This window comes from Clavibacter sp. CT19, assembly GCF_027858075.1.
Lineage (GTDB): Bacteria > Actinomycetota > Actinomycetes > Actinomycetales > Microbacteriaceae > Clavibacter > Clavibacter tessellarius_A.
Genome location: NZ_JAQHYR010000009.1, coordinates 115,344 through 173,014, shown reverse-complemented (window position 1 = coordinate 173,014; position 57,671 = coordinate 115,344). Strand labels below are relative to the sequence as shown.

The 57,671-nt window shown below is 71.5% G+C and carries 49 protein-coding genes and 1 tRNA gene (2 of these 50 cut by a window edge); 41 read left to right on the top strand and 9 right to left on the bottom strand.

Going from position 1 to position 57,671, the window contains the following annotated elements; genetic code table 11:
* The 19 genes from PED38_RS12415 to pyk form a co-directional block, all read left to right on the top strand.
* Positions 1-531: the end of a primosomal protein N' gene (locus PED38_RS12415; protein WP_270981511.1), read on the top strand. Its footprint begins 1,530 nt before the window's first position; only the last 531 of its 2,061 coding nucleotides appear in the window; its start codon lies off the left edge, out of view; the stop codon is at positions 529-531.
* 112 nt (positions 532-643) lie between these two features.
* On the top strand, positions 644-1,561 hold the full coding sequence (gene fmt, locus PED38_RS12410; RefSeq protein ID WP_063071762.1) for a methionyl-tRNA formyltransferase: 918 nt from the start codon (positions 644-646) through the stop codon (positions 1,559-1,561).
* A complete protein-coding gene (locus PED38_RS12405; RefSeq protein ID WP_270981510.1) occupies positions 1,558-3,036 on the top strand; it encodes an RsmB/NOP family class I SAM-dependent RNA methyltransferase in 1,479 nt (492 codons plus the stop codon). The genes fmt and PED38_RS12405 overlap by 4 nt, the downstream gene beginning before the upstream one ends.
* Positions 3,037-3,045: 9 nt before the next feature.
* Positions 3,046-3,714 (top strand): ribulose-phosphate 3-epimerase, encoded by a 669-nt coding sequence (gene rpe / locus PED38_RS12400; protein ID WP_270981509.1) that lies wholly within the window; start codon positions 3,046-3,048, stop codon positions 3,712-3,714.
* A 34-nt stretch (positions 3,715-3,748) separates the two neighbouring features.
* Positions 3,749-4,117 carry an FKBP-type peptidyl-prolyl cis-trans isomerase gene (locus PED38_RS12395; RefSeq protein ID WP_063071764.1) on the top strand — a complete coding sequence of 123 codons (369 nt, stop codon included), beginning with the start codon at positions 3,749-3,751 and terminating at the stop codon, positions 4,115-4,117.
* Positions 4,118-4,226: 109 nt separating this feature from the next.
* On the top strand, positions 4,227-4,490 hold the full coding sequence (locus PED38_RS12390) for a phosphoribosyl-ATP diphosphatase (RefSeq protein ID WP_012038459.1): 264 nt from the start codon (positions 4,227-4,229) through the stop codon (positions 4,488-4,490).
* 46 nt (positions 4,491-4,536) lie between these two features.
* Positions 4,537-5,376, top strand: coding sequence for an ATP phosphoribosyltransferase (gene hisG / locus PED38_RS12385; protein WP_063071939.1), 840 nt, complete (start codon positions 4,537-4,539; stop codon positions 5,374-5,376).
* Between the two features lies 1 nt (position 5,377).
* Positions 5,378-6,175, top strand: a complete 798-nt coding sequence (gene hisF, locus PED38_RS12380) for an imidazole glycerol phosphate synthase subunit HisF (protein ID WP_270981506.1) — start codon at positions 5,378-5,380, stop codon at positions 6,173-6,175.
* Positions 6,172-6,579, top strand: coding sequence for a phosphoribosyl-AMP cyclohydrolase (gene hisI, locus PED38_RS12375; RefSeq protein ID WP_063071765.1), 408 nt, complete (start codon positions 6,172-6,174; stop codon positions 6,577-6,579). Before hisF ends, hisI begins: the two co-directional genes overlap by 4 nt.
* The gene (locus tag PED38_RS12370) at positions 6,576-8,126 is read left to right on the top strand and encodes an anthranilate synthase component I (RefSeq protein ID WP_063071766.1); all 1,551 of its coding nucleotides are present in this window, start codon (positions 6,576-6,578) and stop codon (positions 8,124-8,126) included. The genes hisI and PED38_RS12370 overlap by 4 nt, the downstream gene beginning before the upstream one ends.
* Positions 8,126-8,815: a Trp biosynthesis-associated membrane protein gene (locus PED38_RS12365; protein ID WP_063071767.1), complete on the top strand. Its 690-nt coding sequence runs from the start codon at positions 8,126-8,128 to the stop codon at positions 8,813-8,815. The genes PED38_RS12370 and PED38_RS12365 overlap by 1 nt, the downstream gene beginning before the upstream one ends.
* 40 nt (positions 8,816-8,855) lie before the next feature.
* Positions 8,856-9,092, top strand: coding sequence for a DUF6704 family protein (locus PED38_RS12360; RefSeq protein WP_270981502.1), 237 nt, complete (start codon positions 8,856-8,858; stop codon positions 9,090-9,092).
* Positions 9,092-9,868, top strand: a complete 777-nt coding sequence (gene trpC, locus PED38_RS12355) for an indole-3-glycerol phosphate synthase TrpC (protein ID WP_270981501.1) — start codon at positions 9,092-9,094, stop codon at positions 9,866-9,868. The genes PED38_RS12360 and trpC overlap by 1 nt, the downstream gene beginning before the upstream one ends.
* Positions 9,865-11,079 (top strand): tryptophan synthase subunit beta, encoded by a 1,215-nt coding sequence (trpB, locus tag PED38_RS12350; protein ID WP_063071770.1) that lies wholly within the window; start codon positions 9,865-9,867, stop codon positions 11,077-11,079. Before trpC ends, trpB begins: the two co-directional genes overlap by 4 nt.
* The gene (trpA, locus tag PED38_RS12345) at positions 11,076-11,894 is read left to right on the top strand and encodes a tryptophan synthase subunit alpha (RefSeq protein WP_270981500.1); all 819 of its coding nucleotides are present in this window, start codon (positions 11,076-11,078) and stop codon (positions 11,892-11,894) included. The genes trpB and trpA overlap by 4 nt, the downstream gene beginning before the upstream one ends.
* Before the next feature lie 71 nt (positions 11,895-11,965).
* Positions 11,966-12,988: a prolipoprotein diacylglyceryl transferase gene (lgt, locus tag PED38_RS12340; RefSeq protein WP_063071941.1), complete on the top strand. Its 1,023-nt coding sequence runs from the start codon at positions 11,966-11,968 to the stop codon at positions 12,986-12,988.
* A 101-nt stretch (positions 12,989-13,089) separates the two neighbouring features.
* A complete protein-coding gene (gltB, locus tag PED38_RS12335) occupies positions 13,090-17,664 on the top strand; it encodes a glutamate synthase large subunit (protein WP_270981499.1) in 4,575 nt (1,524 codons plus the stop codon).
* Positions 17,657-19,114 carry a glutamate synthase subunit beta gene (locus tag PED38_RS12330; protein ID WP_270981498.1) on the top strand — a complete coding sequence of 486 codons (1,458 nt, stop codon included), beginning with the start codon at positions 17,657-17,659 and terminating at the stop codon, positions 19,112-19,114. The genes gltB and PED38_RS12330 overlap by 8 nt, the downstream gene beginning before the upstream one ends.
* An 87-nt stretch (positions 19,115-19,201) precedes the next feature.
* Positions 19,202-20,647, top strand: a complete 1,446-nt coding sequence (gene pyk / locus PED38_RS12325) for a pyruvate kinase (RefSeq protein ID WP_270981496.1) — start codon at positions 19,202-19,204, stop codon at positions 20,645-20,647.
* A 93-nt stretch (positions 20,648-20,740) separates the two neighbouring features.
* Here the strand turns inward: pyk and PED38_RS12320 are convergent.
* Positions 20,741-20,823: transfer RNA gene (locus PED38_RS12320), tRNA-Leu, on the bottom strand.
* Positions 20,824-20,908: 85 nt separating this feature from the next.
* Between PED38_RS12320 and PED38_RS12315 the strand changes: the two genes are divergently transcribed.
* Positions 20,909-21,514 (top strand): ANTAR domain-containing response regulator, encoded by a 606-nt coding sequence (locus PED38_RS12315; RefSeq protein WP_063071775.1) that lies wholly within the window; start codon positions 20,909-20,911, stop codon positions 21,512-21,514.
* A gap of 36 nt (positions 21,515-21,550) precedes the next feature.
* On the opposite strand, the gene PED38_RS12310 is transcribed toward PED38_RS12315, so the two are convergent.
* The gene (locus tag PED38_RS12310; RefSeq protein WP_063071776.1) at positions 21,551-21,985 is read right to left on the bottom strand and encodes a PaaI family thioesterase; all 435 of its coding nucleotides are present in this window, start codon (positions 21,983-21,985) and stop codon (positions 21,551-21,553) included.
* A 53-nt stretch (positions 21,986-22,038) separates the two neighbouring features.
* On the opposite strand from PED38_RS12310, the gene polA reads away from it, so the two are divergent.
* The 16 genes from polA to PED38_RS12230 all read left to right on the top strand — a co-directional run bounded on the left by polA (position 22,039) and on the right by PED38_RS12230 (position 42,976).
* Positions 22,039-24,723 carry a DNA polymerase I gene (gene polA, locus PED38_RS12305; protein ID WP_270981494.1) on the top strand — a complete coding sequence of 895 codons (2,685 nt, stop codon included), beginning with the start codon at positions 22,039-22,041 and terminating at the stop codon, positions 24,721-24,723.
* 49 nt (positions 24,724-24,772) lie between these two features.
* Positions 24,773-25,231: a PTS sugar transporter subunit IIA gene (locus tag PED38_RS12300; protein WP_270981492.1), complete on the top strand. Its 459-nt coding sequence runs from the start codon at positions 24,773-24,775 to the stop codon at positions 25,229-25,231.
* The gene (locus PED38_RS12295; RefSeq protein ID WP_270981490.1) at positions 25,228-26,907 is read left to right on the top strand and encodes a DUF885 domain-containing protein; all 1,680 of its coding nucleotides are present in this window, start codon (positions 25,228-25,230) and stop codon (positions 26,905-26,907) included. Before PED38_RS12300 ends, PED38_RS12295 begins: the two co-directional genes overlap by 4 nt.
* A gap of 191 nt (positions 26,908-27,098) precedes the next feature.
* Positions 27,099-28,553: a 30S ribosomal protein S1 gene (gene rpsA / locus PED38_RS12290; RefSeq protein ID WP_063071780.1), complete on the top strand. Its 1,455-nt coding sequence runs from the start codon at positions 27,099-27,101 to the stop codon at positions 28,551-28,553.
* A 107-nt stretch (positions 28,554-28,660) separates the two neighbouring features.
* Entirely contained in the window at positions 28,661-29,275 is a 615-nt protein-coding gene (gene coaE / locus PED38_RS12285) for a dephospho-CoA kinase (RefSeq protein ID WP_270981488.1), read from the top strand.
* 10 nt (positions 29,276-29,285) lie between these two features.
* A complete protein-coding gene (uvrB, locus tag PED38_RS12280) occupies positions 29,286-31,352 on the top strand; it encodes an excinuclease ABC subunit UvrB (protein WP_094129737.1) in 2,067 nt (688 codons plus the stop codon).
* An 80-nt stretch (positions 31,353-31,432) separates the two neighbouring features.
* Positions 31,433-34,354, top strand: a complete 2,922-nt coding sequence (gene uvrA / locus PED38_RS12275; protein ID WP_063071783.1) for an excinuclease ABC subunit UvrA — start codon at positions 31,433-31,435, stop codon at positions 34,352-34,354.
* Positions 34,354-36,282 (top strand): excinuclease ABC subunit UvrC, encoded by a 1,929-nt coding sequence (uvrC, locus tag PED38_RS12270; protein WP_270981485.1) that lies wholly within the window; start codon positions 34,354-34,356, stop codon positions 36,280-36,282. The genes uvrA and uvrC overlap by 1 nt, the downstream gene beginning before the upstream one ends.
* Positions 36,283-36,356: 74 nt before the next feature.
* Entirely contained in the window at positions 36,357-37,232 is an 876-nt protein-coding gene (gene rapZ, locus PED38_RS12265) for an RNase adapter RapZ (RefSeq protein WP_063071785.1), read from the top strand.
* A 29-nt stretch (positions 37,233-37,261) separates the two neighbouring features.
* Complete coding sequence (whiA, locus tag PED38_RS12260) at positions 37,262-38,242, top strand: DNA-binding protein WhiA (protein ID WP_063071786.1); 981 nt, start codon at positions 37,262-37,264, stop codon at positions 38,240-38,242.
* A gap of 189 nt (positions 38,243-38,431) precedes the next feature.
* Positions 38,432-39,058 (top strand): superoxide dismutase, encoded by a 627-nt coding sequence (locus tag PED38_RS12255; RefSeq protein ID WP_063071787.1) that lies wholly within the window; start codon positions 38,432-38,434, stop codon positions 39,056-39,058.
* A gap of 124 nt (positions 39,059-39,182) precedes the next feature.
* A complete protein-coding gene (gene gap, locus PED38_RS12250) occupies positions 39,183-40,190 on the top strand; it encodes a type I glyceraldehyde-3-phosphate dehydrogenase (protein ID WP_063071788.1) in 1,008 nt (335 codons plus the stop codon).
* A 6-nt stretch (positions 40,191-40,196) separates the two neighbouring features.
* Positions 40,197-41,411, top strand: a complete 1,215-nt coding sequence (locus PED38_RS12245; RefSeq protein WP_063071789.1) for a phosphoglycerate kinase — start codon at positions 40,197-40,199, stop codon at positions 41,409-41,411.
* Positions 41,402-42,205: a triose-phosphate isomerase gene (tpiA, locus tag PED38_RS12240; protein ID WP_063071790.1), complete on the top strand. Its 804-nt coding sequence runs from the start codon at positions 41,402-41,404 to the stop codon at positions 42,203-42,205. The genes PED38_RS12245 and tpiA overlap by 10 nt, the downstream gene beginning before the upstream one ends.
* A gap of 139 nt (positions 42,206-42,344) precedes the next feature.
* A complete protein-coding gene (secG, locus tag PED38_RS12235) occupies positions 42,345-42,596 on the top strand; it encodes a preprotein translocase subunit SecG (protein ID WP_012038429.1) in 252 nt (83 codons plus the stop codon).
* 11 nt (positions 42,597-42,607) lie between these two features.
* Entirely contained in the window at positions 42,608-42,976 is a 369-nt protein-coding gene (locus PED38_RS12230; RefSeq protein WP_053774592.1) for an RNA polymerase-binding protein RbpA, read from the top strand.
* 159 nt (positions 42,977-43,135) lie between these two features.
* Here PED38_RS12230 and pgl read toward each other — a convergent pair whose 3' ends face one another.
* The 6 genes from pgl to tkt form a co-directional block, all read right to left on the bottom strand.
* Positions 43,136-43,906: a 6-phosphogluconolactonase gene (pgl, locus tag PED38_RS12225; RefSeq protein WP_063071791.1), complete on the bottom strand. Its 771-nt coding sequence runs from the start codon at positions 43,904-43,906 to the stop codon at positions 43,136-43,138.
* A complete protein-coding gene (locus PED38_RS12220) occupies positions 43,903-44,901 on the bottom strand; it encodes a glucose-6-phosphate dehydrogenase assembly protein OpcA (RefSeq protein WP_063071792.1) in 999 nt (332 codons plus the stop codon). The genes pgl and PED38_RS12220 overlap by 4 nt, the downstream gene beginning before the upstream one ends.
* A complete protein-coding gene (gene zwf / locus PED38_RS12215) occupies positions 44,898-46,439 on the bottom strand; it encodes a glucose-6-phosphate dehydrogenase (RefSeq protein ID WP_063071793.1) in 1,542 nt (513 codons plus the stop codon). The genes PED38_RS12220 and zwf overlap by 4 nt, the downstream gene beginning before the upstream one ends.
* Before the next feature lie 38 nt (positions 46,440-46,477).
* The gene (locus PED38_RS12210; RefSeq protein WP_063071794.1) at positions 46,478-48,073 is read right to left on the bottom strand and encodes a hypothetical protein; all 1,596 of its coding nucleotides are present in this window, start codon (positions 48,071-48,073) and stop codon (positions 46,478-46,480) included.
* Entirely contained in the window at positions 48,070-49,185 is a 1,116-nt protein-coding gene (tal, locus tag PED38_RS12205; protein ID WP_063071795.1) for a transaldolase, read from the bottom strand. The genes PED38_RS12210 and tal overlap by 4 nt, the downstream gene beginning before the upstream one ends.
* 154 nt (positions 49,186-49,339) lie before the next feature.
* Positions 49,340-51,430 (bottom strand): transketolase, encoded by a 2,091-nt coding sequence (gene tkt / locus PED38_RS12200; RefSeq protein WP_063071796.1) that lies wholly within the window; start codon positions 51,428-51,430, stop codon positions 49,340-49,342.
* 173 nt (positions 51,431-51,603) lie between these two features.
* Between tkt and PED38_RS12195 the strand changes: the two genes are divergently transcribed.
* Complete coding sequence (locus PED38_RS12195; protein ID WP_063071797.1) at positions 51,604-52,524, top strand: heme o synthase; 921 nt, start codon at positions 51,604-51,606, stop codon at positions 52,522-52,524.
* A 404-nt stretch (positions 52,525-52,928) separates the two neighbouring features.
* On the opposite strand, the gene PED38_RS12190 is transcribed toward PED38_RS12195, so the two are convergent.
* Entirely contained in the window at positions 52,929-53,939 is a 1,011-nt protein-coding gene (locus tag PED38_RS12190) for a COX15/CtaA family protein (protein WP_063071798.1), read from the bottom strand.
* A 264-nt stretch (positions 53,940-54,203) separates the two neighbouring features.
* Here PED38_RS12190 and sufB point away from each other — a divergent pair, with 264 nt between their 5' ends.
* The 4 genes in view from sufB to sufC are tightly spaced (at most 13 nt apart) and all read left to right on the top strand, a layout consistent with a single transcriptional unit that may run on beyond the window.
* Positions 54,204-55,622 carry a Fe-S cluster assembly protein SufB gene (gene sufB / locus PED38_RS12185; RefSeq protein WP_012038419.1) on the top strand — a complete coding sequence of 473 codons (1,419 nt, stop codon included), beginning with the start codon at positions 54,204-54,206 and terminating at the stop codon, positions 55,620-55,622.
* Positions 55,623-56,834 carry a Fe-S cluster assembly protein SufD gene (gene sufD, locus PED38_RS12180; RefSeq protein ID WP_270981474.1) on the top strand — a complete coding sequence of 404 codons (1,212 nt, stop codon included), beginning with the start codon at positions 55,623-55,625 and terminating at the stop codon, positions 56,832-56,834.
* Complete coding sequence (locus tag PED38_RS12175) at positions 56,831-57,151, top strand: non-heme iron oxygenase ferredoxin subunit (protein ID WP_015490400.1); 321 nt, start codon at positions 56,831-56,833, stop codon at positions 57,149-57,151. Before sufD ends, PED38_RS12175 begins: the two co-directional genes overlap by 4 nt.
* Positions 57,152-57,164: 13 nt before the next feature.
* Positions 57,165-57,671 carry the 5' portion of a Fe-S cluster assembly ATPase SufC gene (gene sufC, locus PED38_RS12170; RefSeq protein ID WP_063071799.1) on the top strand. The gene runs 264 nt beyond the window's last position, so only the first 507 of its 771 coding nucleotides appear in the window; it begins with the start codon at positions 57,165-57,167; its stop codon lies off the right edge, out of view.

The following is a 57,671-nucleotide window of genomic DNA, read 5'->3' as shown; positions in this document are numbered from 1 at the left end:
GCGGCGGGCGGCTACCGCGCGATCCTCCTGCTCGACGGCGAGCGGATGCTCGCGCGCGAGAGCCTGCGGGTGGGGGAGGACGTGCTCCGCCAGTGGTCGAACGCCGCCGCCCTCGCCGCACCGCGCGCGCCCGTGATGCTCGTGGGCGTCGGCGGGCAGGTCGCCCGGGCGCTCGCCACCTGGCAGCAGCCGCGGTACGCGCGCGAGGAGCTGCTCGAGCGCCGCGCCCTGCGCTTCCCGCCCGCGGTGCGCGCCGCGAGCGTCGAGGGCCTGCCGGATGCGGTCGGGGCGGCCGTCGAGCGCCTGGCCGGGATCGAGGGCGTCGACGTGCTCGGCCCCGTGCCCACCGAGCAGGGCCGCGTGCGCGCCATCGTCCGGCTCGACTACGCCCGGGGCGCCGACGCGGCGCGGGAGCTGCGGGCGGCCGTCGTGCGCAACGCCTCGAGCCGCCGCAAGCCGGTCGCGGGTCGCACCGGGTTCCGGCCCACGGTCCCCCTCCGTGTACGGTTCGACGACACGGGGCTGTTCTGATGCACGTCGCCCACGCCGCCCGCCCTGCCGCCGCGGACCGCTGCGCCGCCCCGGCCGCCGCCGCCTCCGCCCGCCCCGCCCACCCGCACGTCGTCCCCGGAAGGGACCCGCAATGAGACTCGTCTTCGCCGGCACGCCGCTCCCGGCCGTCCCCTCGCTCCGGCTGCTCGCCGCGTCCGGCCACGAGGTCGCCCTCGTCGTCACGCGCGCCGACGCGCCGCTCGGCCGGAAGCGCGTGCTCACCCCGTCGCCCGTCGCCGCGGAGGCCGAGCGGCTCGGGATCCCGACGCTCCGCACCAACCTCCTCGACGACGAGGCCACCGCGCGCATCGCCGCGGTCGGGGCCGACCTCGGCGTGATCGTCGCCTACGGCGGCCTGGTCCGCGAGCCGCTGCTCTCCACTCCCGCGAAGGGCTGGATCAACCTGCACTTCTCGCTGCTGCCCCGGTGGCGCGGCGCCGCCCCCGTGCAGCGGTCGATCATGGCCGGCGAGCGCGTCACGGGCGCGAGCGTCTTCCAGCTGGAGCGCGGCATGGACACCGGGCCCGTGTTCGCGATGGAGGAACGCCCCACGGGCGAGCACGAGACGGCCGGTCACGTCCTCGACGCGCTCGCGGAGCAGGGCGCCGACCTGCTGCAACGCACGGTCGACGCCATCGGCGCGGGCACGGCCGTCGCGCGCCCGCAGGAGGGCGAGCCGACGCTCGCCCCCAAGACCACGATCGACGACGGCCGGATCGACTGGGCGCGGCCCGCGGAGGAGGTGCTCGCCCGGATCCGCGGCGTCACGCCCGAGCCCGGCGCGCACACCTCCGTGGACGACGTGCGCCTCAAGGTCCACCGCGCCGCCGCGCTGCGCGATGCCGCGCCGCTCGCGCCCGGCGCGCTCGGATCCGTCGACGGCCGCGTCGCCGTCGGCACCGCGACCCACCCGGTCGAGCTCATCCAGGTGCAGCCCGCCGGGAAGAGCGCCATGCCCGCCGCCGACTGGTGGCGCGGCATCACGAGGAAGGACGTCACCGCACGATGAGCGAGAGCACCGGATCCTCCGCCCGCCGGCCGGGCGGACGCCGCCCCTCGGGAGGAGGCCGCCGCGCCGACGACCGCCCCGACGTCGGCGGGCCCGCCACCGTGAGCCCCGCCCGCCGCGTCGCCTACGAGGTCGTGAGCGCGGTGCGCGAGTCGGACGCGTACGCGAACCTGCTGCTGCCCGTCCGGATCCGCCGCGCGGCCCTCTCCGCGCAGGACGCCGCGCTCGCCACCGAGCTGGCCTACGGCACGCTGCGCATGTCCGGCTACTACGACCGCGTGATCGAGCTGGCCGCCGGCCGCCCCGTCACCGCGATCGACGCCCCCATCCTCGACGTGCTGCGCCTCTCCGTGCACCAGCTCCTCAGCATGCGCGTCGCCACGCACGCCGCCGTCAACGAGGGCGTCGACATGGCGCGCGCGGTCGGATCCCGCTCCGCGACGGGCTTCGTCAACGGCGTCCTCCGCACCATCACGCGCTCGGAGCCCGCCGAGTGGCGGCAGCGCGTGCTCGACAGCGCCGCGAGCGACGACGAGCGCCTCGCGCTCGAGCACTCCCACCCCCTCTGGGTGCTGCGCGCCCTCCGCCAGGCGCTCGCCCGCGAGGGCCGCGCCGACGAGCTCGAGGACCTGCTGAGCGCCGACAACGCCGCGCCCGCCGTCAGCCTCGTCGCGCTCCCCGGCCTCGCGACCGTCGCGGAGACGGGCGAGCAGCCGGCCGCGTTCTCGCCCGTCGGCGCCTACCTCGAGGGCGGCGACCCGGTGGACGCGCCCGGCGTCGCCGAGGGCCGCGTGCGCGTGCAGGACGAGGGCTCCCAGCTCGCCGCCCTCGCGCTCAGCCGCGCCCGGCCCGTCACCCCCGGCGAGCGCTGGCTCGACCTGTGCGCGGGCCCCGGCGGCAAGGCCGCGCTGCTCGCCGCCGAGGCCGGCCGCTCCGGCGCCCTGCTCACGGCCAACGAGCTCGTCCCCGCGCGGGCGGGACTCGTCCGCGACGCCCTCCGCGCCGTCCCCGGCGACACCGAGGTGTGGGAGGCCGACGGCACCACCGTGGGGGAGGAGCACCCGGGCGCCTTCGACCGGATCCTGCTCGACGCCCCGTGCAGCGGCCTCGGCGCCCTCCGCCGCCGGCCCGAGGCGCGCTGGCGCAAGACCCCGCGCGACGTCGCGGGCCTCGGCGCGCTCCAGACCGGCCTCATCGACTCCGCGATAGGCGCGCTCGCGCCCGGCGGGATCCTCGCCTACGTCACGTGCTCGCCTCACCTCGCCGAGACGCGCGCCATCGTGCAGGCCGCGCTGCAGCGCCACCCGGACGTGACGGCGCTCGACACGCGCGCCGTGCTGCAGGAGGTGGCCGAGGGCGACCTCGAGCTGCCCGAGGCCGACCCGGACGCGGGCGCCCGCGGATCCAGCGTCCAGCTCTGGCCCCACCGGCACGGCACGGACGCCATGTTCATCGCCCTGCTGACCCGCCGGTAGGGTCGGGGCATGCCCGTCCGCATCGAACCGAGCATCCTGTCCGCCGACTTCGCGAACCTGGAGCGCGAGATCCAGCGCCTCGCCACGGCCGACCTCGTCCACGTCGACGTCATGGACAACCACTTCGTGCCGAACCTCACGTTCGGCCTGCCGATGGTGCAGCGCCTCCAGGAGGTGACCCCGGTCCCGCTCGACATCCACCTCATGATCGACGACGTCGACCGCTGGGCCCCCGGCTACGCGGAGGCGGGCGCCGCGAGCGTCACCTTCCACGCCGAGGCCACGGAGGAGCCCGTCGCGCTGGCCCGCCGTCTCCGCGCGATCGGCGCGCGCGCCGGCATCGCGTTGAAGCCCGGCACCCCCGTCGACGACTACCTCGACCTGCTCGCCGAGTTCGACCAGGTGCTCGTGATGACGGTGGAGCCCGGCTTCGGCGGCCAGTCGTTCATGCCCGAGACGATGCCCAAGCTCCGCGCCCTCCGCTCGCGCCTCCGCGACTCCGGGCACGACGTGTGGCTGCAGGTCGACGGCGGCATCGACGTGGAGACCATCGGCCGCGCGGCCGAGGCGGGCGCCGACACGTTCGTCTCCGGATCCGGCGTCTTCCGCGGCGGCGACCCCGAGGCGTCCATCGCCGAGCTGCGCCGCGCGGCCGAGGCGCACACGCACGCGCACTGACGGCGGCCCGGCGCGGATCTGCTTGACTGGATCCATGACCGACACCACCAAGCCCGAGGTCGAGCCCGTCGACGGCCCGGCCCCCGCAGAGCTCACCATCTCCGACGTCACCGTGGGCGACGGCCCCGAGGCCCAGCCCGGCGACACGGTCGACGTGCACTACCTCGGCGTCGACTTCGAGACCGGCGAGGAGTTCGACTCGTCCTGGAGCCGCGGCCAGTCCGTGCGCTTCCCCCTCCGCAGCCTCATCGCCGGCTGGCAGCAGGGCATCCCCGGCATGAAGGTCGGCGGACGCCGCCAGCTCGTCGTGCCGCCGGAGCTCGCCTACGGCCCCGCGGGCGGCGGCCACCGCCTCTCCGGCCGCACGCTGATCTTCGTGATCGACCTGCAGGGCGTCGGCTAGCACCGCGACCACGCACGACCAGCACCACCACCGGGAGGCCGGGAGCGCATCGCTCCCGGCCTCCCGTCGTCGTGCCGGGGCCCCTTCGCGCGGCTGTACCCTGGACCACGTGAAGACCTTCGATGACCTGTTCGGCGAGCTCACCCGCATCGCCGCCGAGAGGCCCGAGGGGTCCGGCACCGTCCGCGAGCTCGACGGCGGCGTGCACGCGATCGGCAAGAAGGTCGTCGAGGAGGCCGCCGAGGTCTGGATGGCGGCCGAGCACGAGTCCGACGACCGCGCGGCCGAGGAGATCTCGCAGCTGCTGTACCACGTGCAGGTCATGATGATCGCGCGCGGGCTCACCCTGGAGGACGTCGGCCGACATCTGTGACGCGCCCCGTCACCCGTCGACCCCACCCCAGGAAGAAGTGATCCCCATGCTCCGTGTCGCCGTGCCCAACAAGGGCTCGCTCGCCGAGACCGCCGCCCAGATGCTCGCCGAGGCCGGGTACGCCGGCCGGCGTGACCCGAAGGAGCTCTACGTCCTCGACGCGCGCAACGACGTCGAGTTCTTCTACCTCCGCCCGCGCGACATCGCCACCTACGTCGGTTCCGGCGCGCTCGACGTCGGCATCACCGGCCGCGACCTCCTCATCGACTCGGCGTCCGAGGCGTCCGAGACCGCGGAGCTGGGCTTCGCGGGATCCACGTTCCGCTTCGCCGGCCCGGTCGGCCGGTTCCAGGACCTGGCGGACCTCGCGGGGGTCCGCATCGCCACGAGCTACCCCGTCCTCGTCGGCGGGTTCCTCCGCGAGCACGGCGTGGAGGCGCAGCTCATCCGCCTCGACGGCGCGGTCGAGTCCGCCATCCAGCTCGGCGTCGCCGACGCGATCGCCGACGTGGTCGAGACCGGCACCACGCTGCGGAAGGCGGGGCTCGAGATCTTCGGCCCCGTGATCCTCCGCTCCACCGCCGTGCTCATCTCCGGCGCCGAGGAGAAGGCGGGCGCCGCGACGCTCCTCCGCCGCCTCGAGGGCGTGCTGGTCGCGCGCCGCTACGTGCTCATGGACTACGACGTGCCGCTCGACCTGCTCGACGCCGCCACGGCCATCACGCCGGGCATCGAGTCGCCCACCATCTCGCCGCTGCAGGATCCCGCGTGGGTCGCCGTGCGCTCGATGGTGCCGCGCGACGACACGAACCAGATCATGGACCGCCTGCACGAGGTGGGCGCGCGCGCGATCCTCGTCAGCCCCATCCACGCCGCCCGGATCTGACGTGGTCGCCGACCGTCCCGTACCCGGGTCCTCGTCCTCCGGCGACCTCGCCGTCCGCGTCATCCCCTGCCTCGACGTGGCCGCCGGCCGCGTCGTCAAGGGCGTCAACTTCCTCGACCTGCAGGACGCGGGCGACCCCGTCGAGCTGGCGCGCCTCTACTACGAGCAGGGCGCGGACGAGCTGACGTTCCTCGACGTCACGGCCACGGTCGAGGACCGTTCGACCATGTACGACGTGGTCAGCGCGACGGCCGAGCAGGTCTTCATCCCGCTCACCGTGGGCGGGGGAGTGCGCAGCGCCGACGACGTGGCGCGCCTCCTCGCGAGCGGCGCCGACAAGATCGGCGTCAACAGCGCGGCCATCGCCCGTCCCGACCTCGTGGGCGAGATCGCCGACCGGTTCGGCGCGCAGGTCTGCGTGCTCTCGCTCGACGTGACCCGGGGCGACACCGCATCCGGATTCGTCGTCACCACGCACGGCGGCCGCACGCGCACGACCATCGACGCCGTCGCCTGGGCTCGCGAGGCCGTCGAGCGCGGGGCGGGCGAGCTGCTCGTCAACTCCATCGACGCCGACGGCACGCGCGACGGGTTCGACCTCGAGCTCGTCGCCGCGATGCGCGCCGCGAGCCGCGTCCCCGTCATCGCCTCGGGCGGCGCGGGCGAGCTCGCCCACTTCGCGCCCGCGATCGACGCAGGCGCCGACGCCGTGCTCGCCGCGAGCGTCTTCCACTCCCGCCGGTTCACCATCGGCGACGTCAAGGGCGCCCTGCGCGAGGCCGGTCAGGTGGTCCGATGACCGGCACGCACGGGTCCGACCCGCTCCCCGACGTCGACGGCATCCTCGCCCGGGCGTCCTTCGCCGACGACGGGCTCCTGCCCGCGGTGATCCAGCAGCACGACACGCGCGAGGTGCTCATGCTCGGCTACATGGACCGCGAGGCCCTCCGCCGCACGCTCACCTCCGGTCGCGTCACGTTCTGGTCGCGCTCCCGCCGGGAGTACTGGCGGAAGGGCGACACCTCCGGCCACGCCCAGTACGTGCGCGACGCGGCGCTCGACTGCGACGGCGACACGGTCCTCGTCCAGGTCGACCAGGTAGGAGTGGCGTGCCACACCGGCACGCGCACCTGCTTCGACGCGGATCACCTCCACCCCATCCCGGGTACCCGCCCCACCGCCGACGAAGGGCCCACCCCATGAGCGAGACCCCGCGCCCCGGCGCCTCCGCGCCCGGCACCACCACGCGCGAGGGCTTCGACGCCCTCGCGGTCGACCACCGGGTGATCCCCGTGCTCCGCGAGGTCTTCGCGGACGGCGAGACCCCCGTGGGCGTGCACCGCAAGCTCACGGCCGGGCGCCCCGGCAGCTTCCTGCTCGAGTCCGCCGGCCAGGGCGGCATCTGGACCCGGTTCTCCTTCGTCGGCGTCTCGTCCTTCGGCGTGCTCACGCAGCAGGGCGACGAGGCCCGCTGGCTCGACTACGGGCTGGATGCGCGCCGTGCCCTCGGCGAGGACGCGCCCGACGGTCCGCTCGCCGCCCTCGCCGCGCTCTACGCGCGCTGGGAGACCCCGCGCATCCCCGGCCTGCCGCCCCTCACGGGCGGCCTCGTCGGCTTCATCGGCTGGGAGGCCGTGCGGCAGATCGAGCGCCTGCCGGACCGCCCGCCGGCGGAGGTGCCCGTGCCCGGCCAGGCGCTCAGCTTCGTCTCCGAGCTCGCCGTCCTCGACCACCGCCGCGGCACGGTCACGCTCGTCGCGACCGCCCTCAACGACGGCGTCGACGACGCGGACGCCATGTGGGCGGACGCGCAGGCGCGCCTCGACCGCATGCAGGCCGACCTCGCGCGCCCGTCCGAGACGTTCCTCGCGGAGGTCGACCTCCAGGCCCAGCCGTCGCCGACGCTCCGCACGCAGCCCGCCGACTTCCACGAGGCCATCGCGCGGAGCAAGCACCACATCCGCGAGGGCGACGTGTTCCAGGTCGTGGTCTCGCAGCGCTTCGACCAGCCGACGACCGCCGAGCCGATCGACGTCTACCGCGTCCTCCGCGTGCTCAACCCGAGCCCCTACATGTACCTCCTCACGCTGGAGGACGCCGACGGGAAGCCCTACTCGATCGTCGGCTCGTCGCCCGAGGCTCTCGTCACCGTCACCGACGACCACGTCTACATGCACCCCATCGCGGGCTCCCGTCCGCGCGGCGCGACCGTGGAGGAGGACGTCGCCCACGAGGAGTCGCTGCTCGCCGACCCGAAGGAGCGCGCCGAGCACCTCATGCTGGTGGACCTCGCGCGCAACGACATGCTGAAGGCGTGCGCCCCGGGATCCGTCGAGGTCACCGAGTTCATGCGGGTCGAGCGGTTCAGCCACATCATGCACCTGGTGAGCTCGGTCGAGGGCACGCTCCGGCCCGGCGTCTCGAGCATCGACGTGTTCCGCGCCACCTTCCCGGCCGGCACGCTCTCGGGCGCGCCGAAGCCGCGCGCGCTGCAGATCATCGACGACCTCGAGCCCGCCCAGCGCGGCGTCTACGGGGGAGTGGTGGGCTACTTCGACTTCGCGGGCGATGCCGACCTCGCCATCGCGATCCGCACGGCCACCATCGTCGACGGCGTCGCGCACGTGCAGGCCGGCGGCGGCATGGTCGCCGACTCCGACCCCGACGCGGAGTACCTCGAGTCGCAGAACAAGGCCGCGGCGCCGCTCCGCGCGGTCGCGGTCGCCGAGGCCATGCGGCGCGTGCGCTGATGCGCGTCACCCGCCGCACGAAGTCCCTCGCCCTCCTGCTCGTCCTCGCCACGAGCGCGGCCACGTTCCTCGGCTGGTCGCAGGACTGGTCGACGCTGCGCATCGGCGGCCAGTCGCCCACGCTGGTGCCGGTCGCGGGGAGCGTCGCCGCGCCCGCCCTGAGCGCGCTCGCGCTGTCGAGCCTCGCCCTGGCCGGCGCCCTCGCCATCGCCGGCCGGGTGCTGCGCGTGGTGCTCGGGATCCTGCAGGTCCTCATCGGGGCGACGGTGGCCCTCACGGCCCTCGCCGCCGTCTCCGGTCCCGTGCAGGCCGGCGAGGCCGCCGTCACCGCGGTCACGGGCGTGGCCGGATCGACGCCCGTCGCCGACCTCGTCGACGGGTGGACCACCACGCCCTGGGGTCCCGTGAGCCTCGCCGCCGGCATCGCCTCCGCGCTCACCGGCCTGCTCGTGGCGGTGACGGGTCCGCGCTGGCCCACGGGTCGCTCCCGCTACGACGCGGCCGCCGACGCGCCGGCCCGCCGCATCGTGCCCACCGAGGACCCGGTCGGCGCCTGGGACAGCCTGAGCGGCGGCGGCGACCCGACCCGCCGCGAGGCCGGCGATCCCGAGGAGACGCCCGCCGCCACGCCCGCCGACGGTCCTGACGCCCCTCCCCAGCCCGACGGGCGCCCCGGCGCCGCACGGTAGACTCGACCCATTCCGCCCGCCCCACAATCGAGGAGCACGCATGTCCACAGAGTCAGCAGACACCGGTCACGGAAACTCGCCGGCGGCCTGGACGGCTGTCGTCATCGCGCTCATCGGCTTCACCGTGGGCACCATCGCCTTCTGCTTCTCCCTCGCCCCCGTCGTGTGGGCGTCCGTGGGGGTGGTCCTGCTCGGATTCGCGATCGGCGGCATCATGAAGAAGATGGGCTACGGCGTCGACGGACACCGCACCTCGCCCACGAAGGCGCACTCCTGATGCTCGGCGACCTGCTCGCCGGCGCCCTGGAGGACGCGGCCACGCGCCGCGAGACCCGCCCGCTCGCCGAGGTGGAGGCCGCGGCCCTCGCCCGTCCCGCCGCGCTCGACGTGCTGAGCGCCCTCGCGCCGGCCGAGCGCGTCAAGATCATCGCCGAGGTCAAGCGCTCGAGCCCCTCGCGCGGCGCCCTCGCCGAGATCCCCGACCCCGCGCTCCTCGCGTCCCGCTACGAGACCGGCGGCGCCAGCGCCATCAGCGTGCTCACCGAGGGCCGCAAGTTCGGCGGCTCCCTGCACGACCTCGAGCAGGTCCGCGACACGGTCTCCATCCCCGTGCTCCGCAAGGACTTCATCGGCGAGGCGTACCAGGTGCTCGAGGCCCGCGCGTCCGGCGCCGACCTCGTGCTCCTCATCGTCGCCGCGCTCGACCAGAAGACCCTCGTCGAGCTGCACGCGCTCGTGAACGAGCTCGGCATGACCGCGCTCGTCGAGACCCACTCGGCGGAGGAGGTGTCCCGCGCGCTCGACCTCGGGGCGCAGGTCGTCGGCGTCAACGCCCGCAACCTCACCACGTTCGAGCTCGACCGCGACCTCTTCGGATCCCTGGCCGACTCCATCCCGTCCGGCGTCATCCGCATCGCCGAGTCCGCGGTCAAGACCGCCGACGACGTGGCGCACTACCGCCGCTCCGGCGCCGACGTCGTGCTGGTGGGCGAGGCGCTCGTCACCGGCGACCCGGTCCGCACCCTCACCGAGTTCCTCGAGGTTCGCCCGTGACGGACCTCCGCAGCGCGACCGGCCCGTACTTCGGCGACTTCGGCGGGCGGTACGTCCCGGAGTCGCTCGTGGCCGCGCTCGACGAGCTCGCGGAGGCGTGGGAGGAGCTCAAGGTCGACCCCGCGTTCATCGCGGAGCTCCAGGAGCTGCACCGCACATACACCGGCCGACCGTCCCTCATCACCGAGGTGCCGCGCTTCGCCGAGCACGCGGGCGGCGCCCGCATCATCCTCAAGCGCGAGGACCTCAACCACACCGGCTCGCACAAGATCAACAACGTGCTCGGCCAGGCGCTGCTCACCAAGAAGATCGGCAAGAAGCGCATCATCGCGGAGACGGGCGCCGGCCAGCACGGCGTCGCGACCGCGACCGCGGCGGCGCTCTTCGGGCTGGACTGCGTCATCTACATGGGCGAGGTCGACACCGAGCGCCAGGCGCTCAACGTGGCCCGCATGCGCCTCCTCGGCGCCGAGGTCGTCCCCGTGCGATCCGGCTCCCGCACGCTCAAGGACGCCATCAACGACGCCATGCGCGACTGGGTCACCAACGTCGAGACCACGAACTACGTCTTCGGCACCGTCGCGGGTCCGCACCCGTTCCCGGCCATGGTGCGCGACCTCCAGAAGGTCATCGGCGAGGAGGCGCGCGAGCAGGTCCTCGCGCTCACCGGCCGGCTGCCCGACGCCGTCGCCGCGTGCGTGGGCGGCGGATCCAACGCCATCGGCATCTTCCACGCCTTCCTCGACGACGCCGACGTGGCCCTCTACGGCTTCGAGGCCGGCGGCGACGGCGCGGAGACCCCGCGCACCGCGGCCACCATCACGAAGGGCCGCCCGGGCATGCTCCACGGCGCGCGCAGCTACCTCCTCCAGGACGAGGACGGCCAGACCATCGACTCGCACTCCATCTCCGCGGGCCTCGACTACCCGGGCGTCGGCCCCGAGCACTCGTGGCTGTCGGACCTGGGGCGCGCGACGTACCGTCCCGTCACGGACGACCAGGCCATGAGCGCGCTCCGCCTGCTCAGCCGCACCGAGGGGATCATCCCGGCCATCGAGTCCGCCCACGCCCTCGCCGGCGCGCTCGAGCTCGGCAAGGAGCTCGGCCCGGAGTCGATCATCCTGATCAACCTCAGCGGTCGCGGCGATAAGGACATGGAGACGGCCGGGGCGTACTTCGACCTCATCGACGCCGGGGCGGAGCAGTCGTGACCGCGTCCGCCCACGCCGCGGCCCCCGTCGCCAGCCCCGTCGAGCGGGCCATCGCGCTCCGCCGCGAGCAGGGGTCCGGCGCGCTCGTCGGCTACCTGCCCGTCGGCTTCCCCGACGTCGCCACGAGCATCAAGGCGGCCGTCGCGCTGGTCGAGAACGGCGTCGACGTCATCGAGCTGGGCCTGCCCTACAGCGACCCCGTGATGGACGGCCCCGTCATCCAGCGCGCCACCCAGACCGCGCTCGCGCAGGGCTTCCGCCTCCGCGACGGCTTCGACGCGCTGCACGCGATCACGCAGCGCGTGGACGCGCCCGTGCTCCTCATGACCTACTGGAACCCGGTCGTGCAGTACGGGGTCGAGCGCTTCGCCGACGACATCGTCGCCGCGGGCGGGGCCGGTCTCATCACCCCCGACCTCATCCCGGACGAGGGCGCCGACTGGCTCGCCGCCTCCGAGCGCACCGGCCTCGACCGCGTCTTCCTCGCCGCGCCGTCCTCGAGCGAGGCGCGTCTGCAGCAGGCCGTCGAGCGCAGCCGCGGCTTCGTGTACGCCGTGTCCACCATGGGCATCACGGGCGCGCGGCAGGACGTCGACCAGGCGGCTCGCGGGCTGGTGTCGCGCCTGCGCGACGCCGGCTCCACGAGCGCCTGCGTCGGCATCGGCATCTCCACGGGCGACCAGGTCCGCGAGGTCCTCGACTACGCCGACGGCGCCATCGTGGGCTCCGCGCTCGTCGCCGCCCTGGCCGACGGCGGCGTCCCCGGTGTCGCCCGCGCCGCGGCGGATCTCGCGCGCGGAACCGCGCTACAGTAGCCCCCGGCTCGCGGTCCCGCCGCGCCCGCCGACCCCCCTGCGAAAGTGAGCGCCATCCGTTGTTCGTCCCGATGAGCATCCCCAGCCCGGATCCGTCCGACACCCGGTTCGACGTCACGGCGTGGCTCCAGGGCCTCGGCGTCGACCTCCCGCTCACCTTCGTGATCCACGCCTACGCGGTGTGCATCCTCGTCGGCATCCTCATCGCCGCCTTCCTCACCAACCGCCGCCTCGTGGCGCGCGGCGTCGAGTCGGGCACGGTCATCGACTTCACGCTGTGCGCGCTCGTGCTCGGCATCGTGGGGGCCCGCGCCTTCCACGTGCTCACGCACCCGGGCGACTACTTCTACGAGGGCGCCAACCTCTGGCGGGTGCTCTACGTGTGGGAGGGCGGCATCGCCATCTTCGGCGCGCTCATCGGCGGAGCCGTGGGCGTGTGGCTCGGCTCCAAGTGGACCGGCGTCCGCTTCTGGACCTTCGCCGACGCGCTCGCTCCCGGCCTCCTGCTCGCGCAGGCCGCGGGCCGCATGGGCAACTACTTCAACCAGGAGCTGTTCGGCACGCCCACCACGCTTCCCTGGGGCCTCCAGGTGGACGCGACGAACGCGGCCTTCCCAGCCGGGCTCCCGGCGGGCACGCTCTTCCACCCCACGTTCCTCTACGAGATCGTGTGGAACGTCGCGGGCGCCCTGCTCATCATGCTGCTGGGCCGCGCGGTCCGCCTGCAGTGGGGCCGCGGCCTCGCCGTCTACCTCATGTGGTACGGCCTCGGGCGCATGGTGTTCGAGTCCATCCGCATCGATCCGAGCGAGATCATCCTCGGCATCCGCACCAACGTCTGGGCCGCGTTCATCGCGGTGGCGGTCGGCCTGGTGCTCTTCATCGTGCAGACCCGCCGCCATGTCGGCAGCGAGCCGAGCCCCTACCTTCCGGGCCGCACGCCGGATGACGTAAGCGCGCGCGCGAAGGCGGGCCGCGACGGCGGGGTAGCATCGGTGTACACGGAATCGGATTTCACCGACGGCGACGCCGAGCGGGCATCCACCGGGTCGGACTCCCACGCTCTCCCCGCCACAAGCGGACGCGGCGCCTAGTCCCCAGCGCGGGCACCCCCGCGGTCACCGTCTCCTCGTGCGAGGCGGTCCCCACCACAGGGCCAGCGACGTCCCTCCGCAGTGCATCTAGGACGGTTCCCATGGCGTTCTCCTCCACCTCCCCTCCCGGCGGCGCGTTCCCCGCGAAGCAGGGCCTGTACGACCCGGCGTTCGAGAAGGACGCCTGCGGCCTGGCCATGGTGGCCACCCTGCGCGGCACGCCCGGACACGACATCATCGTCAACGCCCTGGACGCGCTGCGGAACCTCGAGCACCGCGGCGCGATCGGCTCCGACGCCGGCACCGGCGACGGCGCGGGCCTCATGACCCAGATCCCCGACGCGTTCCTCCGCGGCGTGGTGGGCTTCGACCTGCCGCCCCTGGGGGAGTACGCCGTGGGCATGGCGTTCCTGCCCGTCGACGACGCCGAGCGCGAGGAGCTGCAGGCCGGCATCGAGCGCATCGCGGAGTCCGAGCGCCTGCGGGTGCTCGGGTGGCGCGAGGTCCCGGTGGACCCGGCCCACCTCGGCAACCTGGCCCGCAAGGCCATGCCCGCGTTCCGCCAGCTCCTCCTCACCTCCGACGCTCCCGCGGACGCCGCCGACCGCCCGTCCGGCCTCGCCCTCGACCGCCTCGCCTTCCGTCTGCGCAAGCGGGCGGAGCGGGAGCTCGGCGCGTACTTCATCTCGCTGTCGTCCCGCACGCTCGTCTACAAGGGCATGGTCACCACGCTCCAGCTGGAGCCCTTCTACCCCGACCTCTCCGACGAGCGCTTCGCCTCGAAGCTCGCCATCGTGCACTCGCGGTACTCCACGAACACCTTCCCGTCCTGGCCGCTCGCGCAGCCGCTGCGGATGATGGCGCACAACGGCGAGATCAACACCGTCGCGGGGAACCGCAACTGGATGCGCGCCCGCCAGTCCCAGCTCGAGTCGGAGCTGCTCGGCGACCTCTCGCCCCTGCTTCCCATCGTCACGCCGGGCGCGAGCGACTCCGCGTCGTTCGACGAGGTCCTCGAGCTCCTCAGCCTCAGCGGCCGGAGCCTGCCCCACGCGATGATGATGATGGTCCCGGAGGCCTGGGAGAAGCAGACCGACATCGACCCGGCCCGCCGCGACTTCTACGAGTACCACTCCATGGTCATGGAGCCGTGGGACGGCCCGGCCGCCCTCACGTTCACCGACGGCACGCTCGTCGGCGCCACGCTCGACCGCAACGGCCTGCGCCCCGGCCGATACCTCGTCACGCACGACGGCCTCGTCGTGCTCGGCAGCGAGATCGGCGTGCTCGAGATCGACCCGGCGCGCATCGCGCGGAAGGGCCGGCTCCGCCCCGGCAAGATGTTCCTCGTCGACACCGAGGCCGGCCGCATCATCGAGGACGACGAGATCAAGTCCGAGCTCGCGGCCAGCGCGCCCTGGGGGAAGTGGCTCGAGAACCGCATCCACCTCGCCGACCTGCCCGAGCGCGAGCACATCGTGCACACGCCCGCCTCCGTCGTCCGTCGCCAGCGCACCTTCGGCTACACCGAGGAGGAGGTGCGGATGCTGCTCATGCCCATGGCGAAGGTCGGGGCCGAGCCCCTCGGCGCCATGGGGTCGGACACGCCCATCGCGGTGCTGTCGCAGCGCCCGCGCCTGCTCTTCGATTACTTCACGCAGCAGTTCGCGCAGGTCACGAACCCGCCGCTCGACTCCATCCGCGAGGAGGTCGTCACCAGCCTCCGCCTCGGCCTCGGCCCGCAGCGCAACCTCCTCGACGCGGGGCCCGAGCACGCCGAGCAGGTCGTGCTCGACTTCCCGGTGATCGACAACGACGAGCTCGCCAAGGTCATCCACATCGACCACCGGCCGGGCAGCCGCACCACGACGATCGTCAGCGGCCTGTACCGCGTCGACGACGGACCGCTCGCCATGCAGAAGCGCATCGACGCCATGTGCGACGAGGTCGACCGCGCCATCGAGCACGGCGCGCGCTTCATCGTGCTGTCGGACCGCGACTCCACCCGCGACCTCGCGCCCATCCCGTCGCTTCTCATGATCGCGGCCGTGCACCACCACCTCATCCGCAAGCAGACCCGCATGAAGGTCGGCATCGTGGTCGAGGCCGGGGACGTGCGCGAGGTGCACCACATCGCGCTGCTCATCGGCTACGGCGCCTCCGCGGTCAACCCGTACCTCGCCATGGAGTCGTGCGAGGACCTCGTGCGCAGCGGCATGCTCACGGGCGTCACGCCGGAGAAGGCCACCCGCAACCTCATCAAGGGCCTCGGCAAGGGCGTGCTGAAGATCATGTCCAAGATGGGCATCTCGACGGTCTCCTCCTACGCGGGCGCCCAGTGCTTCGAAGCGGTCGGCCTCTCGCAGGAGCTGGTGGACCAGTACTTCTCCGGCACCACCACGCGCCTCGGCGGCGTCGGCATCGACGTCATCGCGGCCGAGAACGCCGCGCGCCACCGCAGCGCCTACCCCACGGACGGCGCCGTGCTCTCGCACGAGCGGCTCCAGACGGGCGGCGAGTACCAGTGGCGCCGCGACGGCTCCCCGCACCTGTTCAACCCGGACACGATCTTCCGGCTCCAGCACGCCACGCGCATGCGCCGGTACGACATCTTCCGCGAGTACACCTCGATGGTCGACGCCCAGTCGAAGGACCTCATGACGCTGCGCGGCATGTTCCGCCTGCGCACGGGCACGCGGCCGCCCGTGCCGCTCGACGAGGTGGAGTCCATCAGCGACATCGTCAAGCGCTTCTCCACGGGCGCGATGAGCTACGGCTCGATCTCCGAGGAGGCGCACGAGACGCTCGCCATCGCGATGAACCGGCTCGGCGCCAAGTCGAACACGGGCGAGGGCGGCGAGAACGTCGAGCGCCTGCTCGACCCGGAGCGCCGCAGCGCCATCAAGCAGGTCGCATCCGGACGCTTCGGCGTCACGAGCATGTACCTGACGCACGCGGACGACATCCAGATCAAGCTCGCGCAGGGCGCCAAGCCCGGCGAGGGCGGGCAGCTCCCGCCCGGCAAGGTCTACCCGTGGGTGGCCCGCACGCGCCACGCGACCGCGGGCGTGGGCCTCATCTCGCCACCGCCGCACCACGACATCTACTCCATCGAGGACCTCAAGCAGCTGATCTTCGACCTCAAGCGCGCCAACCCGTCCGCCCGGATCCACACGAAGCTCGTGAGCCAGTCGGGCATCGGCGCGGTCGCGGCGGGCGTCGCGAAGGCGCTGAGCGACGTGATCCTGGTCTCCGGCCACGACGGCGGCACGGGTGCGAGCCCCGTCAATTCGCTCAAGCACGCGGGCACGCCGTGGGAGCTCGGCCTCGCCGAGACGCAGCAGACCCTGCGCCTCAACGGCATGCGCGACCGCGTGGTCGTCCAGGTCGACGGGCAGATGAAGTCGGGCCGCGACGTGATCGTCGGCGCGCTGCTCGGCGCCGAGGAGTTCGGCTTCGCCACCGCGCCGCTGGTCGTCTCCGGCTGCATCATGATGCGCGTCTGCCACCTCGACACCTGCCCCGTGGGCGTCGCCACGCAGAACCCGGAGCTGCGGAAGCGCTTCCCGGGGAAGGCGGACCACGTCGTCAACTTCTTCGAGTTCATCGCGCAGGAGGTGCGCGAGCACCTCGCGGCGCTCGGCTTCCGCTCGCTCGACGAGATCGTGGGCCGCAACGACCTGCTCGGCGTCGAGGACGCGGTCGACCACTGGAAGGCGTCCGGGCTCGACCTCGCGCCGATCCTCGTGGGCCCGACGTTCGCCGACGACGAGCCCCGTAAGCACGCCCGGGCGCAGGACCACGAGCTCGAGGACCACTTCGACAACGAGCTCATCCGCCTCAGCCGCGACGTGCTCGACCACGGCGGCCGTGTGGAGATCGATCTGCCCGTGCGCAACACCGCGCGCGCGGTCGGCACGATGCTCGGCCACCTCGTCACCAAGGGCCACGGCGTGGACGGGCTCCCGACGGGGTCCATCGACGTCACGCTCCGCGGCTCGGCCGGCCAGTCCTTCGGCGCGTTCATGCCGTCCGGCATCACGCTGCGCCTCGTCGGCGACAGCAACGACTACCTGGGCAAGGGCCTGTCCGGCGGCGACATCGTCGTGCGGCCTGACGCGAGGGCGGGCTTCCCCGCGGAGGAGAACGTCATCGCGGGCAACGTCATCGGCTACGGCGCCACCCAGGGCACCATGTTCATCCGCGGCATGGTGGGGGAGCGGTTCCTCGTGCGCAACTCCGGTGCCACCGCCGTGGTCGAGGCCGTGGGCGACCACGCGCTGGAGTACATGACGGGCGGTCTCGCCCTCGTGCTCGGCGGCACCGGACGCAACATCGGCGCGGGCATGTCGGGCGGCACCGCCTACGTGCTCGACCTCGACCGCGACCGCATCAACACCGACGCCCTCTCGTCGGGTGAGCTCGAGCTGCATCCGCTCGGGAGCGCCGACGCCGAGATCGTGCTCGACCTCCTCCGCCGGCACCTCGCCGAGACCGGATCCACCGTGGCCGAGCGCCTGCTCGCCGAGCCGGAGACCTCCATGGAACGCTTCACCAAGATCCTGCCGCGGGACTACGCGGCCGTCCTCGCCACCCGCCAGACCGCGGTGGACGAGGGAATCGACCCCGACGGCGACGTCGCGTGGAAGCGCATCCTGGAGGTGACCGGTGGCTGACCCCAAGGGCTTCCTCAAGGTGACGGAGCGCGAGCTCCCGAAGCGCCGACCCGTCTCCGTCCGCCTCATGGACTGGAAGGAGGTGTACGAGCAGCAGGAGCGCGGCGAGCTCGTGCGCCAGGCCGGCCGGTGCATGGACTGCGGCATCCCGTTCTGCCACCAGGGCTGCCCGCTCGGCAACCTCATCCCGGAGTGGAACGACCTCACCTGGCGCGGGGAGGGCCGGCAGGCCATCGAGCGCCTGCACGCCACGAACAACTTCCCGGAGTTCACGGGACGCCTGTGCCCCGCGCCCTGCGAGAGCTCGTGCGTGCTCGGCATCAACCAGCCGCCCGTGACCATCAAGCAGGTCGAGGTGTCGATCATCGACGACGCCTTCCAGAACGGCTGGGTCGAACCGCATCCGCCCGAGCGCCTCACGGGCAAGACCGTGGCGGTCGTCGGATCCGGCCCCGCCGGCCTCGCCGCCGCCCAGCAGCTCACGCGCGCCGGCCACACGGTCGCGGTCTTCGAGCGCGACGACCGCATCGGCGGTCTGCTGCGCTACGGCATCCCCGACTTCAAGATGGAGAAGCGGCACCTCGAGGCGCGCCTCGCGCAGATGACCGCCGAGGGCACCCGCTTCCGCGCGGGCGTCGACATCGGGAAGGACATCACCTGGTCCGACCTGCGGCTCCGCTACGACGCGGTCGTCGTCTGCACGGGCGCGCTCGTGCCCCGCGACCTCGACATCCCGGGCCGCGACGTCGACGGCGTGCACTTCGCCATGGACTACCTGCGCCAGTCCAACCACGCGACGGCCGGGGACCAGGTGCCCGAGCAGATCCACGCGGAGGGCAAGCACGTCGTCGTCCTCGGCGGGGGTGACACGGGCGCGGACTGCATCGGCACCGCGCACCGGCAGAAGGCGGCCTCGGTCACCAACCTCGCCATCGGCCAGCAGCCGCCGACGGAGCGCCGCCCCGACCAGCCGTGGCCGACGTACCCCACGCTCTTCGAGGTGTCGAGCGCGCACGAGGAGGGCGGCGAGCGCCACTACCTCGCCACCACGGTCGAGTTCCTCAAGGACGACGACGGGCACGTCCGTGCTGTCCGCGTCGCCGAGACGGAGTTCCGCGACGGGCGTCGCGTGCCGAAGTCCGGCACCGAGCGCGAGATCCCCGCCGACCTCGTGCTCCTCGCGCTCGGCTTCACCGGCCCCGAGAAGGACGCCCTGGAGCGCCAGCTGGAGGTCCCCTTCGACGACCGCGGCAACGTGGCGCGCGACGAGGACTACCAGACCGACCAGCCCGGCGTGTTCGTCGCGGGCGACGCGGGCCGCGGACAGTCCCTCATCGTCTGGGCCATCGCGGAGGGACGTTCAGCGGCGTCCGCCGTCGACCGGTACCTTGAGGGGGACACGGAGCTCCCGTTCCCGGTCCGTCCCACGGACCGCGCTCTCTCCATCTGACCCGGCCGCTGCGCCCTGCGCGCGCGTCCGCGACCACTCACCCGAACCGCGTCCGTGTGCGACGCAGAAACGCGAGACAGACAGAGCATGACCAGACGAGCGAAGATCGTCGCGACCCTCGGGCCCGCGACCAGCTCCTATGAGAGCATCCGCGCCATCATCGACGCCGGCGTGGACGTGGCCCGGATGAACCTGAGCCACGGCACGTACGACGTCCACGAGGGCATCTACTCCACGATCCGGAAGGCCACCGACGACGCGGGCCGCGCAGTCGCGGTCCTGGTCGACCTGCAGGGCCCGAAGATCCGCCTCGGCAAGTTCTCCGACGGCCCGCACGACCTGGCCTTCGGCGACACGTTCGTCATCACGGTCGAGGACATCCTCGGCACGAAGGACATCTGCTCCACCACCTACAAGGGCCTCCCCGGCGACGTGAAGGCGGGCGATCCGCTGCTCATCGACGACGGCAAGGTCACGCTCCGCGTGGTCTCCACCGACGGCACCCGCGTCACGACCACGGTCGAGGTCGCGGGCACCGTGAGCAACAACAAGGGCATCAACCTCCCGGGCGTCGCGGTCAACGTGCCCGCGCTGTCCGAGAAGGACGAGGCCGACCTCCGCTGGGGCCTCCGCCTCGGCGCCGACCTCATCGCGCTGAGCTTCGTCCGCGACGCGTCCGACATCGTCCGCGTGCACGAGATCATGGACGAGGAGGGCCGCCGCGTCCCCGTCGTCGCCAAGGTCGAGAAGCCGCAGGCGGTCGACGCGCTCGAGGAGATCGTCGACGCGTTCGACGCGATCATGGTCGCCCGTGGCGACCTCGGCGTCGAGCTGCCGCTCGAGGCCGTCCCCATCGTCCAGAAGCGCGCGGTCGAGCTCGCCCGTCGCAAGGCGAAGCCCGTCATCGTCGCGACGCAGATGCTCGAGTCGATGATCACGAGCCCCCGCCCCACGCGCGCCGAGGCCTCTGACTGCGCCAACGCGGTGCTCGATGGCGCCGACGCGCTCATGCTGAGCGGCGAGACGAGCGTGGGAGAGTTCCCCGTCGTCACCGTGAAGACCATGGCGCGCATCATCGAGTCCACCGAGGAGCACGGGCTGGAGCGCATCCCGAAGCTCGGCACGCGCCCCTTCACGCAGGGCGGGGCCATCACGCTCGCGGCCGCCGAGGTCGCCGAGTTCGTCGAGGCGAAGTTCCTCTGCGTCTTCACCGAGTCGGGCGACTCCGTGCGTCGCATGACCCGGCTCCGCAACGGCATACCGATCCTCGCGTTCACGCCGAACGAGGGCATCCGCCGCCGCCTCGCGCTCTCGTGGGGCGTCCAGTCCTACCTCGTCGAGCCGGTCACGCACACCGACCAGATGTTCCACCAGGTCGACGACGTGCTCCTCGCGGAGGGACTCGCCGAGGTCGGCCAGAAGGTCGTCGTCATCGCGGGGTCCCCTCCCGGCATCGCCGGCTCGACCAACGAGCTGCGCGTCCACGTCGTCGGCGACGCCGTGAACGAGGCGGCTCCGGCCTACGAGAAGTAGCACGACGACGCGGGGCTCCGGCCCCGCCGGCACGCCAGAGGGCGGGCGACCACATGGTCGCCCGCCCTCTCGCTTCTCCCTCGCGGGATGCGGTGCCGGATGTGGGACTCGAACCCACACGCCCTCACGGACAGAGCATTTTGAGTGCTCCGCGTCTGCCATTCCGCCAATCCGGCACGGCCGGTACGAGCGACGTCGCGGCGGGGATCCCCGCGCTCCGCCGCGCACCGGCCCGGCCGACGATACCGTAGGCTCCTATCCGTGAGTGACCAGGAAGCAACCCCCGCAGCCCCCCGCCGTGTCGTCGTCGCCGAGGACGAGTCGCTCATCCGCCTCGACATCGTGGAGACCCTCCGCGACAACGGCTTCGAGGTCGTCGGCGAGGCCGGCGACGGCGAGACCGCCGTCGCGCTGGCCACCGAGCTGCGCCCCGACCTCGTCATCATGGACGTCAAGATGCCCCAGCTCGACGGCATCTCCGCGGCCGAGCGCCTGAACCGCAACCACATCGCGCCCGTGGTCCTCCTCACGGCCTTCAGCCAGAAGGAGCTCGTCGAGCGCGCGGGCGAGGCCGGCGCGCTGGCGTACGTCGTCAAGCCGTTCACGCCCAACGACCTGCTGCCCGCGATCGAGATCGCCCTGGCCCGCTACGCGCAGATCATCACGCTCGAGGCCGAGGTGTCCGACCTCGTCGAGCGCTTCGAGACCCGCAAGCTCGTCGACCGGGCCAAGGGCCTGCTCAACGAGAAGATGGGCCTCACCGAGCCCGAGGCGTTCCGCTGGATCCAGAAGGCGTCCATGGACCGCCGCCTCACCATGCACGACGTGGCCCAGGCCATCATCGAGCAGCTCAGCGCCAAGAAGTAGCGCGCCCGCCGGGCGTCGCGCCCGGCCGGACGGCGCTCAGCGCGGCGTGCGCTCGCGGATGATGTTCGTGATGCGCACCGTCGACAGGCGCCGTCCCTCGTCGTCGGTCATCACGATCTCGTGCGTGGTGAGCGTGCCGCCGAGGTGGATCGCCGTGCAGGTCCCGGTGATGGTGCCGGCGGTCGCGGAGCGCGTGTGGCTCGCGTTGAGCTCGATGCCGAAGGCCACGCGGTCGGGACCGGCGTGGACGTTGGCCGACATGGATCCGAGCGACTCCGCGAGCACCACGTACGCGCCGCCGTGCACCACGCCGTAGGGCTGCGTGTTCCCCTCCGCGGGCATGGTGGCGACGGATCGCTCGGGGCTGAGCTCCTGGAAGACGATGCCCATCTTCTGGGCCAACGCGCCCACGTCCTGGGGCTGGCGGAGGAGCCGCGCGGTGGCGGACGGCTCGGGTGCGGGCTGGGTCATGGGCGATCCTCCGAGGCCGGGTCGGCGTCGGGGGCCCTCGGTAGGCTGGGCCCGTGCCGAACACGGAAAAGCCTACCCTCCTCGTCATCGACGGCCATTCCCTCGCGTTCCGGGCCTTTTACGCCCTGCCGGCGGAGAGCTTCCAGAACCGCGAGGGGCAGCACACGAACGCCGTGCACGGCTTCATCGCGATGCTCATCAACCTCCTGCAGAAGGAGAAGCCCACGCACGTCGGCGTCGCGTTCGACATCTCGCGCTTCTCGTTCCGCACGCGCGAGTACCCGGAGTACAAGGGGACGCGCGGCGAGACGCCCGTGGAGTTCACCGGGCAGGTGCCGCTGCTCGAGCGCGCGCTGAAGACCATGAACATCCCCACCCTCACCAAGGAGGACCACGAGGCGGACGACATCCTCGCGACCCTCGCCACGCAGGGCCGGGAGCAGGGGTACCGCGTCCTCGTCGTCTCCGGGGACCGGGACGCGATCCAGCTCGTCAACGACGACGTCACCCTGCTCTACCCGTCCACCCAGGGCGTCTCGCAGCTCACGCGCTACGACGCCGAGAAGGTGTTCGAGAAGTACGGCGTGCAGCCGGAGATGTACCCGGACATCGCGGCCCTCGTGGGGGAGACGAGCGACAACCTCATCGGCGTCGACAAGGTCGGCCCGAAGACCGCGGTCAAGTGGTTGAACCAGTACGGCTCGCTCGACGCCGTCCTGGAGCACCGCGACGAGATCTCGGGCAAGGTCGGCGACAACCTGCGCGCGCAGTACGAGAACGTCATCCGCAACCGCCGGCTCAACCGCCTCCTCACCGACGTGGAGCTGCCCCTCGGGCCCGACGACCTCGAGCGGAAGCCCATCGACGAGCCCGCGCTCCGCGAGGTGTTCCAGGTGCTGGAGTTCAAGCAGCTGCTCGACCGCGTCCTGAAGCTCGAGGGATCGGGTGCCTCCGCGTCGAGCGCCGACACGCCCGTGGGCGCGGTCGAGCAGGAGCCGTCCACGGCGCCGGCCGCCCCGCACGCCCAGCAGCTGCTCGACGAGGAGCTGGCGAAGTGGATCGCGACGCAGAGCGCCGCGTCGCCGCACGGCCTCGGTCTCACGGTGGAGACGCAGGACGGGACACCCGTCGGCTTCGGCATCGCCAGCGCCACCGAGTCCGTGAGCCTGCCGTGGCAGTCGGGCCGCGCGGACTACGCGCCGTTCGAGCGCTGGCTCGCGAGCGATGCGCCCAAGATCATGGCCGACGCGAAGGTCCAGGTGAAGGCGATGCGCCGCGCCGGACTCGCCGTCTCGGGGCTCGCGTTCGACGTGCTCGTGGCCGGGTGGCTCCTGCGTCCGGGCTTCACCGACAAGACGCTGGCCGCGCTCGTCAGCAGGTACCTGCTGGAGGACCTGCCCGAGCCCGACGCCAACCAGCTCGTGCCGGAGACGGAGGCGCTCACCGCCCCCGTCGAGGCCTGGTACACGCTCCGGGTCGAGGAGGCCCTGCGTCAGGTGCTCGACGAGCGCACCCTCGGGGTCATGGTCGACATCGAGATGCCGACGCTCCTCGTGCTGGTGGAGATGGAGCTGCGCGGCGTCGCCACCGACCGGGCGGGGCTCGGCGAGCTGTCCGCGCAGCTGCAGGAGCGCATCACCGACCTCGCCCAGCGCGCCTTCGCGGAGATCGGCAAGGAGATCAACCTCGGCTCGCCCAAGCAGCTGCAGGAGGTGCTCTTCGACCAGCTCGGCATGCCGAAGACGCGCGCCAACAAGACGGGCTTCTCCACCGACGCGGGGGCCCTCGCCGACCTGCGGGCGTCGAACCCGCACCCGTTCCTCGACCTGCTGCTCGAGCACCGCGACGCGAGCAAGCTGCGTCAGATCATCCAGACGCTCGAGCGCGGCATCGGCGACGACGAGCGGATCCACACCACCTACGTGCAGACCGGCACGACCACGGGCCGCATCTCCTCGAACGACCCCAACCTGCAGAACATCCCCGTCCGCACCGAGGAGGGCCGCCGCATCCGCAGCGCCATCCGCGTCGGCGAGGGCTACGAGACGCTGCTCACGGCCGACTACTCGCAGATCGAGATGCGGATCATGGCGCACCTCTCCGGCGACGAGGGCCTCATCGAGGCGTTCGCGGCGGGGGAGGACCTGCACCGCTTCGTGGGATCCCGCATCTTCGGCGTCACGCCTGCCGACGTGAGCGCCGAGATGCGCACGAAGGTCAAGGCCATGAGCTACGGCCTGGCCTACGGGCTCAGCGCGTTCGGCCTGTCGAAGCAGCTGCGCATCCCGTCGTCCGAGGCGAAGCAGCTCATGACCGACTACTTCGCGCGCTTCGGCTCGGTGCGCGACTACCTCCGCCAGGTCGTGGAGGAGGCGCGCGCCGCGGGCTACACGGAGACCATCTTCGGCCGACGCCGCCCGTTCCCCGACCTCACGAGCCCGAACCGCGTCCTGCGCGACAACGCGGAGCGGGCCGCTCTCAACGCGCCCATCCAGGGCTCCGCGGCCGACATCATGAAGATCGCGATGATCCGCATCGAAGCCGACATGCGCGAGCAGGGCATGGCGTCGCGCATGCTGCTCCAGGTGCACGACGAGCTCATCCTCGAGGTCGCCGCGGGGGAGTGGGACGCGCTCGAGGGCATCGTCACCGACCGCATGGCGCACGCCGCCGACCTCCGCGTGCCGCTCGAGGTGCAGGTGGGCCGCGGCGACTCGTGGGCCGCCGCCGCGCACTGACCGACGGGCATCCGTCCCCATCCACCCCGAGCACGAGGAGCACCACGGCATGACGAACGGACGACTCTCGGACCTCCTCGCGGACGGGTCCATCCGGCTCGACGCGCACGCCGCCGATCGCGAGGCCGCCATCCGCCAGGCGGGCGAGGCCCTGGTGGCGGCGGGCGCCGTCGACCCGGGCTACGTCGACGCGATGGTCGAGCGCGAGCGCTCCGTCTCGACCTTCGTCGGCGAGGGCGTCGCCGTCCCGCACGGCACGCTCGCCGCCGGACGCGATCTGGTGCGGGCCGACGCCATCAGCGTCCTGCGCCTCCCCGACGGCGTCGACTGGGACGGACACGACGTCCGCATCGTCATCGGCATCGCGGCCACGGGCGGCGGCCACATCGCGTTGCTGTCGCGGCTCGCGGAGATCCTGCTCGACCCCGTGTGCGCCGAGCGGCTGCGTGGCGCCACCGATCCCGCGGCCGTCCGGTCGCTGCTGGGAGCCGGTACGGTCGAGGGATGACGACGACGCCGAAGGCCCCCCGACCGCAGACGGACATCGACCGGATCGCCGAGGGGTGGATCGACGCGTCGCTCGAGCTGCACCCCGAGGAGCGCGTCTACCTCGGCCGCCCGGGACGCGAGGGCGAGTACGGCGACACGTCGCCCGCGGGCCACGCGGCGCACGCCGAGGCGGCGCGCGCGGTCATCCGGCAGCTCGCTGACGCCCGTCCCGTCGACGCGGTGGACGAGGTCACCCGCATGGACCTCACGCGCGAGCTGGAGCTCGACGTCGAGATGCACGACGCGGGCGTCCACCTGTCCGACCTCAACGTCATCGCCTCGCCCGCGCAGGGCATCCGCGAGGTGTTCGACATCTCGCCCACGGCCACCGAGGGCGACTGGGAGCACCTGGCCGCACGCCTCGGCAACGTGTCCGGCGCCGTCGACGGCTACATCGAGACGCTCCGCGAGGGCGTGCGCCGGGGACAGACCCCGGCGAAGCGGCAGATCCGCGAGGTGCTCGGCCAGGTCGAGCGGCAGGCCGCGCCCGACGGCTTCTTCCGCTCCTTCGCGGAGGACGCGCGGCCCGACTCGGGCGAGCTGCCCGAGTCGCTCCGGCGCGACCTCGGTGCCCGCGCCGAGGAGGCCCGCACCGCCTACGCGCGCCTGGCGGCGTTCCTCGGCACCGAGCTCGAGCCCGCCGGCCGCGAGGCCGACGCGGTGGGCCGCGAGCAGTACGCCCTCCGCTCGCGCTCCTTCCTCGGCGCCGAGGTCGACCTCGACGAGACGTACGAGTGGGGCGTCGGCGAGCTGGCCCGCATGGTCGAGGAGCAGGAGGCCATCGCGCGCGAGATCCTCCCGGGCGCGAGCGTGCTCGAGGCCATCGCCCACCTCGACGGCGACGCCTCGCGGAAGCTCCACGGCACGGACGCCCTGCGCGCGTGGATGCAGGAGACGAGCGACCGCGCGGTCGAGGAGCTCGGCCGCACGCACTTCGACATCCCCGAGGAGATCCGGGCGCTGGAGTGCATGATCGCCCCGACGCAGGAGGGCGGCATCTACTACTCGGGCCCCGCCGACGACTTCAGCCGCCCCGGCCGCATGTGGTGGTCGGTGCCCGAGGGCGTCACCGAGTTCGACACCTGGCGCGAGCTCACGACCGTGTACCACGAGGGCGTCCCGGGCCACCACCTGCAGATCGCGCAGGCCACCTTCAACAAGGCGGAGCTCAACACCTGGCGCCGGTTCGCGGGCACGTCGGGCCACGCGGAGGGCTGGGCCCTGTACGCCGAGCGCCTGATGCAGGAGCTCGGCTACCTCGACGACCCCGCCGACCGCCTCGGCATGCTCGACGGCCAGCGCATGCGCGCCGCCCGCGTGGTGCTCGACATCGGCGTGCACCTCGGCAAGACGCGGCCCAACGGCGAGGCCGCCTGGGACGCCGAGTTCGCCTTCGACTTCATGGGCCGCAACGTCAACATGGATCCGTCCTTCGTGCGCTTCGAGGTCAACCGCTACCTCGGCTGGCCGGGGCAGGCCCCCTCGTACAAGGTGGGCCAGCGCATCTGGGAGGACCTCCGCGACGAGACCCGCCGCCGCGAGGGTGCCGCGTTCGACATCCGCGAGTTCCACCGCCGCGCGCTCGACATCGGCGGAGTCGGCCTCGACACGCTCCGCGCCGCTGTCCTGCGCTGAGTCGCGGCCCTCGGCGCGGGCAGGACGGTCACGGCGCGCCGACGTGCGCGGCGCGGTTGTCCCGGCTCGGGGGCCGGGTCTAAGATCGACTGTCGCAGTTCTGCGACGACCCATCCGTCCGCCGCTCGACCGGTACCCGCGCGGGTCCGCGCCAGCGGCCTTATTCATGCCCATCCTGGAGCACTAACTACATGACAATCGCAACGACCGACAAGGCGCCCAAGCAGGTCGCGATCAACGACATCGGATCTGCTGAGGACTTCCTCGCCGCGGTCGAGAAGACACTGAAGTTCTTCAACGACGGAGACCTCATCGAGGGCACCGTCGTGAAGATCGACCGGGACGAGGTCCTGATCGACGTCGGCTACAAGACCGAGGGCGTCATCCCCTCGCGTGAGCTGAGCATCAAGCACGACGTCGACCCCACGGAGGTCGTCAAGGTCGGCGACACCGTCGAGGCCCTCGTCCTCCAGAAGGAGGACAAGGAAGGCCGTCTGATCCTGTCCAAGAAGCGCGCGCAGTACGAGCGTGCGTGGGGCGACGTGGAGAAGATCAAGGAGTCCGACGGCGTCGTCACCGGCACCGTCATCGAGGTCGTCAAGGGCGGCCTCATCGTGGACATCGGCCTCCGCGGCTTCCTCCCGGCCTCGCTCATCGAGCTGCGCCGCGTCCGCGACCTCACGCCGTACCTCGGCCAGGAGATCGAGGCCAAGATCCTCGAGCTCGACAAGAACCGCAACAACGTGGTCCTGTCGCGTCGCGCCCTGCTCGAGCAGACGCAGTCCGAGAGCCGCAGCACGTTCCTCAACAACCTCCAGAAGGGCCAGGTCCGCAAGGGCGTGGTCTCCTCGATCGTCAACTTCGGCGCGTTCGTGGACCTGGGCGGCGTCGACGGCCTCGTGCACGTCTCCGAGCTCAGCTGGAAGCACATCGAGCACGCCAGCGAGGTCGTCGAGGTGGGCCAGGAGGTGACCGTCGAGATCCTCGAGGTCGACCTGGAGCGCGAGCGCGTGTCGCTGTCGCTCAAGGCGACGCAGGAGGACCCGTGGCAGGTCTTCGCCCGCACGCACGCCATCGGCCAGGTCGCGCCCGGCAAGGTCACCAAGCTGGTGCCGTTCGGTGCGTTCGTCCGCGTGGCCGAGGGCATCGAGGGCCTCGTGCACATCTCGGAGCTCTCCGGCAAGCACGTCGAGCTCGCCGAGCAGGTCGTGTCCGTCGGTGACGAGGTGTTCGTCAAGGTCATCGACATCGACCTCGAGCGTCGCCGCATCTCGCTGAGCCTCAAGCAGGCCAACGACGGCGTCGACCCCGAGGGCACCGAGTTCGACCCCGCCCTCTACGGCATGCTCACCGAGTACGACGACCAGGGGAACTACAAGTACCCCGAGGGCTTCGACCCGGAGACCAACGAGTGGAAGGAGGGCTTCGAGGCCCAGCGCGAGACCTGGGAGCAGCAGTACGCCGCCGCTCAGGCCCGCTGGGAGGCCCACAAGAAGCAGGTCGCGGCAGCAGCCGAGGCCGAGGCGGCCGACACGGGCATCACGTCCGCCGGCCCCGGCTTCACGAGCGACTCGACGGGCGCCGGCACGCTGGCGGACGACGAGAGCCTCGCCGCCCTGCGCGAGAAGCTGTCCAGCTCGAAGTAGTCCCACCCGCACCACGACGAGGCCGCTCTCCCTTCGGGGAGGGTGGCCTCCGTCGTGCGGGGCCCGCGCGGGACGCGGCTCGTCCTGCCCGCGCCTAGGCTGGATCCATGCGCGTGATCGGACTGACGGGCGGCATCGCCGCGGGCAAGACGGTGGTGGCCGACCGGCTGGCGGAGCTCGGTGCGGTGCGCATCGACGCCGACCGGCTGGCCCGCGAGGTCGTCGAGCCGGGCTCGCCCGCGCTGGCGGACATCGCCCGCCGCTTCGGGGATGCCGTCCTCGCCGCCGACGGCGCGCTGGACCGGGCGGCCCTCGGGGCGATCGTGTTCCAGGATCCCGACGCCCGCCGCGACCTCGAGGCCATCACCCATCCGGCCGTCCGCGCCCTCTCCGCGCAGCGCATGGCAGAGGCGGGGGAGGCCGATCCCGACGCGATCGTCGTCTACGACATCCCGCTCCTCGTGGAGTCCGGCCGCGGCGACGAGTTCGAGCGGATCGTCGTGGTGCACGCCCCGCGCGAGGAGCGGATCCGTCGGCTCGTCGAGCTCCGCGGCATGGCCCCCGAGGAGGCCGAGCGCCGCATCGCCCTGCAGGCGTCCGACGAGGAGCGCCTCGCGGTCGCCGACGACGTCATCGACTCCGGCGTCTCGCTGGCGTCGACGCTCGAGCAGACGGATCGGCTCTGGGCGAACCTGTCCGGCGGTGTCGGAGGCCGCTCGTAGACTCGGGAGCATGCAGCCCACCCGGTCCGTGCGCCCCTTCAAGGTCGTCAGCGAGTACTCCCCGAGCGGCGATCAGCCCACGGCCATCGCCGAGCTGGCGGGCCGGGTCAACGCCGGCGAGCCGGATGTCGTGCTCCTGGGCGCGACCGGCACCGGCAAGTCCGCGACCGCGGCCTGGCTCATCGAGCAGGTGCAGCGGCCCACGCTCATCCTCGCCCACAACAAGACCCTCGCCGCCCAGCTCGCGACGGAGTTCCGCGAGCTCATGCCGGACAACGCGGTCGAGTACTTCGTCTCCTACTACGACTACTACCAGCCCGAGGCGTACGTGCCGCAGACCGACACCTTCATCGAGAAGGACTCGTCGGTCAACGCCGAGGTCGAGCGCCTGCGCCACTCCACCACCAACTCGCTGCTGAGCCGTCGCGACGTGGTCGTGGTGAGCACGGTGTCCTGCATCTACGGCCTCGGCCAGCCCGAGCAGTACATGAACGCGATGGTCGCGCTCCAGGTGGGCATGCAGATCAACCGCGACACCCTCATCCGCAAGTTCGTCTCCATGCAGTACCAGCGCAACGACGTCGACTTCTCGCGCGGCAACTTCCGCGTGCGCGGCGACACCATCGAGATCATCCCCATGTACGAGGAGCTGGCCATCCGCATCGAGATGTTCGGCGACGAGATCGAGGCGCTGTACACGCTGCACCCGCTCACGGGCGACGTGGTCCGCAAGATGGACTCGGTGTCCGTGTTCCCGGGGTCGCACTACGTGGCCGAGACCGAGGTCATGCAGCGGGCCATCGGCACCATCCAGCAGGAGCTGGAGGAGCGGCTCGCCGTGCTCGAGCGCGAGGGCAAGCTGCTCGAGGCCCAGCGGCTGCGCATGCGCACCAACTTCGACATCGAGATGATGCAGCAGATCGGCTTCTGCTCCGGCATCGAGAACTACTCGCGGCACATCGACGGGCGTGATGCGGGGGAGGCCCCGCACTGCCTGCTCGACTACTTCCCGGACGACTTCCTCGTGGTCATCGACGAGTCGCACGTGACGGTCCCGCAGATCGGCGCCATGTTCGAGGGCGACTCGTCGCGCAAGCGCACGCTCGTGGAGCACGGCTTCCGCCTGCCCAGCGCGCTCGACAACCGGCCGCTGAAGTGGAACGAGTTCACCGAGCGCGTGCCGCAGACCGTGTACATGTCGGCGACGCCCGGCAAGTACGAGCTCGGCATGGGCGACGGCGTGGTCGAGCAGATCATCCGCCCCACGGGTCTGGTGGACCCGGCCATCGTGGTGAAGCCCACGAAGGGCCAGATCGACGACCTGCTGGAGCAGATCCGCATCCGGGTGGAGAAGGACGAGCGCATCCTCGTCACCACCCTCACCAAGAAGATGGCCGAGGAGCTCACCGACTACTTCGCCGAGGCGGGCGTGCGCGTGCGCTACCTCCACTCGGACGTCGACACGCTCCGCCGCGTCGAGCTGCTCAGCGAGCTGCGCGCCGGCATCTACGACGTGCTGGTCGGCATCAACCTGCTGCGCGAGGGCCTCGACCTGCCGGAGGTGTCGCTCGTCGCCATCCTCGACGCCGACAAGGAGGGCTTCCTGCGGTCGTCCACGTCGCTCATCCAGACCATCGGCCGCGCGGCGCGCAACGTCTCCGGCGAGGTGCACATGTACGCCGACGTCCTCACCGACAGCATGAAGCGCGCCATCGAGGAGACCGACCGGCGTCGCGAGAGGCAGGTCGCGTACAACACCGAGCACGGCATCGACCCCACCCCGCTGCGCAAGCGCATCGCCGACATCACGGAGATCCTGGCGCGCGAGGGCGAGGACACGAAGAAGATGCTCGAGGGGCGCGGCGGCGGCAAGCGCTCGCCCACGCCGAACCTCCGACGCGAGGGCAAGGCGGCAGCAGGGGCGAACGAGCTGGAGACGATCATCTCCGACCTCAACGACCAGATGCTGCAGGCCGCGGGCGAGCTCAAGTTCGAGCTCGCGGCACGCCTCCGCGACGAGCTGGGTGACCTCAAGCGGGAGCTCCGGCAGATGGAGAAGGCCGGGCACCTGTCCTGACGGGTCGGCGTGGGGGAGCGGCCATGGCCGCCGACCCCCGCGCCGTCGGAGGTGTCGGTGGCGACGCATACGATGGACGGGTGTCCATCTCCCCCGTCGAGTCCTCGTCCCTCCTGAGCGTCCGCGGCGCTCGCGTCCACAACCTCCGCGACGTCGACCTCGACATCCCGCGCGACTCGCTCGTCGTCTTCACGGGCCTGTCCGGGTCCGGCAAGTCGTCCCTCGCGTTCGACACGATCTTCGCCGAGGGGCAGCGCCGTTACGTCGAGTCGCTGTCGGCGTACGCGCGTCAGTTCCTCGGGCAGGTCGACCGCCCGGACGTCGACTTCATCGAGGGGCTGAGCCCCGCGGTCTCCATCGACCAGAAGTCCACGAACCGCAACCCGCGGTCCACGGTCGGCACCATCACCGAGATCTTCGACTACATGCGCCTCCTCTGGGCCCGCATCGGCGTCGCCCACTGCCCCGTGTGCGGGGAGCGCATCTCGCGGCAGACGGTGCAGCAGATCGCCGACCAGCTCATGGAGCTGGAGACCGGCACCAGGTACCAGATCGTCAGCCCCATCGTGTCGCAGAAGAAGGGGGAGTTCGTCGACCTCTTCGCCGAGCTCGCCTCGGGCGGCTACTCGCGCGCCATCGTCGACGGGGAGCTCATCCAGCTCAGCTCGCCGCCCAAGCTCAAGAAGCAGTACAAGCACGACATCTCGGTCGTGGTCGACCGGCTCGTCGCGAGCGACGACATCCTCGGGCGCCTCACCGACTCGCTCGAGACCGCGCTCCGCCTCACCGACGGCATCGTGATGATCGACTTCGTCGACGTCGAGGGCCCCGCCGGCCTCCAGACGTACTCGGAGAAGCTGTCCTGCCCGAACAACCACCCGATCCAGCTCACCGAGATCGAGCCGCGCACGTTCTCCTTCAACGCCCCGTTCGGCGCCTGCCCCGAGTGCTCGGGCCTCGGCACGCGCATGTCGGTCGACCAGGAGCTGCTCATCGGCGACGAGTCGCTGAGTATCGCCGACGGGGTCATCCTGCCGTGGACCACGCAGGGCAAGGGCCTCTTCCAGTACTACGAGAAGCTGCTCGCGGGCCTCGCGCGCGATCTGAAGTTCTCGCTCACCACGCCCTGGCGGAAGCTGTCGGAGGAGGTCCGCGAGGCGGTCCTCCGCGGCAACGACTTCGAGGTCCAGGTCAAGTGGAAGAACCGCTACGGCCGCGAGATGACCTACTCCTCCGGCTTCGAGGGCGTCATGCCCTACATCGAGCGCCAGTTCGCCCAGGCCGAGACCGACAACCAGCGCGCCCGCTGGGGCGAGTACCTGCGCGAGATCCCGTGCCCGGTGTGCGACGGCAAGCGCCTGAAGCCCGAGGTGCTCGCGGTGCTCGTGCACGGCGCGAACATCGCGGACGTCGCGGAGATGAGCCTCTCCGACGCGCAGACCTTCATGGCGCAGCTCGAGCTCACCGATCGCGAGGCGCACATCGCCGCGCAGGTGCTGCGCGAGATCCGAGTGCGGCTCGACTTCCTCATCGAGGTGGGTCTCAACTACCTCAACCTGGCGCGCGCCGCGGCGTCGCTCTCGGGCGGCGAGGCGCAGCGCATCCGCCTGGCCACGCAGATCGGCTCCGGTCTCACGGGCGTGCTCTACGTGCTCGACGAGCCCTCCATCGGGCTGCACCAGCGCGACAACCGCCGGCTCATCGAGACGCTCGTGAAGCTGCGCGATCTCGGCAACACGCTCATCGTCGTCGAGCACGACGAGGACACCATCCGCACGGCCGACTGGATCGTCGACATCGGACCGGGCGCGGGCGTCAACGGCGGCAAGGTCGTCCACTCCGGCTCCTACGCGGGTCTCATCGAGAACCGCGAGTCGCTCACGGGCGACTACCTCGCGGGCCGTCGAGCCATCGCGACGCCGGCGAAGCGCCGCAAGATCGACAGGAAGAGGCAGATCCAGGTGGTGGGCGCCCGCGCCAACAACCTGCAGAACGTCACGGCGGCGTTCCCGCTCGGCACGCTCACGGCCGTCACGGGCGTCAGCGGATCGGGCAAGTCGTCGCTCGTGAACGACATCCTGTACCGCGTGCTCGCCAACGAGCTCAACGGCGCGCGCAAGGTCCCGGGCAAGCACGCCCGCGTCACGGGTCTCGAGAACCTCGACAAGGTCGTCCACGTCGACCAGAACCCCATCGGCCGCACCCCGCGCTCGAACCCGGCCACCTACACGGGCGTGTTCGACCGGATCCGCACCCTGTTCGCCGAGACCACCGAGGCCAAGGCGCGCGGCTACCTGCCCGGCCGCTTCAGCTTCAACGTCAAGGGCGGGCGCTGCGAGGCGTGCTCCGGCGACGGCACCATCAAGATCGAGATGAACTTCCTGCCCGACGTGTACGTGGCGTGCGAGGTGTGCGGGGGAGCGCGCTACAACCGCGACACCCTGAGCGTGCACTACAAGGGCAAGAGCATCGCGGAGGTGCTCGACATGTCCATCAGCGAGGCGGCGGAGTTCTTCGAGCCGATTCAGGCCATCCACCGCTTCATGAAGACGCTCGTCGACGTGGGCCTCGGCTACGTGCGTCTCGGGCAGAGCGCCACGACCCTCTCCGGCGGCGAGGCGCAGCGCGTCAAGCTGTCGACGGAGCTGCAGCGACGGTCGAACGGGCGCAGCGTCTACGTGCTCGACGAGCCGACCACGGGGCTCCACTTCGAGGACGTGCGCAAGCTCCTGCTCGTGCTCAACGGCCTGGTCGACAAGGGCAACACCGTCATCGTCATCGAGCACAACCTCGACGTCATCAAGTCCGCCGACTGGCTCATCGACATGGGCCCCGAGGGCGGCGCGGGCGGCGGCACTGTCCTGGCGACGGGGACCCCCGAGCACCTCGCCACGGTGCCGGAGAGCTACACCGGCGGGTTCCTCCGCGAGGTATTCGAGGCCGAGGCGGAGGCCTCCGCGGTCGCGTCGTCGCGTGCGCGCGAGGAGCGCGCGGCCGTCTGATGGCCCGCGCCGACACCGTCGGGTACCGTCCGGCGGCGGGGGAGATCCCCACGTCGCCGGGCGTGTACCGCTTCCGCGACGCCGCGGACCGCGTGCTCTACGTGGGCAAGGCGAACAACCTCCGGGCCCGCCTCGCCAACTACTTCGCGCCGCTCGAGAGCCTGCACGAGCGCACCCGTCGCATGGTCACGTCCGCGGCCGGGGTGGAGTGGACCGTGGTCGGCAGCGAGTTCGAGGCTCTGCAGCTCGAGTTCACGTGGATCAAGGAGTTCGACCCGCCCTTCAACGTCAAGTTCCGGGACGACAAGTCGTACCCGTACCTGGCGGTCACGCTGGGCGAGGAGTACCCGCGGGTCATGGTCACCCGCAACCGGAAGATCCGCGGCGCCAAGTACTTCGGGCCGTATACGAAGGTGTGGGCCATCCGGGAGACGGTCGATCACATGCTCAAGGTCTTCCCCGTGCGGTCCTGCTCCGAGAGCACCTTCAAGCGCGCCCGCCAGACCAACCGCCCGTGCCTGCTGGGCGACATCGGCCGCTGCGCGGCGCCCTGCGTCGGCCGCGTCTCGGAGGAGGAGCACCGCGAGATCGCGGACGACTTCGTGAGCTTCATGGCGGGCAACGACTCGAAGTACGTGGGCCAGCTCACCCAGCGGATGAAGGACGCCGCCGCGGAGATGGACTACGAGGCCGCCGCCCGCCACCGCGACGACATCGGCGCCCTCGAGGCCGCGCTCTCGAAGACCGCGGTCGTGTTCGACGACCGTGTCGACGCGGACGTCTTCGGCATCGCCGCGGACGAGCTGGCCGCGGCGGTCCAGCAGTTCATGGTGCGCGGCGGACGCATCCGGGGCACGCGCACGTGGGTGGTCGACAAGGAGCTCGACATCGGCATCGGGGAGCTCGTCGAGACCGTGCTCCACAACGCCTACGAGGACGAGGCCCATCCGCCGCGCGAGGTCCTCGTCCCGGAGCTGCCGGCCGACGCCGCCGAGCTCGAGCTCTGGCTGAGCCAGCGACGGGCGGCGGGGGAGGACGACGGCACCGTCCGCCGGGGGCGCCCGAGCTCGTGGCAGGTCGACCTCCGGGTCGCCCAGCGCGGGGACAAGGCCGCGCTCGCGCAGACGGCGGCGACCAACGCGCAGAACGCGCTCATGCTCTACAAGACGCGCCGCAGCTCCGACTTCACCACGCGCTCGAAGGCGCTGGCCGACATCCAGGAGGCGCTCGGCATGCCCGACGCGCCGCTGCGCATGGAGTGCTACGACGTCTCGCACCTGAGCGGCACGAACATCGTCGCGTCCATGGTGGTCTTCGAGGACGGCCTGCCGCGCAAGGACCAGTACCGCCGCTTCAACATCGCCGACTCCACGGACGACACCGAGTCCATCCACCAGGTCATCACGCGCCGCCTCGCCTACCTCGGCAAGGAGGCGGAGGTGCCGGCGGATGCCGCTCCGCCCGAGCTCGGCGAGGCGCCCCCGGTCAACAAGTTCTCCTACAGCCCGAACCTGCTCATCGTCGACGGCGGGCAGCCGCAGGTCGCCGCCGCCCAGCGGGCGCTCGAGGAGTCGGGCGTCACGGGGATCCAGCTCGCGGGAATCGCGAAGCGCCTCGAGGAGATCTGGCTGCCGGACTCCGACTACCCCATCATCCTGCCGCGCAACAGCGACGCCCTCTTCCTCATCCAGCGCATCCGCGACGAGGCGCACCGGTTCGCGATCACGCACCAGCGCGCCCGACGGAAGCGCGACATCACGTCGGTGCTCAACGAGATCCCGGGACTCGGGCCGTCGCGCGTGCAGCGCCTGCTCCAGCAGTTCGGCTCGGTCGCGAAGCTCAAGCAGGCCGAGGTGGAGGAGATCGCCGCGGTCCGCACCATCGGACCGACGCTCGCCCAGGCCGTCTACGAGCGCCTCCGCTCCTGACCGGGCCCGACCCGGGGTCGTGGGTCGCACCTAGACTGGATCCACCGACAGCGCGACGAGAGGTGCAAGCCCGCATGAGCGTGGAGAACCCCCAGCAGGACGTCATGATCGTCACGGGCATGTCCGGCGCGGGCCGCTCCACCGTCGGCAACGCGCTGGAGGACCTCGGCTGGTACGTGGTCGACAACCTCCCGCCGCAGATGCTCAAGCCGCTCGTCGAGCTCGCCGGCCGTGCGGGAACGTCCCTCCCCAAGATCGCCGCGGTGGTCGACGTCCGCGGCGGCGACTTCTTCTCCGAGCTGCGCGACATCCTCCAGACGTTCGGCACGGGTCCCCGGCTCCGGGTCCTCTTCCTCGAGGCGACCGACGCGGCGCTCGTGCGGCGCTTCGAGCAGGTGCGCCGACCGCATCCGCTCCAGGGCAACGGCACGCTGCTCGACGGCATCGCGGCCGAGCGCGCGCGCATGATCGAGATCCGCGAGGCCAGCGACCTCGTCATCGACACCTCCGAGCTCAACATCCACCAGTTGGCCACGGCCATCACCGAGCAGTTCAGCGGCGCGGACGACGCCGGCGTGCGCGTCACCGTCATGAGCTTCGGCTTCAAGTACGGGACCCCGGCGGACGCCGACATGGTGGCCGACATGCGATTCCTGCCGAACCCGTTCTGGACCCCGGAGCTCCGCCCGCTGACGGGTCGTGACAAGGCCGTCAGCGAGTACGTGCTGGGCCAGGAGGGGGCTGAGGAGTTCGTCCGGGCCTACGCCCGCGCGCTCTCCCCGGTGCTCGCGGGGTACCAGCGCGAGAACAAGAGACACGCTACGATCGCTATCGGCTGTACCGGCGGCAAGCACCGCTCGGTGGCCGTCGCCGAGGAGCTCTCCAGCCTCCTCCGCGCCCTTCCCGGCGTCGCTGTCAGCACGAAGCACCGCGACCTCGGCCGGGAGTAGGGCACCCATCTCATCAAGGGAGTAAGCATTTGCCTCTGACCTCGGACGTCAAGGAAGAACTGTCACGCGTCGAGGTCAGCAAGACCACGGTGAGGGCCGCCGAGCTGGCCACCATCCTGCGCTTCTCCGGCGGGCTCCACCTCATCTCCAACCGCATCGCGGTGGAGTCAGAGCTCGACACCCCCATGCTGGCCCGCCGCGTCCGCAAGGACCTCGCGGAGCTGTACGGAGTGCGCAGCGACATCTCGGTGGTCCCGGCCTCCGGCATGCGCCGCGCCACGCACTACCTGGTCCGCGTGATGGAGGGCGGCGAGACGCTCGCCCGCCAGACGGGCCTGCTCGACGCCCGCCGTCGCCCGATCCGCGGCCTCCCGAACCGCCTCACCACGGGCTCGCGCGAGGAGATCGCGGCCGTCTGGCGAGGCGCGTTCCTCGCCGCAGGCACCCTCACGGATCCGGGGCGATCGGCCGCCCTCGAGGTCACCTGCCCGGGCAACGAGGCCGCCATGGCGCTCGTCGGCGCCGCCGGCCGCCTCGACGTCAGCGCCAAGGCCCGCGAGGTCCGCGGCGTGCACCGCGTCGTGATCCGCGACGGCGACGCCATCGGGCAGATGCTGCGCGTCATGGGCGCCCAGGGCACCGTCCTCAACTGGGAGGAGATGCGCCAGCGCCGCGAGGTCCGCGCCACCGCGAACCGGCTCGTCAACTTCGACGACGCGAACCTCCGCCGCTCCGCCCAGGCCGCCGTCGCCGCGTGCGCGCGTGTCGAGCGGGCCATGGAGATCCTCGGCCCGGACATCCCGGAGCACCTCAAGTACGCGGGCGACCTCCGCCTCCGGTTCCGCGACTCCAGCCTCGACGAGCTCGGCCACCACGCCGACCCGCCCATGACGAAGGACGCCGTCGCGGGCCGCATCCGCCGCCTGCTCGCCATGGCCGACAAGAAGGCCGTCGACGAGGGCCTCCCGGGCACCGACGCGAACCTGCCGGCCGACCTCGACGACGTCTGAGCCGCTGCCGCGACCCCTCCGATCCGGGGCGCCTGCGCCGTGCCGAGCCCGCACCGGGCCGCGGTGATCCGCCGGACGCCGGACGTCATCCGGCCAGGTGGCGCGGAGGGCCGCCGGACTAGACTCGACCCGTCACCCACCCCCGGCCTGTGGCCGGGAGCCCCCGGGCAATGAAGAGGAGATACACCTATGGCTGACTACACTCTCGTCGACCTCCCGTACGACTACTCGGCCCTCGAGCCGAGCATCAGCGGCCGCATCATGGAGCTGCACCACGACAAGCACCACAAGACGTACGTCGACGGCGCGAACACCGCCCTCGTCAAGCTGCAGGAGGCGCGCGACGCCGGCGACCTGACCTTCGTCAACAAGCTGCAGAAGGACCTCGCGTTCAACCTCGCGGGCCACGTCAACCACACGGTCTTCTGGAACAACCTCAGCCCGGACGGCGGCGACAAGCCCACCGGCGAGCTGGCCGCCGCCATCGACGAGTTCTTCGGCTCGTACGAGAAGTTCCAGGCGCACTTCACCGCGTCGGCCCTCGGCATCCAGGGCTCGGGCTGGAGCATCCTCGCGTGGGACTCCCTCGGCGAGAAGCTCATCATCGAGCAGCTCTACGACCACCAGGGCAACCTCGCCGCGGCGACCGTCCCCATCCTGCTGCTGGACATGTGGGAGCACGCCTTCTACCTCGACTACGTCAACGTCAAGGCCGACTACGTCAAGGCGTTCTGGAACATCGTCAACTGGGCCGACGTGCAGGCGCGCTTCGAGGCGACCCGCACGAAGACGCAGGGCCTCTTCCTCCTCTCGTAGCCGCATCCGCGGGAGGCCGGCCGGGAGACCCCGGCCGCCCGCGGACATCGCACGCCGGGACTCCCGCCCCGGACCTCCACCACCCACCCGCCGCCTCCGCGCGCGCAGAACCCCAGGAGAACTCGTGACCGTCAAGATCGGCATCAACGGCTTCGGCCGCATCGGCCGCAACTACTTCCGCGCAGCGCTGGCCAAGGGCAGCGACATCGAGATCGTCGCGGTGAACGACCTCACCGACAACAAGGCGCTCGCGCACCTGCTCAAGTACGACTCCATCACCGGCCGCCTCGACGCCACGGTCGAGCTCGACGGCGACAACATCGTCGTCAACGGCAAGGCCATCCGCGTCCTCGAGGAGCGCGACCCCGCGAACCTCCCCTGGGGCGAGCTGGGCGTCGAGATCGTCATCGAGTCCACGGGCCGCTTCACCAAGGCGGAGGACGCGCGCAAGCACATCACCGCCGGCGCCAAGAAGGTCCTCGTCTCCGCGCCCGCCACGGGCGACAACGTCGCGACCCTGGTCCTCGGCGTCAACGAGGGCACCTACGACCCCGCCACCCACGACGTGATCTCCAACGCGTCCTGCACCACGAACTGCCTCGCGCCCCTCGCCAAGGTCTTCCTCGACGAGTTCGGCATCGAGCGCGGCCTCATGACGACGGTCCACGCCTACACGGCCGACCAGAACCTGCAGGACGGCCCGCACAGCGACCTGCGCCGCGCCCGCGCCGCCGCCGTCAACATCATCCCCACGTCGACGGGTGCCGCCAAGGCGCTCGGCCTCGTCATCCCGGAGCTCGTCGGCAAGCTCGACGGCTACGCGCTCCGCGTGCCCGTGCCCACCGGCTCGATCACCGACCTCACCATCGAGACCACGGCGAACGTCACGGTCGAGCAGGTCAACGCGGCGTACAAGGCCGCCGCCGAGGGCCCCCTCAAGGGCATCCTCAAGTACACCGAGGACCCGATCGTCTCGAGCGACATCGTCAACGACCCGCACTCCTCGATCTTCGACGCCGGCCTCACGAAGGTCATCGGCAACCAGGTCAAGGTCGCGTCGTGGTACGACAACGAGTGGGGCTACTCCAACCGCCTCGTCGACCTCACCGAGTACGTCGCCGACCGCCTGTAACCGGCCGTGGCACTCCGCACCATCGACTCCCTGGGGGATCTCCGGGGACGCCGCGTCATCGTGCGCTGCGACCTCAACGTCCCCCTGAAGGACGGCGTGATCGGTGACGACGGGCGCATCCGCGCCTCGCTGGGGACCCTCACGGGTCTCCGCGAGGCCGGGGCCCGCGTCGTCGTCATCTCGCACCTCGGCCGCCCCGACGGCACGCCCGACGAGAAGTACAGCCTCCGTCCCGTAGCGGCCCGCCTCGGCGAGCTGCTGGGCGCCGACGTGGCATTCGCGACCGACACCGTGGGCGACTCGGCCCGTGCGGCCGTCGACGCGCTCGGCGACGGCGACGTCGTCGTGCTCGAGAACCTCCGCTTCCACGCGGAGGAGACCAGCAAGGACGAGGCCGTGCGCCGCGGCTTCGCGGAGTCGATCGCCCAGCTCGGGGACGCGTTCGTGTCCGACGGCTTCGGCGTCGTGCACCGCAAGCAGGCCAGCGTGTTCGAGCTCGCCTCGGCGCTCCCCAGCGCCGCCGGCTCGCTCATCGCGAGCGAGCTCGAGGTCCTCGACCGCCTGACGGAGAACCCGGAGCGGCCCTACACGGTCGTCCTCGGCGGATCCAAGGTGTCCGACAAGCTCGGCGTGATCGGCCACCTGCTGCCGCGCGTCGACTCGCTGCTCATCGGCGGCGGGATGCTGTTCACGTTCCTCAAGGCGCAGGGCCACGAGGTGGGCGCGAGCCTCCTCGAGGAGGACCAGGTCGAGACCGTCAAGGGCTACCTGGCCGAAGCGGAGGAGCGCGGCGTGAAGATCGTGCTCCCCACCGACGTCGTCGTCGCCGACGGGTTCTCCGCCGATGCCGCCCACCAGGTCACGCGTGCCGACGCGATCGAGGAGACGCCCGCGGGAGCGAAGGGGCTGGGGCTCGACATCGGGCCCGAGACCGCCGACGCGTTCGCGGGCATCATCCGCGGTTCCACGACGGTGTTCTGGAACGGCCCCATGGGCGTCTTCGAGCTGGAGCCGTTCGCGGCCGGCACGAAGACGGTCGCCGACGCGCTCACTCGCGTCGAGGGGCTCTCCGTGGTCGGCGGCGGCGACAGCGCCGCAGCCGTCCGCGCGCTCGGATTCGATGATGACCGCTTCGGTCACATCTCGACCGGAGGCGGCGCGAGCCTCGAGTTCCTCGAGGGGAAGCGCCTGCCGGGACTGGAGGTCCTCGGATGGCAGTGACCGATCGCCCGCAGGGGCGCACGCCCCTCATCGCGGGCAACTGGAAGATGAACCTGGATCATCTCCAGGCCATCGCGTTCGTGCAGAAGCTCGCCTGGAGCCTCAAGGACGCCAAGCACGACTCGACGGACGCGGAGGTGGCGGTGTTCCCGCCCTTCACCGACATCCGCAGCGTGCAGACGCTGGTGACGGCGGACAAGCTCGAGATCGCCTACGGCGCGCAGGACGTGTCCGCGCGTGCGTCGGGCGCGTACACGGGTGAGATCTCCGCGTCGTTCCTGGCGCAGCTCGCCTGCCGGTACGTCATCGTCGGCCACTCCGAGCGGCGCACGCTGCACGGCGAGACCGACGAGCAGGTGGCCGCGAAGTCGGCGGCCGCCGTGCAGCACGGCATCGTCCCGGTGATCTGCGTGGGCGAGACCGCGGCGGACCTCGAGGAGCACGGCGCGAGCGCCGTCCCCGTGGCCCAGCTGCGCGTCGCGCTCCAGGGTCTCCCGAAGGGCGCCGACGTGGTCATCGCCTACGAGCCCGTCTGGGCCATCGGATCCGGCAAGGCGGCCACGCCCGAGCAGGCGCAGCAGGTGGCGGCGCCCCTCCGGGCCGTCGTCGCCGAGCTTCTCGGCGACGAGGCGGCCGCGGTGACGCGGATCCTCTACGGCGGCTCGGTCAAGTCCGGCAACATCGCGGGATTCCTCCGCGAGCCCGACGTCGACGGCGCGCTCGTCGGCGGCGCCAGCCTCGACGTCCAGGAGTTCTCCGCCATCGCGCGGTTCCGCTCCCACGTCGGGGTCTGATCCGCGGGTGTCCACGAGCCGTTCGCGTCCATCCGGGCGCGGGCGGCTCGCCGCATCCAGGCGCCCGCTATAATCGACAGCGGCCCATCGGCCGTTCACCGGTCGAATCGGCCACAGCACCGCACCCGAAAGGCCGCACGTGGAAATCCTCCAGGTAGTCCTGCAGGTGGTTCTGGGAATCACCAGCCTCCTGCTGACCATGCTCATCCTGCTGCACAAGGGGCGGGGCGGCGGTCTCTCCGACATGTTCGGGGGCGGCACCACGTCGAGCCTCGGCTCGTCGGGCGTGGCCGAGCGGAATCTGAACCGCATCACGGTCATCCTCGGCCTCGTCTGGGTCACGTGCATCGTGGTCCTCGGGCTGATCACCAAGTTCGACACCGGATTGTAGGGAGCAGCCACATGGCATCAGGAGGAAGCGCCATCCGCGGTTCGCGCGTCGGCGCGGGCCCCATGGGCGAGCAGGACCGCGGCTTCCACGCGGAGCGCATCTCGATCTCGTACTGGGACGCCCTCGGCAACGAGACCGTCCGCCACTTCGCGGCGAACCTGCCCGAGGAGGAGATCCCCGAGACCATCGACTCCCCGCAGTCGGGTCTGCCGGCCGGGCGCGACAAGGCCAACCCGCCGTCGGTCGCCAAGCTCGAGCCCTACAAGACGCACCTCGCCTACGTGAAGGAGCGTCGCAGCGAGGAGGAGGCGAGCCAGCTCCTCGAGGAGGCGCTGGAGCAGCTCCGCGCCCGCCGCGGCACCGTGAAGGCCACCAAGTAGCCCACCGCACCGCGTCATCACGATGAACGCCCCCGTCCATCGGACGGGGGCGTTCTCCGTTCCGCGTGTGCGGCGGGCGGCCGGGTGGACGACGACGGGCGGGCCTCACGAGGAGACCCGCCCGTCACGGCATCGTCCGGCTCGCACCGGCTGCCGTCGTCAGTAGGACGACAGCCGGAGGTTCTCCGGCACGTCCGCAGCGGCCTCGCGGTCGATGAAGAACACCGTCCGCTTGCGGCCCTTGATGCCGGCGACGGGCACCTCGGTGCGGTCGGCTCCCGCGAGGGCGAGACCCAGCGCGAACGCCTTGTCCGGACCCGCGAGCACCATCCAGATCCGGAGCGACGAGTTGAGCACCGGCAGCGTGAGGGAGATGCGCTCGGCCGGCGGCTTCGGGGAGTTGCGCACGCCGATGACCGCGGCGTCCATCGTGCGGATGCCCTCGCTGTCCGGGAACAGCGACGCGACGTGACCGTCCGGCCCGACACCCAGGAAGGTGATGTCGAAGCGGGGGAGGGTCGTCTCGCCGTTCGCGTGCTCGGCGAGCTCCTCCGTGTACGCCGCGACGGCCTCGTCCAGGCTCGAGCCCTGGTCGCTCGCGCCCATGGCGTGGACGTTCTCGGCGGGCAGGTCGATGTGGTCGAGCAGGGCCTCGCGCACCGTGGTGTCGTTGCGCTCGGGGTCGCCCTGCGGGAGCCAGCGCTCGTCGCCGAACCAGAAGTGGACGCGGGTCCAGTCGACGCTGTCGCGCGCCGCGGACTCGTTCACGGCCGCGAGGATGCTCGGGCCCACCGTCCCCCCGGTGAGGACGACGTTGGCCGTCTCCTCCTCATCCAGGATGTCGACGAGCTTCGTGAGGAAGCGCGCGGCGACGGAGCCGGTCATGGCCTTCTTGTCGGGGTGCACGAGCACCCTGCGGTCGTTCGTCATCGGTCGGCCGAGTCCTTCCGTGCGGTGGTGGACGCGGTGATGTACCCCTGGCCCGCGGTCGACCGCTCGAGGCCGTGACGGATCACGTCGCCGTAGAGCGAGTCGGGGTCGAGGCGCCGGAGCTCCTCGGCCAGGCAGTCCCGGAGGCTGCGGCGCGGGAGGCTCACATCGTGCGTCGGCTGGTTCGGCTGCTTGAGCGTCGCCACGTTCGCGATGGGCCGGTCGAGGTCGATCACGCCGGACGCGCGGTGGAGCCGCACGCCGTGGATCCCGCTCGAGCCCGTGGCCCGGGTCGTGACCTCGTGCAGCACCGGGACCTGCAGCTGCAGGCCCAGCCACGCGGCCAGCAGCACGGTGGAGGGGGAGTCGGCGGCGCCGGACACCTCCACCTGCGTGACGGGCTCGTACGGCGGCTGGTCGAGAACCGCGGCGAGCAGCGCCCGCCACAGGGTGAGACGCGTCCAGGCGAAGTCCGTGTCGCCCGGCGCGTACGTCTCGGCCAGGTGCTGCAGGGCCACGCGCGGGTTGCTGCTCGTGGACGAGTCCGTGATGCGGCGCTGCGCGATGCGGCCGAGCGGCGACTGGCTGACGACCGCGGGCGCGTCGTGCGGCCACCACGCCACGACGGGCGCGTCGGGGAGGAGGAGACCGGTGACCAGGCTCTCCTCGTCCTCGGCGGCCGCGCCGTACACGCGGAGCACGACGACCTCGCTCGCGCCGGCGTCGCCGCCCACGCGGATCTCCGCGTCGACGCGAGCCGACTCGGCCGTCGTCGCCGTCTGCGTGCCGCGCTCGGTGGAGATCACGATGACGCGCATCGGGTGCTCGCGCGACGCGTCGTTGGCCGCCTCGATGGCCTCCTCCTCGCTGCCGTGCGACGTCGAGATGACGAGCGTCAGGACGCGGCCGAGGGCGACCGCGCCGCCCTCCTCGCGGATCTTGACGAGCGCCTTCGAGATCTTGGCGGTGGTGGTGTTCGGCAGATCGACTCTCATGGCCGCCTCCAGGTCCGTCCGTCGCGGGCGAGGAGCTCGTCGGCCGAGGCCGGCCCCCAGGTGCCCGGACGGTACTGCTCGGGCTGGCCCTGCGTGCGCCAGAATTCTTCGATGGGGTCCAGGATCTTCCAGCTCAGCTCGACCTCCTGGTGGCGGGGGAAGAGCGGCGGGTCGCCGAGCAGCACATCGAGGATGAGCCTCTCGTACGCCTCCGGGCTCGCCTCCGTGAAGGCGTGGCCGTAGCCGAAGTCCATGGTGACGTCGCGCACCTGCATCCCCGCGCCCGGCACCTTGGAGCCGAAGCGGATGGTGACTCCCTCGTCGGGCTGCACCCGGATGACGAGGGCGTTCTGCCCGAGCGCCGAGGTCTGGTCCTCCGCGAAGAGGTTCTGCGGCGCGCGCTTGAACACGACCGCGATCTCCGTCACGCGGCGGCCGAGGCGCTTGCCCGCCCGAAGGTAGAACGGCACGCCGGCCCAGCGTCGGGTGTTGATGTCGAGCCGCATGGCCGCGTAGGTCTCGGTCAGGGACTCGGGGTCCATGCCGTCCTCGTCGAGGAAGCCCACGACCTCCTCGCCGCCCTGCCATCCGCCGGCGTACTGCCCGCGGGCGGTGGCGGTGGAGAGGTCCTTCGGCAGGCGCACCGCCGACAGCACCTTCTCCTTCTCGTCCCGGAGGCTCGACGCGTCGAACGCGACGGGCTCCTCCATGGCCGTGAGGGCGAGGAGCTGCAGGAGGTGGTTCTGGATCACGTCGCGCGCCGCGCCGATGCCGTCGTAGTACCCGGCACGACCGCCCACGCCGATGTCCTCGGCCATGGTGATCTGCACGTGGTCGACGTAGTTCGCGTTCCACAGGGGCTCGTAGAGCTGGTTGGCGAAGCGCAGCGCCAGGATGTTCTGGACCGTCTCCTTGCCCAGGTAGTGGTCGATGCGGAACACCGAGTCCGGCGGGAAGACCGTCTCGACGACCGCGTTGAGCTCGCGGGCCGTCTTGAGGTCGCTGCCGAAGGGCTTCTCGATGACGACGCGGCGCCAGTGGCCCTCCTTCTGCTCCGCGAGTCCCGAGCGGCGGAGCTGCTCGGTGACCAGCGGGAAGGACTTCGGCGGGATCGACAGGTAGAACGCGTGGTTCCCCATCGTGCCCCGCTCGCGGTCGAGCTCCTCCGTGATGTCCTTCAGCGTCTGGAACGCCTCGTCGTCGTCGAAGGTGCCCTGCACGAATCGGATGCCCTGGGCCAGCTGGCGCCAGACGTCCTCGTCGAACTTGGTGCGCGAGTACTGCTTGACGGCCTCGTACACGACCTGCTCGAAGTCCTGGTCCTCCCAGTCCCTCCGGGCGAAGCCGATGAGCGCGAAGCCGGGGGGCAGGAGCCCCCGGTTGGCGAGGTCGTAGACGGCCGGCATCAGCTTCTTGCGCGACAGGTCACCCGTCACGCCGAAGATGATGAGGCTGCTGGGCCCCGCGATGCGGTTCAGCCGTCGGTCTGACGGGATCCGCAGGGGATTGAATTCCGGGGTGATATCCACCGGCGACATGTAACTCCTCGATCTGCCGGACGGATCCGGCGATGCGGTCATTCGAGCGTCGAGAGCAGAGCCCGGGCGTCCGTGGTGGGGTCGGTCAGGTTCAGTCGCAGGACGGGACGGCCGTGCTCGGCGAGCACGGTGGCGTCGCCGGCGGCCTGCGCCTGGATGAGCTCGCCGAAGGTGAAGGGGCGGTCCGGGATCTCCAGGTCCGACGCCGCGTCCGCGGTGATCTGCAGGAACACGCCGACGGGGGTGCCGCCCTTGTGGAACTGCCCCGTGGAGTGGAGGAACCGCGGTCCCCAGCCGAACGTGACCGGACGGCCGGCCTTGCGGGCCACGGCGTCGCGGAGGCGCTCGAGCTCGGGGAGCGCGAGGCGGTCGACGAACGCCTGGACCGCCACGTAGCCCGTGGGGCCGACGTGCGCGAGGAGGGCGTCGATCGCCGAGGAGACGTCGGTCGCGCCGTCGGTGACGTCGCTCGTGCCGCGGACTTCGATGCCGTCCGTCGTGACGACGGGAGCCTCGGGCGCTGGGCGGTCGTCGAGCAGTCCGCGCGCGGCGACCTTGGCGGCCTCCACGTCGGGCTGGTCGAACGGGTTGATCTCGAGCAGGCGTCCCGCGACGGCGACGGCGTACTCCCACGTGAGGATCTGCGCGCCGAGCGTGCCGCTGATGACGATCTCGCCCTCGGCGGCGTCGTGCGCGTCGACGTCGGCGACGAGCCGCGCGATCTGCAGGTCGGCCAGGCCGAGCGAGAGCTCGGGGGCGTCGGTCGGCAGGACGACGGGCAACAGGCCCGTGCCGAGCTTGCCGGTCGACTCCGCGATGAGCTGCTCGACCCAGTCGCCGAAGCCCACGATGTGCGTGCCGTCGGAGACGATGCCGAGCTTGTCCTTCAGCGGCGAGGTGCCGGCGATGGCGGCGCCGAGCACGAGGCCCGGGTTCGACACGTCGTCGACGGCGAGCTGCGCGGACGCGGCCTCCGCCTCGTCGAGCAGGCCGGAGATGTCGGCGCCGGCGAGGCCGGACGGCACGAGGCCGAACGCGGTCAGGGCGCTGTAGCGGCCGCCGACGTCGGGGTCCGCGTTGAACACGCGGTAGCCGTCGGCGCGTGCCGACTCGTCGAGCGGCGAGCCGGGGTCGGTCACGATGACGATGCGGCGGGTCGGGTCGATGCCCGCGTCACGGAACGACTTCTCGTAGACGCGCTTCTGACTGTCGGTCTCGAGCGTGGAGCCCGACTTCGACGAGATGACCACGACCGTGGTGGCGAGGCGGTCGCCGAGGGCGGCGAGGACCTGACCGGGGTCGGTCGAGTCGAGGACGGTGAGCTCGACGCCCGCGGTGCGGGTGATGACCTCGGGCGCGAGCGAGGATCCGCCCATGCCGCCGAGGACGACATGGTCGACGCCCTCGCCGCGGAGCTCCTCGCGGAGCGCCGTGATCTCGGCGACGAGCGGACGCGAGACGGAGACCGCCTGCGTCCAGCCGAGGCGCTTGGTGGCCTCGGACTCGGCGTCGGGCCCCCAGAGGGTGCCGTCGAGGCCCGTGATGCCGGACGCGACGTGCGCCTCGACCAGCGCGGGCACGTGGGTCTCGACGGCCGTGGCCGCCGCGCCGCTCAGCGCGATGCGGACGCTCACTTGGCGCCGTCCAGGGCGTTGGTGACGGTCTCGATGAGCTCGCTCCACGACACCTTGAACTTCTCGACGCCCTCCTTCTCGAGGAGCTCGGTGACCTCCTTGTAGGAGATGCCGAGCGAGTCGACCTCGTTGAGGACCGCGTTCGCGGCGTCGTAGGAGCCGGTGATCGTGTCGCCCTCGATGACGCCGTGGTCGGCGGTCGCGTCGAGCGTCTTCTCCGGCATCGTGTTGACGACGTCCGCGGCGACGAGCTGCGTGACGTAGAGCGTGTCGGGCAGGTCGGGGCTCTTCACGCCCGTCGAGGCCCAGAGGGGACGCTGCTTGTTGGCGCCGGCGCCGAGGAGGCCCTGGGCGCGCTCGGACGCGAAGGACTGCTCGAACGCCTGGTAGGCGAGCTGCGCGTTGGCGACGCCGGCCTTGCTCTTCAGCGCGGTGGCCTGCTCGGTGCCGAGCGCGTCGAGGCGCTTGTCGATCTCGGTGTCGACGCGCGACACGAAGAAGGACGCGACGGAGTGGATGGTCGACAGGTCGATGCCCGCCGCCTTCGCCTTCTCGAGGCCGGTGAGGTACGCGTTGATGACCTCGCGGTAGCGCTCGAGGCTGAAGATGAGCGTGACGTTGACGCTGATGCCGGCGCCGATGACCTCGGTGATCGCCTCGAGGCCCTCGCGGGTCGCGGGGATCTTGATCATGACGTTGGGCTCGGCGATCTTGTCCCACAGCTTGTGGGCCTCGTCGATGGTCGCCTGCGTGTCGTTCGCGAAGTCGGGGGAGACCTCGATGGAGACGCGGCCGTCGAATCCGGCGGTGCGGTCGTAGACGGGGCGGAAGATCCGGGCCGCCTCGCCGACGTCGCGGGTCGTGATCTCGAAGACCGCGCGGTCGACGTCGGCGCCGTCGGCCGCGAGCTCGCGGACCTGGGCGTCGTACGCCTCGCCCTTGGCGAGGGCCGACGCGAAGATGGTGGGGTTGGTCGTGATGCCGACGACGTCGCGGTCGGCGATCACCTTCTCGATGCCCTTGGCGTCGATGCGCTCGCGGGACAGGTCGTCGAGCCAGATGCTGACGCCCGCGGCGGAGAGCTGCGCGGTGGGGGATGTGGTGTCGGTCATGTTGCCTTCTCCATGCTGGTTGTGAGGTTCTGGGGGGAGGGGCGCGCACGCGCGCCCCTCCCGGGCACCCGACCGGCGAGCCTCGGGAGGCGGGCCGGTCGGGCCGGGCCGACGGGGAGCGGAGCAGCTCGGCCGCCCCGCCCCTCGTCAGCTTCTAGAGGGAGGCGATGGACTCCTTTGCCGCCTTCACGACGGCCTCGGTGGTGATGCCGAACTCGCGGTAGAGGACCTCGTACTCGGCGCTGGCGCCGAAGTGCTCGATCGAGATGCTGCGGCCGTGGTGCCCGACGTACTGCTTCCAGGAGAGCGAGATGCCCGCCTCGACGGAGACGCGCGCGGCGACCGCCTCGGGGAGGACGTGCTCCTTGTACGCCGCGTCCTGCTCCTCGAACCACTCGAGGCTCGGGGCGCTGACCACGCGAGCCTGCACGCCGTCCGCGGCGAGGGCCTCGCGGGCCTCGAGCGCGAACTGCACCTCGGAGCCCGTGGCGATGAGGATCACGTCGGGCGTGCCCTCGGTGTCGGCGAGGACGTAGGCGCCCTTCGCGACGCCGGCCGCCGAGGCGTACTCGGTGGCCGTGGCGTCGCCCGTGCCGCGCTCGACGACGGGGAGGTTCTGGCGCGACAGCGCGAGACCCGCGGGGCCCATGCGACGCGTGAGGATCGTCTTCCACGCCTGAGCGGTCTCGTTGGCATCCGCGGGGCGGATGACGTCGAGGCCCGGGATGGCGCGGAGGCTGGCGAGCTGCTCCACCGGCTGGTGCGTCGGCCCGTCGCCGCCGAGGGCGACGGAGTCGTGCGTCCAGACGAAGATCGACGGCGCCTTCATGAGCGCGGCGAGACGGACCGCCGGGCGCATGTAGTCGCTGAAGATGAGGAACGTGCCGCCGAAGGGGCGCGTGTTGCCGTGGAGGACGATGCCGTTGAGGATCGCGCCCATGGCGTGCTCGCGGATGCCGAAGTGGAGGACGCGGCCGTAGGGGTCGCCCTTCCACATGTCGGTGGAGCGCTCGGCGGGGACGAAGGACGGCGCGGACTCGATGGTCGTGTTGTTCGACTCGGCGAGGTCGGCGGAGCCGCCCCACAGCTCGGGCATGACCTCGGCGATGGCGTTGATGACCTTGCCGGACGCGGCGCGCGTGGAGACGTCCTTGCCCGCGGGGAACACGGGGAGCGCCTCGTCGAGGCCCTCGGGGGCGTCGCCGGCGAGGACGCGGTCGAGCAGCGTCTTGCGCTCGGGGTTCGCCTCGGCCCACGCGGCGAGCTTCTCGTCCCACTCGCGGTGCTGCTGCTGTCCGCGCTCGATCGCCTGGCGGGTGTGCTCGAGGACGCCGTCCGGCACCTCGAAGCTCTTCTCGGGGTCGAATCCGACGATCTGCTTGACGGCCGCGAGCTCCTCGGCGCCGAGGGCGGAGCCGTGGATCTTGCCCGAGTTCTGCTTCTTCGGGGAGGGCCAGCCGATGATCGTCTTGAGGATGATGAGCGAGGGCTTGCGCGTCTCGGCCTTGGCGGCCTCGACGGCGTCGAACAGCTCCTGGACGTCCTCGACGTACTCGCCCGTCTTCTTCCAGTCGACGTGCTGCACGTGCCAGCCGTAGGACTCGTAGCGCGCGGCCACGTCCTCGGTGAAGGCGATGTCGGTGTCGTCCTCGATGGAGATCTGGTTGCTGTCGTAGATGGCGATGAGGTTGCCGAGCTCCTGGTGCCCCGCGAGGGAGGACGCCTCGGAGGTGATGCCCTCCTGCATGTCGCCGTCGCCGGCGATGACGTACACGAAGTGGTCGAAGGGGCTCTCGCCCGCCGGCGTCTCCGGATCGAACAGGCCGCGCTCGTAGCGGGCTGCGTAGGCGAAGCCGACGGAGGAGGCGAGGCCCTGGCCGAGGGGGCCCGTGGTGATCTCGACGCCGTCGGTGTGGCCGTACTCGGGGTGACCCGGGGTCTTGGATTCCCAGGTGCGGAGGGCCTGGAGGTCCTCGATCTCGAGGCCGTAGCCGCCGAGGAAGAACTGCGTGTACTGCGTCAGCGAGCTGTGGCCCACCGAGAGGATGAACCGGTCGCGGCCGATCCAGGTGCTGTCCGACGGGTCGCGTCGCATGACCTTCTGGAACAGGAGGTAGGCCGCCGGGGCCAGGCTCATGGCGGTGCCGGGGTGACCGTTTCCGACCTTCTCGACCGCGTCCGCGGCGAGGATCCGCGCGGTGTCGACCGCCTTGCTGTCGATGGGGTCCCATTGCAATTCTGCCACTTGGTTCTAGCCCTTCTGAAGATGGGGGGAGGCCCAGCCGGACCGCCTATCAGTATAGGGAACACCCACTCGGCCCTCGGTGTTCCGAGCCCGTCCCGGAGGCCGCCCGCGGCTCGGCTCGCAGGTGCCGTGGCCTACGATGGGGAGGGAATTTCCGGCGAGTTAGAGGTGCGATGAACGTTGCGGTGCAGAGCCGGGTCGATCGGGAGACGATCGGCGTGGCGAGGAAGACCAAGGCGTACGTCGCACTGACGAAGCCGCGCGTCATCGAGCTCCTGCTCGTGACCACCGCGCCCGTCATGATCCTCGCCCAGGGCGGGTGGCCGAACCCGTGGCTGATCCTCGGCGTCCTCGTCGGCGGCACGCTCAGCGCCGGCAGCGCCAACGCGTTCAACTGCTACATCGACCGTGACATCGATCGCGTGATGAAGCGCACGCAGCGCCGGCCCCTCGTCACCGGCGAGCTGTCGGACCGCGAGGCCCTGGTCTTCGCCTGGATCATCGGCGTCGCGAGCATCGTGTGGCTCGGCGTCATCTCGAACTGGCTCGCCGCCGCGCTCTCGCTGGCCGCGATCCTCTTCTACGTCTTCGTCTACACGCTCTGGCTCAAGCGCCGCACGCCGCAGAACATCGTGTGGGGCGGGGCCGCCGGGTGCATGCCCGTCCTCATCGGCTGGGCCGCGGTCACGGGCGACATTTCGTGGGCGCCCGTCATCCTCTTCATGATCGTGTTCCTCTGGACGCCGCCGCACTACTGGCCGCTGTCGATGAAGTACCGCGACGACTACGCCTCGGTGAACGTGCCGATGCTCGCGGTCGTCCGCGGACGCGCGGCCGTGGGCCTCCAGACCATCCTGTACGCGTGGGCCACGCTCGCCTGCTCGCTGCTGCTGATCCCGGTCGCCGGCATGGGCCTCGTCTACACGCTCGCGGCCCTCGCGGGCGGCGGCTGGTTCGTCTACGAGACCCACCGCCTGTACGACCTCGCGGTGCGCCACGAGCCGATCAAGCCGATGCGCGTGTTCCACGCCTCCATCTCGTACCTGTCGCTCCTGTTCCTCGCGGTGGGCATCGACCCCCTCCTGCCCTTCTGATCCGCACGGTCTCGACGGGGTCGCCCGCGGTGAGCGTGGGCGGCACCCGCGGGTCCGCCGTCTGACGCCTCGTCGGCCCCGACCGCGGAGCCCGCGCCCCGGACCGCATCCGCCGAGGGCAGGCGGATCGGACCGGGCGCCGTGCGCGCCGAGGAGCGGGGCGTCGCCCTGGGGCTCCCGCGGCCGCATGCGGTCCGCACATGGTCACCGGTGTCGCCCCGTGATCCCCGCGCCCGGCACGCGCCCCGGGCGCGGTCGGCGTCGCCTCATGCTCCCGCCCGGCTCTCCGACCGGTCCGCGCCGGTCCGGCTCGCGGCATCGGCCTGCGCCCGTCGCCCGACATGACGACGCCCGCCCGAGCGGTGCTCGGACGGGCGTCGACAGGAGGGCGGGATGCGCCGGGATCAGCCCACGTGGGCCGCGCGGCGCACCTCGGCGGGCGTGAGGCGCAGCGTGTCCGCGCGCCGCGTCGTGCTCAGCAGCGTCGCCGTCATCGCGGAGGCCAGCAGGCAGGCGAGCACCATGTGCAGGCCCACCAGGAACTCCGGGAGTCCCGTGCGCGCCTGGATAAGGCCCACGGCGATCTGCACCAGCTCGACGGCGAGCAGCACGCGCGTCCAGCGGGAGACCGCCGGCCAGCGGTGACGCGCCGCGATGACGACGAGCGCGACCGTGAGGCCGAAGGTCGTGTACGCCGGCCAGCTGTGCACGTGCTGCAGCAGCTCCGGGTCGAGCCCGTTGCGCGCGGCGCCGCGGTCGCCGGCGTGGGGACCGGATCCGGTGACGACGATGCCGACGAGGATCGTGACGCCCACCACGGCGGCGGTCACCCGGGCGAGCGCGAGGAAGGAGGCGGGGACCGAGCGCTCCGCCTCGTCGAGCGGGTGGTACGTGCGCCACACCAGCACGGTGGAGAGCACCACGAGCACCACCGAGACGACGAAGTGCAGGCCCACGATGTACGGGTTGAGGCCGGTGAGCACCGTGATGCCGCCGATGACGCCCTGCGCCGGGATGCCGAGCCCGATGGCGAGCGCGAGGGAGAAGAGCCCCCGGCCGCGGTTCCGCAGCCGCAGGACCGCCAGGAACGTGGCGATCGCGACGATCACGAGCACGAAGGTGAGCAGGCGGTTGCCGAACTCGATGATCCCGTGCACGCCCATCTCGGGCGTGGAGACGAAGGAGTCGGCGGTGCATCGCGGCCAGGTCGGGCAGCCGAGCCCCGACCCGGTGAGCCGGACGAGCCCTCCCGTGCCGACGACGAGCGTCTGCACGACGAGCGTGGTCCAGACGAGGATCCGCGTCGCGCGGGTGATCCCGTCCGGGAGCCTCTCGCGCAGCCTCCTCGCCACCATGGTGGTCTGACCTAGCACGCTCCCACTGGGAGACTGCCCCGCATCGGTGCCGTGAGTCACTGCCTGCCTTCCGCGCCCGCTGGATTGCCCGTAGAATCGGGTGGTTCATGGAACACGTCGGGCCTTTCGGCGTCCGGCACGTCAGCGAGGACGGCGGGAACAAGTCCACCCGCGTTCGTGTTCATCCTAAGAGGGGTGCGAGGCGTGAAGCCGCGGCATCCCTGAGACCCACAGTCTTCCCCTCGTCACCGAAGCGGCCCCGCCGTGCGAGGGGGTTGCCGATACGGCGCTGATACGCCCAGATCGTCAGGAAAGCAGGTAGCCATGTCAGATGTGCTCATCGACCGACCCGAGCTCGAGAGCCTCGGGCAGTACGAGTTCGGCTGGTCCGACTCCGACGTCGCCGGGGCGTCCGCCAAGCGCGGCATCTCGCCCCAGGTCGTCGCCGACATCTCGCGGCGCAAGAGCGAGCCCGAGTGGATGCTCGCCAACCGCATGAAGGGTTACGAGCTCTTCGGCAAGAAGCCCATGCCCACCTGGGGCGCCGACCTGTCGGGCATCGACTTCGACAACATCAAGTACTTCGTGCGGTCCACGGAGAAGCAGGCCCAGACGTGGGAGGACCTGCCCGACGACATCAAGAACACGTACGAGCGGCTCGGCATCCCCGAGGCGGAGCGTCAGCGCCTCGTCTCCGGCGTGGCCGCCCAGTACGAGTCCGAGGTCGTCTTCCACTCCATCCAGAAGGAGCTCGAGGACCAGGGCGTCATCTTCATGGACACCGACACCGCGCTCCGCGAGCACCCCGAGCTGTTCAAGGAGTACTTCGGCACCGTCATCCCGGCGGGCGACAACAAGTTCGCCGCGCTGAACACGGCGGTGTGGTCCGGCGGCTCGTTCGTGTACGTGCCCAAGGGCGTCCATGTCGAGATCCCGCTGCAGGCGTACTTCCGCATCAACACCGAGAACATGGGCCAGTTCGAGCGGACGCTGATCATCGCGGACGAGGGCAGCTACGTCCACTACATCGAGGGCTGCACCGCCCCGATCTACAAGTCCGACTCGCTGCACTCCGCGGTCGTCGAGATCATCGTGAAGAAGGACGCCCGCGTCCGCTACACGACCATCCAGAACTGGTCGAACAACGTCTACAACCTCGTCACCAAGCGCGCGACGGCGGCCGAGGGCGCCACCATGGAGTGGATCGACGGCAACATCGGGTCCAAGGTCACGATGAAGTACCCCTCCATCTACCTCATGGGCGAGCGCGCCAAGGGCGAGACCCTGTCCGTCGCCTTCGCGGGCCCCGGCCAGCACCAGGACGCCGGCGCAAAGATGGTGCACATGGCGCCGTACACGCAGTCGTCGATCGTCTCCAAGTCGATCGCGCGCGGCGGCGGCCGGGCCGGCTACCGCGGCGAGATCCGCGTGGACGCGGCCGCCCACCACTCCGCCAACACCGTCCGCTGCGACGCGCTGCTGGTCGACACCATCTCACGCTCCGACACGTACCCCGCGATCGACATCCGGGTGGACGACGTGCAGCTCGGCCACGAGGCCACGGTCTCGCGCGTCAGCGAGGAGCAGCTGTTCTACCTGATGAGCCGGGGCATGCCCGAGGACGAGGCCATGGCCATGATCGTCCGCGGCTTCATCGAGCCCATCGCCCGAGAGCTGCCCATGGAGTACGCGCTCGAACTCAACAAGCTCATCGAGATGGGCATGGAAGGATCCGTCGGCTAGATGACGACCCCACTCGCCACCACAGAAGCCCCCGTCCCCGCCGACCAGCACGGCAGCCGGGCGCACACCGACGGAGGGTGGGGCGTCATCCCCATCCAGACCCGCTCCGAGCGCTTCACGTCCACGGACGTCGAGGCGTTCGACGCGGTCACCGGCCGCGAGGCCGTCTGGAAGCTGACGCCCGTCCGCCGGCTCGACGACCTCATCTCGGGTGAGCTCGACGGCACGCGCTACCCGTTCGCCACCACAGGGGGTGAGGGCACGTCCGTCTCCTGGATCGCGCGGGACGACGCCCGCGTCGGCACCGCCGGCGCCCCCGAGGACCGCGCCCAGGCCAACGCCTGGTCGTCCTTCGGGGAGGCGCTCGCCATCGAGGTGTCGGGCGAGCAGCCCGTCACCGTCACGGTCGGCCGCTCCGAGCTCGGCTCGGCGCCCCGCGCGGCGCACACCGTCATCACGGCGGCGCCCTTCAGCCGCGGCGTCGTCATCCTCGACAACGCCGGGTCGGCCTCGCTGGTCGAGAACGTCGAGATCGTCGTCGGCGACCAGGCCGAGCTCACCGTCGTCACGGTGCAGCAGTGGGACGACGAGGCGCGCCACCTCGCCGCGCACCAGGCCGTCGTCGGCCGGGACGCGAAGCTCAAGCACGTGGTGGTGACGCTCGGCGGCTCCATCGTCCGGGTCAATCCCTCCACGCACCTCTCGAACGAGGGCGCCGACGGCGAGCTCCTCGGCGTGTACTTCGCCGACGCGGGCCAGCACCTCGAGCAGCAGGTCTACGTCGACCACGACGCCCCGAACACCCGCAGCCGCGTCACCTACAAGGGCGCGCTGCAGGGGAAGGGCGCCCGCACCGTGTGGATCGGAGACGTGCTCATCCGTCGTTCCGCACCCGGCACCGACAGCTACGAGCAGAACCGCAACCTCGTCCTCGCGGACGGCACGCGCGCCGACTCGGTCCCGAACCTCGAGATCGAGACCGGCGACATCGCCGGCGCCGGTCACGCGAGCGCCACGGGCCGCTTCGACGACGAGCAGCTGTTCTACCTCCAGGCCCGCGGGATCACGGAGGAGGAGGCGCGTCGCCTCGTCGTCCGCGGCTTCCTCAGCGAGATCGTGCAGCAGATCGGCGTCCCCGACCTCGAGGAGCGGCTGCAGGCCGCCATCGAGGCCGAGCTGGCCGGGACGAGCACCGGGGCGGTCGTCCGATGACCGCCGTCCGCATCTGCGCCGTCGACGAGCTGGGCGAGAACGAGGCGCTCCGCATCGAGATCGAGGGCCTCGCCATCGCGCTCGTCAAGGACTCCTCGGGCACCGTGCACGCCATCGGCGACACCTGCACGCACGGTGACATCTCGCTGGCCGAGGGCTTCGTCGAGGGCGACACCCTGGAGTGCTGGGCCCACGGCTCGAAGTTCTCCCTCGAGACGGGCAAGCCGCGCACGCTGCCGGCGTACGAGCCCGTCCCCGTCTACCCCGTGACGATCGTGGACGGCGACATCCACATCGACACCACCCCGAAGAGCTAGAGGAACCGCACGCATGTCAACTCTCACCATCACCGACCTGCACGTCAGCGTCGACACCGAGCAGGGTCGCAAGCAGATCCTCAAGGGCGTCGACCTCACGATCAACGAGGGCGAGATCCACGCGATCATGGGCCCGAACGGCTCGGGCAAGTCCACGTTGGCGTACTCCATCGCGGGCCACCCCAAGTACCACGTCGACTCCGGCTCGGTCACGCTCGACGGCGTCGAGGTGCTCGACATGAGCGTCGACGAGCGCGCGCGTGCCGGCCTGTTCCTCGCCATGCAGTACCCGGTCGAGATCCCCGGCGTCACCACCACGAACTTCCTCCGCACCGCGAAGACCGCGATCGACGGCGAGGCCCCGGCCATCCGCGGCTGGATCAAGGACGTCCGCACCTCCATGGCGGCGCTCAAGATGGATCCCGCGTTCGCCGAGCGCAACGTCAACGAGGGCTTCTCCGGCGGCGAGAAGAAGCGCAACGAGGTGCTGCAGCTCGAGCTGCTGAAGCCGAAGTTCGCG

Coding starts and splice junctions, on each gene's coding strand:
- fmt (WP_063071762.1), top strand. CDS start 644: ATGAGACTCGTCTTCGCCGGCACGCCGCTCCCGGCCGTCCCCTCGCTC.
- PED38_RS12405 (WP_270981510.1), top strand. CDS start 1,558: ATGAGCGAGAGCACCGGATCCTCCGCCCGCCGGCCGGGCGGACGCCGC.
- rpe (WP_270981509.1), top strand. CDS start 3,046: ATGCCCGTCCGCATCGAACCGAGCATCCTGTCCGCCGACTTCGCGAAC.
- PED38_RS12395 (WP_063071764.1), top strand. CDS start 3,749: ATGACCGACACCACCAAGCCCGAGGTCGAGCCCGTCGACGGCCCGGCC.
- hisG (WP_063071939.1), top strand. CDS start 4,537: ATGCTCCGTGTCGCCGTGCCCAACAAGGGCTCGCTCGCCGAGACCGCC.
- hisI (WP_063071765.1), top strand. CDS start 6,172: ATGACCGGCACGCACGGGTCCGACCCGCTCCCCGACGTCGACGGCATC.
- PED38_RS12370 (WP_063071766.1), top strand. CDS start 6,576: ATGAGCGAGACCCCGCGCCCCGGCGCCTCCGCGCCCGGCACCACCACG.
- PED38_RS12365 (WP_063071767.1), top strand. CDS start 8,126: ATGCGCGTCACCCGCCGCACGAAGTCCCTCGCCCTCCTGCTCGTCCTC.
- PED38_RS12360 (WP_270981502.1), top strand. CDS start 8,856: ATGTCCACAGAGTCAGCAGACACCGGTCACGGAAACTCGCCGGCGGCC.
- trpC (WP_270981501.1), top strand. CDS start 9,092: ATGCTCGGCGACCTGCTCGCCGGCGCCCTGGAGGACGCGGCCACGCGC.
- lgt (WP_063071941.1), top strand. CDS start 11,966: ATGAGCATCCCCAGCCCGGATCCGTCCGACACCCGGTTCGACGTCACG.
- gltB (WP_270981499.1), top strand. CDS start 13,090: ATGGCGTTCTCCTCCACCTCCCCTCCCGGCGGCGCGTTCCCCGCGAAG.
- pyk (WP_270981496.1), top strand. CDS start 19,202: ATGACCAGACGAGCGAAGATCGTCGCGACCCTCGGGCCCGCGACCAGC.
- PED38_RS12310 (WP_063071776.1), bottom strand. CDS start 21,985: ATGACCCAGCCCGCACCCGAGCCGTCCGCCACCGCGCGGCTCCTCCGC.
- PED38_RS12300 (WP_270981492.1), top strand. CDS start 24,773: ATGACGAACGGACGACTCTCGGACCTCCTCGCGGACGGGTCCATCCGG.
- PED38_RS12295 (WP_270981490.1), top strand. CDS start 25,228: ATGACGACGACGCCGAAGGCCCCCCGACCGCAGACGGACATCGACCGG.
- rpsA (WP_063071780.1), top strand. CDS start 27,099: ATGACAATCGCAACGACCGACAAGGCGCCCAAGCAGGTCGCGATCAAC.
- coaE (WP_270981488.1), top strand. CDS start 28,661: ATGCGCGTGATCGGACTGACGGGCGGCATCGCCGCGGGCAAGACGGTG.
- uvrB (WP_094129737.1), top strand. CDS start 29,286: ATGCAGCCCACCCGGTCCGTGCGCCCCTTCAAGGTCGTCAGCGAGTAC.
- uvrC (WP_270981485.1), top strand. CDS start 34,354: ATGGCCCGCGCCGACACCGTCGGGTACCGTCCGGCGGCGGGGGAGATC.
- rapZ (WP_063071785.1), top strand. CDS start 36,357: ATGAGCGTGGAGAACCCCCAGCAGGACGTCATGATCGTCACGGGCATG.
- PED38_RS12255 (WP_063071787.1), top strand. CDS start 38,432: ATGGCTGACTACACTCTCGTCGACCTCCCGTACGACTACTCGGCCCTC.
- tpiA (WP_063071790.1), top strand. CDS start 41,402: ATGGCAGTGACCGATCGCCCGCAGGGGCGCACGCCCCTCATCGCGGGC.
- PED38_RS12230 (WP_053774592.1), top strand. CDS start 42,608: ATGGCATCAGGAGGAAGCGCCATCCGCGGTTCGCGCGTCGGCGCGGGC.
- pgl (WP_063071791.1), bottom strand. CDS start 43,906: ATGACGAACGACCGCAGGGTGCTCGTGCACCCCGACAAGAAGGCCATG.
- PED38_RS12220 (WP_063071792.1), bottom strand. CDS start 44,901: ATGAGAGTCGATCTGCCGAACACCACCACCGCCAAGATCTCGAAGGCG.
- zwf (WP_063071793.1), bottom strand. CDS start 46,439: ATGTCGCCGGTGGATATCACCCCGGAATTCAATCCCCTGCGGATCCCG.
- tal (WP_063071795.1), bottom strand. CDS start 49,185: ATGACCGACACCACATCCCCCACCGCGCAGCTCTCCGCCGCGGGCGTC.
- PED38_RS12195 (WP_063071797.1), top strand. CDS start 51,604: ATGAACGTTGCGGTGCAGAGCCGGGTCGATCGGGAGACGATCGGCGTG.
- sufB (WP_012038419.1), top strand. CDS start 54,204: ATGTCAGATGTGCTCATCGACCGACCCGAGCTCGAGAGCCTCGGGCAG.
- sufD (WP_270981474.1), top strand. CDS start 55,623: ATGACGACCCCACTCGCCACCACAGAAGCCCCCGTCCCCGCCGACCAG.
- PED38_RS12175 (WP_015490400.1), top strand. CDS start 56,831: ATGACCGCCGTCCGCATCTGCGCCGTCGACGAGCTGGGCGAGAACGAG.